The organism is Pseudomonas sp. AC255 (assembly GCF_979258175.1).
Window position 1 is genome coordinate 2793059 of record NZ_OZ409841.1, and the last position, 54949, is coordinate 2848007.

At 59.9% G+C, this 54949-nt stretch carries 56 protein-coding genes and 3 pseudogenes (1 of these 59 only partly in view); 30 read left to right on the forward strand and 29 right to left on the reverse strand.

The window, feature by feature from the left end:
* Positions 1-139: 139 nt before the first annotated feature.
* From ACZZ0K_RS12700 to ACZZ0K_RS12710, 3 genes are read right to left on the reverse strand one after another with little or no spacing between them, the layout of a single operon-like run.
* On the reverse strand, positions 140-535 hold the full coding sequence (locus ACZZ0K_RS12700; RefSeq protein WP_258707973.1) for a nuclear transport factor 2 family protein: 396 nt from the start codon (positions 533-535) through the stop codon (positions 140-142).
* A 49-nt stretch (positions 536-584) separates the two neighbouring features.
* Positions 585-1181 carry an NADPH-dependent F420 reductase gene (locus ACZZ0K_RS12705; protein ID WP_252883880.1) on the reverse strand — a complete coding sequence of 199 codons (597 nt, stop codon included), beginning with the start codon at positions 1179-1181 and terminating at the stop codon, positions 585-587.
* 7 nt (positions 1182-1188) lie between these two features.
* Positions 1189-1941 (reverse strand): 3-oxoacyl-ACP reductase family protein, encoded by a 753-nt coding sequence (locus ACZZ0K_RS12710; protein ID WP_236169174.1) that lies wholly within the window; start codon positions 1939-1941, stop codon positions 1189-1191.
* 112 nt (positions 1942-2053) lie between these two features.
* Here ACZZ0K_RS12710 and ACZZ0K_RS12715 point away from each other — a divergent pair, with 112 nt between their 5' ends.
* Together ACZZ0K_RS12715 and ACZZ0K_RS12720 are read left to right on the forward strand one after the other, a co-directional pair.
* Positions 2054-2980, forward strand: a complete 927-nt coding sequence (locus ACZZ0K_RS12715; RefSeq protein WP_463559123.1) for a LysR family transcriptional regulator — start codon at positions 2054-2056, stop codon at positions 2978-2980.
* A 168-nt stretch (positions 2981-3148) separates the two neighbouring features.
* On the forward strand, positions 3149-4108 hold the full coding sequence (locus ACZZ0K_RS12720; protein WP_463559124.1) for an EamA family transporter: 960 nt from the start codon (positions 3149-3151) through the stop codon (positions 4106-4108).
* 433 nt (positions 4109-4541) lie between these two features.
* On the opposite strand, the pseudogene ACZZ0K_RS12725 reads toward ACZZ0K_RS12720, so the two are convergent.
* The 6 genes and pseudogenes from ACZZ0K_RS12725 to ACZZ0K_RS12750 form a co-directional block, all read right to left on the reverse strand.
* A pseudogene (locus tag ACZZ0K_RS12725) lies at positions 4542-5197 on the reverse strand (DUF2931 family protein).
* The gene (locus ACZZ0K_RS12730; RefSeq protein ID WP_258707969.1) at positions 5197-6738 is read right to left on the reverse strand and encodes a T6SS phospholipase effector Tle1-like catalytic domain-containing protein; all 1542 of its coding nucleotides are present in this window, start codon (positions 6736-6738) and stop codon (positions 5197-5199) included. The pseudogene ACZZ0K_RS12725 and the gene ACZZ0K_RS12730 overlap by 1 nt, the downstream one beginning before the upstream one ends.
* A gap of 138 nt (positions 6739-6876) precedes the next feature.
* Positions 6877-7235 (reverse strand): annotated as a pseudogene (locus ACZZ0K_RS12735) (DUF6124 family protein).
* A 463-nt stretch (positions 7236-7698) separates the two neighbouring features.
* On the reverse strand, positions 7699-8163 hold the full coding sequence (locus ACZZ0K_RS12740; protein ID WP_258707967.1) for an NUDIX hydrolase: 465 nt from the start codon (positions 8161-8163) through the stop codon (positions 7699-7701).
* Positions 8164-8203: 40 nt separating this feature from the next.
* Positions 8204-8764 (reverse strand): nucleotidyltransferase family protein, encoded by a 561-nt coding sequence (locus tag ACZZ0K_RS12745; protein ID WP_252883592.1) that lies wholly within the window; start codon positions 8762-8764, stop codon positions 8204-8206.
* Positions 8765-8860: 96 nt separating this feature from the next.
* A complete protein-coding gene (locus ACZZ0K_RS12750) occupies positions 8861-9805 on the reverse strand; it encodes a GlxA family transcriptional regulator (protein ID WP_252883591.1) in 945 nt (314 codons plus the stop codon).
* A 115-nt stretch (positions 9806-9920) separates the two neighbouring features.
* Between ACZZ0K_RS12750 and ACZZ0K_RS12755 the strand changes: the two genes are divergently transcribed.
* The 3 genes from ACZZ0K_RS12755 (at position 9921) to ACZZ0K_RS12765 (ending at position 11400) form a co-directional block, all read left to right on the forward strand.
* Entirely contained in the window at positions 9921-10685 is a 765-nt protein-coding gene (locus ACZZ0K_RS12755) for an SDR family oxidoreductase (protein WP_041480578.1), read from the forward strand.
* Between the two features lie 175 nt (positions 10686-10860).
* Positions 10861-11067 (forward strand): hypothetical protein, encoded by a 207-nt coding sequence (locus tag ACZZ0K_RS12760; protein WP_370593551.1) that lies wholly within the window; start codon positions 10861-10863, stop codon positions 11065-11067.
* Between the two features lie 84 nt (positions 11068-11151).
* Positions 11152-11400: a DUF6555 family protein gene (locus ACZZ0K_RS12765; protein WP_041480580.1), complete on the forward strand. Its 249-nt coding sequence runs from the start codon at positions 11152-11154 to the stop codon at positions 11398-11400.
* Positions 11401-11569: 169 nt separating this feature from the next.
* On the opposite strand, the gene ACZZ0K_RS12770 is transcribed toward ACZZ0K_RS12765, so the two are convergent.
* Together ACZZ0K_RS12770 and ACZZ0K_RS12775 are read right to left on the reverse strand one after the other, a co-directional pair.
* On the reverse strand, positions 11570-12079 hold the full coding sequence (locus ACZZ0K_RS12770) for a nucleoside deaminase (RefSeq protein WP_252879895.1): 510 nt from the start codon (positions 12077-12079) through the stop codon (positions 11570-11572).
* 33 nt (positions 12080-12112) lie between these two features.
* Positions 12113-13453, reverse strand: a complete 1341-nt coding sequence (locus ACZZ0K_RS12775; protein WP_252877892.1) for a nucleobase:cation symporter-2 family protein — start codon at positions 13451-13453, stop codon at positions 12113-12115.
* Between the two features lie 202 nt (positions 13454-13655).
* Here ACZZ0K_RS12775 and ACZZ0K_RS12780 point away from each other — a divergent pair, with 202 nt between their 5' ends.
* Positions 13656-14570 (forward strand): LysR family transcriptional regulator, encoded by a 915-nt coding sequence (locus ACZZ0K_RS12780; protein ID WP_252885784.1) that lies wholly within the window; start codon positions 13656-13658, stop codon positions 14568-14570.
* Here the strand turns inward: ACZZ0K_RS12780 and ACZZ0K_RS12785 are convergent, their stop codons facing one another.
* The 6 genes from ACZZ0K_RS12785 to ACZZ0K_RS12810 all read right to left on the reverse strand — a co-directional run bounded on the left by ACZZ0K_RS12785 (position 14571) and on the right by ACZZ0K_RS12810 (position 17451).
* On the reverse strand, positions 14571-14996 hold the full coding sequence (locus tag ACZZ0K_RS12785; protein WP_252879892.1) for a VOC family protein: 426 nt from the start codon (positions 14994-14996) through the stop codon (positions 14571-14573).
* A 400-nt stretch (positions 14997-15396) separates the two neighbouring features.
* On the reverse strand, positions 15397-15543 hold the full coding sequence (locus tag ACZZ0K_RS12790) for a hypothetical protein (protein ID WP_016774259.1): 147 nt from the start codon (positions 15541-15543) through the stop codon (positions 15397-15399).
* 108 nt (positions 15544-15651) lie between these two features.
* Entirely contained in the window at positions 15652-15879 is a 228-nt protein-coding gene (locus ACZZ0K_RS12795; RefSeq protein ID WP_024012535.1) for a PLD nuclease N-terminal domain-containing protein, read from the reverse strand.
* 85 nt (positions 15880-15964) lie between these two features.
* Positions 15965-16420, reverse strand: a complete 456-nt coding sequence (locus ACZZ0K_RS12800) for a DUF421 domain-containing protein (RefSeq protein ID WP_122708230.1) — start codon at positions 16418-16420, stop codon at positions 15965-15967.
* 7 nt (positions 16421-16427) lie between these two features.
* Positions 16428-16946: a hypothetical protein gene (locus ACZZ0K_RS12805; protein ID WP_463559125.1), complete on the reverse strand. Its 519-nt coding sequence runs from the start codon at positions 16944-16946 to the stop codon at positions 16428-16430.
* A complete protein-coding gene (locus ACZZ0K_RS12810) occupies positions 16936-17451 on the reverse strand; it encodes a CinA family protein (protein WP_463559126.1) in 516 nt (171 codons plus the stop codon). Before ACZZ0K_RS12810 ends, ACZZ0K_RS12805 begins: the two co-directional genes overlap by 11 nt.
* Positions 17452-17616: 165 nt before the next feature.
* Between ACZZ0K_RS12810 and ACZZ0K_RS12815 the strand changes: the two genes are divergently transcribed.
* Positions 17617-19998, forward strand: a complete 2382-nt coding sequence (locus ACZZ0K_RS12815; protein ID WP_463559127.1) for a DUF3772 domain-containing protein — start codon at positions 17617-17619, stop codon at positions 19996-19998.
* Positions 19999-20003: 5 nt separating this feature from the next.
* Here ACZZ0K_RS12815 and ACZZ0K_RS12820 read toward each other — a convergent pair whose 3' ends face one another.
* Positions 20004-21017 (reverse strand): LacI family DNA-binding transcriptional regulator, encoded by a 1014-nt coding sequence (locus tag ACZZ0K_RS12820; RefSeq protein WP_463559128.1) that lies wholly within the window; start codon positions 21015-21017, stop codon positions 20004-20006.
* A 205-nt stretch (positions 21018-21222) separates the two neighbouring features.
* On the opposite strand from ACZZ0K_RS12820, the gene ACZZ0K_RS12825 reads away from it, so the two are divergent.
* Genes ACZZ0K_RS12825 through ACZZ0K_RS12835 form a run of 3 tightly spaced genes read left to right on the forward strand, consistent with a single transcriptional unit; the run spans position 21223 to position 24739 of the window.
* Positions 21223-22386, forward strand: a complete 1164-nt coding sequence (locus ACZZ0K_RS12825) for a Gfo/Idh/MocA family protein (protein WP_463559129.1) — start codon at positions 21223-21225, stop codon at positions 22384-22386.
* Entirely contained in the window at positions 22376-23458 is a 1083-nt protein-coding gene (locus tag ACZZ0K_RS12830) for a sugar phosphate isomerase/epimerase family protein (RefSeq protein WP_258707959.1), read from the forward strand. Before ACZZ0K_RS12825 ends, ACZZ0K_RS12830 begins: the two co-directional genes overlap by 11 nt.
* A gap of 42 nt (positions 23459-23500) precedes the next feature.
* Positions 23501-24739: a nucleoside permease gene (locus ACZZ0K_RS12835; protein ID WP_217850056.1), complete on the forward strand. Its 1239-nt coding sequence runs from the start codon at positions 23501-23503 to the stop codon at positions 24737-24739.
* Positions 24740-24818: 79 nt separating this feature from the next.
* Here ACZZ0K_RS12835 and ACZZ0K_RS12840 read toward each other — a convergent pair whose 3' ends face one another.
* The gene (locus tag ACZZ0K_RS12840) at positions 24819-25115 is read right to left on the reverse strand and encodes a hypothetical protein (RefSeq protein WP_056784752.1); all 297 of its coding nucleotides are present in this window, start codon (positions 25113-25115) and stop codon (positions 24819-24821) included.
* A gap of 1032 nt (positions 25116-26147) precedes the next feature.
* Between ACZZ0K_RS12840 and ACZZ0K_RS12845 the strand changes: the two genes are divergently transcribed.
* Positions 26148-26984, forward strand: a complete 837-nt coding sequence (locus ACZZ0K_RS12845) for an AraC family transcriptional regulator (RefSeq protein ID WP_258707957.1) — start codon at positions 26148-26150, stop codon at positions 26982-26984.
* Between the two features lie 54 nt (positions 26985-27038).
* On the forward strand, positions 27039-27632 hold the full coding sequence (locus ACZZ0K_RS12850) for a LysE family translocator (protein WP_258707956.1): 594 nt from the start codon (positions 27039-27041) through the stop codon (positions 27630-27632).
* Here the strand turns inward: ACZZ0K_RS12850 and ACZZ0K_RS12855 are convergent.
* Positions 27629-28399, reverse strand: coding sequence for an AraC family transcriptional regulator (locus ACZZ0K_RS12855; RefSeq protein WP_258707955.1), 771 nt, complete (start codon positions 28397-28399; stop codon positions 27629-27631). The two genes, ACZZ0K_RS12850 and ACZZ0K_RS12855, sit on opposite strands and share 4 nt — an antisense overlap.
* Positions 28400-28620: 221 nt before the next feature.
* Here ACZZ0K_RS12855 and ACZZ0K_RS12860 point away from each other — a divergent pair, with 221 nt between their 5' ends.
* The 5 genes and pseudogenes from ACZZ0K_RS12860 to ACZZ0K_RS12880 all read left to right on the forward strand — a co-directional run bounded on the left by ACZZ0K_RS12860 (position 28621) and on the right by ACZZ0K_RS12880 (position 35094).
* Entirely contained in the window at positions 28621-30246 is a 1626-nt protein-coding gene (locus ACZZ0K_RS12860; RefSeq protein WP_258707954.1) for an APC family permease, read from the forward strand.
* 22 nt (positions 30247-30268) lie between these two features.
* A complete protein-coding gene (locus tag ACZZ0K_RS12865) occupies positions 30269-31195 on the forward strand; it encodes a 4-hydroxyproline epimerase (RefSeq protein ID WP_258707953.1) in 927 nt (308 codons plus the stop codon).
* Between the two features lie 53 nt (positions 31196-31248).
* Entirely contained in the window at positions 31249-32196 is a 948-nt protein-coding gene (locus tag ACZZ0K_RS12870) for a dihydrodipicolinate synthase family protein (protein ID WP_116657459.1), read from the forward strand.
* 63 nt (positions 32197-32259) lie between these two features.
* Positions 32260-33851 (forward strand): annotated as a pseudogene (locus tag ACZZ0K_RS12875) (aldehyde dehydrogenase (NADP(+))).
* Positions 33841-35094 (forward strand): NAD(P)/FAD-dependent oxidoreductase, encoded by a 1254-nt coding sequence (locus ACZZ0K_RS12880; protein ID WP_258707951.1) that lies wholly within the window; start codon positions 33841-33843, stop codon positions 35092-35094. The pseudogene ACZZ0K_RS12875 and the gene ACZZ0K_RS12880 overlap by 11 nt, the downstream one beginning before the upstream one ends.
* Here ACZZ0K_RS12880 and ACZZ0K_RS12885 read toward each other — a convergent pair.
* Positions 35091-35300: a hypervirulence associated TUDOR domain-containing protein gene (locus ACZZ0K_RS12885; protein WP_041480600.1), complete on the reverse strand. Its 210-nt coding sequence runs from the start codon at positions 35298-35300 to the stop codon at positions 35091-35093. The two genes, ACZZ0K_RS12880 and ACZZ0K_RS12885, sit on opposite strands and share 4 nt — an antisense overlap.
* A gap of 164 nt (positions 35301-35464) precedes the next feature.
* Between ACZZ0K_RS12885 and ACZZ0K_RS12890 the strand changes: the two genes are divergently transcribed.
* From ACZZ0K_RS12890 to ACZZ0K_RS12900, 3 genes are all read left to right on the forward strand, one after another.
* Positions 35465-35692 carry a hypothetical protein gene (locus tag ACZZ0K_RS12890; RefSeq protein ID WP_258707950.1) on the forward strand — a complete coding sequence of 76 codons (228 nt, stop codon included), beginning with the start codon at positions 35465-35467 and terminating at the stop codon, positions 35690-35692.
* 148 nt (positions 35693-35840) lie between these two features.
* Entirely contained in the window at positions 35841-36890 is a 1050-nt protein-coding gene (locus ACZZ0K_RS12895) for an NAD(P)-dependent alcohol dehydrogenase (RefSeq protein WP_258707949.1), read from the forward strand.
* A 128-nt stretch (positions 36891-37018) separates the two neighbouring features.
* A complete protein-coding gene (locus ACZZ0K_RS12900) occupies positions 37019-37717 on the forward strand; it encodes a tRNA (adenine(22)-N(1))-methyltransferase (protein ID WP_423661618.1) in 699 nt (232 codons plus the stop codon).
* Positions 37718-37911: 194 nt separating this feature from the next.
* Here the strand turns inward: ACZZ0K_RS12900 and ycaC (ACZZ0K_RS12905) are convergent, their stop codons facing one another.
* Positions 37912-38541, reverse strand: a complete 630-nt coding sequence (gene ycaC / locus ACZZ0K_RS12905; protein WP_016774235.1) for an isochorismate family cysteine hydrolase YcaC — start codon at positions 38539-38541, stop codon at positions 37912-37914.
* Positions 38542-38831: 290 nt separating this feature from the next.
* Between ycaC (ACZZ0K_RS12905) and ACZZ0K_RS12910 the strand changes: the two genes are divergently transcribed.
* Positions 38832-39542: an SDR family NAD(P)-dependent oxidoreductase gene (locus tag ACZZ0K_RS12910; protein ID WP_016774234.1), complete on the forward strand. Its 711-nt coding sequence runs from the start codon at positions 38832-38834 to the stop codon at positions 39540-39542.
* Between the two features lie 94 nt (positions 39543-39636).
* The gene (locus ACZZ0K_RS12915; RefSeq protein ID WP_016774233.1) at positions 39637-40566 is read left to right on the forward strand and encodes a LysR family transcriptional regulator; all 930 of its coding nucleotides are present in this window, start codon (positions 39637-39639) and stop codon (positions 40564-40566) included.
* Here the strand turns inward: ACZZ0K_RS12915 and ACZZ0K_RS12920 are convergent, their stop codons facing one another.
* Together ACZZ0K_RS12920 and ACZZ0K_RS12925 are read right to left on the reverse strand one after the other, a co-directional pair.
* Entirely contained in the window at positions 40567-41484 is a 918-nt protein-coding gene (locus tag ACZZ0K_RS12920; RefSeq protein ID WP_463559130.1) for an AraC family transcriptional regulator, read from the reverse strand.
* A 173-nt stretch (positions 41485-41657) separates the two neighbouring features.
* Complete coding sequence (locus ACZZ0K_RS12925) at positions 41658-42422, reverse strand: SDR family NAD(P)-dependent oxidoreductase (RefSeq protein ID WP_056784713.1); 765 nt, start codon at positions 42420-42422, stop codon at positions 41658-41660.
* Between the two features lie 258 nt (positions 42423-42680).
* Here ACZZ0K_RS12925 and ACZZ0K_RS12930 point away from each other — a divergent pair, with 258 nt between their 5' ends.
* Both ACZZ0K_RS12930 and ACZZ0K_RS12935 read left to right on the forward strand, forming a co-directional pair.
* The gene (locus tag ACZZ0K_RS12930; RefSeq protein WP_258708200.1) at positions 42681-43562 is read left to right on the forward strand and encodes a helix-turn-helix domain-containing protein; all 882 of its coding nucleotides are present in this window, start codon (positions 42681-42683) and stop codon (positions 43560-43562) included.
* 127 nt (positions 43563-43689) lie between these two features.
* A complete protein-coding gene (locus ACZZ0K_RS12935; RefSeq protein ID WP_024012510.1) occupies positions 43690-44427 on the forward strand; it encodes an SDR family oxidoreductase in 738 nt (245 codons plus the stop codon).
* A 507-nt stretch (positions 44428-44934) separates the two neighbouring features.
* Here ACZZ0K_RS12935 and ACZZ0K_RS12940 read toward each other — a convergent pair.
* From ACZZ0K_RS12940 to ACZZ0K_RS12950, 3 genes are all read right to left on the reverse strand, one after another.
* Positions 44935-45135: a hypothetical protein gene (locus tag ACZZ0K_RS12940; protein ID WP_016774226.1), complete on the reverse strand. Its 201-nt coding sequence runs from the start codon at positions 45133-45135 to the stop codon at positions 44935-44937.
* A 144-nt stretch (positions 45136-45279) separates the two neighbouring features.
* Positions 45280-45909 carry an isochorismate family cysteine hydrolase YcaC gene (ycaC, locus tag ACZZ0K_RS12945; protein ID WP_217863713.1) on the reverse strand — a complete coding sequence of 210 codons (630 nt, stop codon included), beginning with the start codon at positions 45907-45909 and terminating at the stop codon, positions 45280-45282.
* A gap of 129 nt (positions 45910-46038) precedes the next feature.
* Positions 46039-46965: a Gfo/Idh/MocA family protein gene (locus tag ACZZ0K_RS12950; protein ID WP_258707947.1), complete on the reverse strand. Its 927-nt coding sequence runs from the start codon at positions 46963-46965 to the stop codon at positions 46039-46041.
* Positions 46966-47237: 272 nt separating this feature from the next.
* On the opposite strand from ACZZ0K_RS12950, the gene ACZZ0K_RS12955 reads away from it, so the two are divergent.
* The 4 genes from ACZZ0K_RS12955 (at position 47238) to ACZZ0K_RS12970 (ending at position 49075) form a co-directional block, all read left to right on the forward strand.
* A complete protein-coding gene (locus ACZZ0K_RS12955) occupies positions 47238-47843 on the forward strand; it encodes an SCO family protein (protein WP_016774221.1) in 606 nt (201 codons plus the stop codon).
* A complete protein-coding gene (locus ACZZ0K_RS12960) occupies positions 47843-48322 on the forward strand; it encodes a copper chaperone PCu(A)C (protein ID WP_252885771.1) in 480 nt (159 codons plus the stop codon). Before ACZZ0K_RS12955 ends, ACZZ0K_RS12960 begins: the two co-directional genes overlap by 1 nt.
* Positions 48323-48488: 166 nt before the next feature.
* Complete coding sequence (locus ACZZ0K_RS12965) at positions 48489-48863, forward strand: hypothetical protein (protein WP_073475277.1); 375 nt, start codon at positions 48489-48491, stop codon at positions 48861-48863.
* Entirely contained in the window at positions 48860-49075 is a 216-nt protein-coding gene (locus ACZZ0K_RS12970) for a helix-turn-helix transcriptional regulator (RefSeq protein ID WP_073475280.1), read from the forward strand. The genes ACZZ0K_RS12965 and ACZZ0K_RS12970 overlap by 4 nt, the downstream gene beginning before the upstream one ends.
* Positions 49076-49133: 58 nt before the next feature.
* Here ACZZ0K_RS12970 and ACZZ0K_RS12975 read toward each other — a convergent pair whose 3' ends face one another.
* Positions 49134-50150 (reverse strand): ABC transporter substrate-binding protein, encoded by a 1017-nt coding sequence (locus tag ACZZ0K_RS12975; RefSeq protein WP_252885770.1) that lies wholly within the window; start codon positions 50148-50150, stop codon positions 49134-49136.
* Between the two features lie 326 nt (positions 50151-50476).
* Between ACZZ0K_RS12975 and ACZZ0K_RS12980 the strand changes: the two genes are divergently transcribed.
* Positions 50477-52687, forward strand: coding sequence for an LTA synthase family protein (locus ACZZ0K_RS12980; protein WP_258707945.1), 2211 nt, complete (start codon positions 50477-50479; stop codon positions 52685-52687).
* 9 nt (positions 52688-52696) lie between these two features.
* On the opposite strand, the gene ACZZ0K_RS12985 is transcribed toward ACZZ0K_RS12980, so the two are convergent.
* The gene (locus tag ACZZ0K_RS12985) at positions 52697-53125 is read right to left on the reverse strand and encodes a hypothetical protein (protein ID WP_258707944.1); all 429 of its coding nucleotides are present in this window, start codon (positions 53123-53125) and stop codon (positions 52697-52699) included.
* Between the two features lie 260 nt (positions 53126-53385).
* Here ACZZ0K_RS12985 and katG point away from each other — a divergent pair, with 260 nt between their 5' ends.
* A protein-coding gene (gene katG, locus ACZZ0K_RS12990) for a catalase/peroxidase HPI (RefSeq protein ID WP_463559131.1) crosses the window boundary here: on the forward strand, positions 53386-54949 show its 5' portion. It continues 713 nt past the right edge of the window; the window shows 1564 of its 2277 coding nt (coding positions 1-1564); it begins with the start codon at positions 53386-53388; its stop codon lies off the right edge, out of view.

Consider the following 54949-nt stretch of genomic DNA (forward strand, 5'->3'; position numbering starts at 1 on the left):
ATACAGTAAACCCATGCGCGCGGCGCTCTGCCAAGCAAGTGATTACGTATCAGCATCTAAAAAAGCGAAATGCGAACGACATCAGTGAAGAACAGCCGCGCCTCTGCTCGCTAGCGATTCTGCGTAACATTCACGTTCATCAGTTTGAGGCATCCAGCAATACCCACAACCGCACGATTTTCCCTTCGCTGATTTCCGCCACGTCGACACCGCTGACAACAGTTGGCCCATCGCCCGGGCCCGCATGCCAGCGCAGGTAACCCAAGCCATGATGCCCAACCGCCGGCCCCTCCGGAACAAAAACGAAGTCCGGCCCGAACTGATCCAGCAACGCACCGGCCACTGCCGAAATCGCCGCTTGCCCGGTGACGATGCCAGCCGGTTCATACATCGTCGGTGCGTCTGCAAAAAGCTCCTGCACCGCCGCCAAGCGCCTTTGTGCATCGCGTTGGTTGAACACCCGCTGCAGATTGGCCCGTAGCAAGGCGTCGTAGTTTTCAACTTCATCAGTATTTCGCGAATCTGAGCCAGCCATTTTTGATTCCTCGATTTGTGTGTGAAGCCCGGTTGCCCGGGCTCAGCGATTAACCATGTTTGACCAGGTTCAAGGCTGGCAGCGGTCCGCCCGGAAACTGCGCAAGCATTCCCTGCTGCACACCGCCGAGATCGATGCCGTAAAAACCCAATTGATCAATCAGCTCTGCAACCTTGGTTTTGCTCGCGGCATCTTCACCGGAATAAAACAGCACACGCTTGCCGCCCTCGGCGGAGGGATCGCTCAGCAGAGCCGCGAGCAAATGGTTGAAGGCCTTGACCACGTGCGCACCGGGCAGCATCTGCGCCACCACTTGCGAAGACGGCTGGCCGCCCAGATCGAACGGTTTGAACAGTGGTGCCTCGATCGGGTTGTTGGCATCGATCACGATACGTCCATCCCAAGGCCCGAGATCGCTTACCGCGTCGGGGATTTTCGACCAGTTCACCGCCAGAAAAACGATGTCTGCCTGGCTGGCTTGCTGAGCGGTCACCGCTTGTGCGAGTGGACCCAATTCGTCGACCAAAGCGGCAAGGCTCTGCGGCCCACGGCTGTTGGCCAGACTGACCGGCAGGCCTGCGTTGACGAGCAACCGAGCGATGGCGGTGCCGATGGAGCCAGTACCAATGATGCTGATAGTCATGATGCTCTCCTTACGCTGTGAAGCCGCCGTCGACGATTAATTCTGCGCCGGTGACAAACCCTGCCTCTGCACTGGCCAGGTACGCCACCGCACTGGCGACATCCTTGCCCTCTCCGTACCGCCCCATGGCGATGTTCGGGCGTAGGAAGTCCGCAATAGGCCCGTCGGCCGGGTTCATGTCGCTGTCGGTCGGGCCAGGATGGACGGTGTTCACAGTGATGCCGCGCGGCCCCAGATCGCGCACCAGTCCACGACTGAAACCGGTCAGCGCACCTTTGCTCAGGGTGTAGACGGAGGCGGTAGCGAACGCAGCGTATTGCACCATCGAGCTGCCGATGTGAATGATGCGGCCGCCCTGCCCCATGTGTTTGAGCGCTTGCTGAGTGGCTACGAAGACGCCGGTCACGTTCACCGCAAGGATGCGTTGAAAGTCCTCAAAGACGATGTCCTCCGGGGCACCGAGCAGGCTGATACCAGCGTTGTTGACCAGAATGTCGATCTTGCCAAAACGCTGTGCAACCTCGGCAATCGCTGCACGTACAGCCTCGGGATTGCCCGCATCGGCCGCCAGCGCCACAGCCTGGCCGCCCGCCGCAACGATTTCCTGCACGACCGCTGCGGCGCGATCTGGCGATGCGTTGTAGGTGATAGCGACGGTTGCGCCATCTGCCGCGAGCCGTTTGGCGATGGCTGCGCCGATGCTGCGTGAGCCACCGGTAACGATGGCGATTTTACCGGTCAGTGGAAGCGTGGATGTGTTCATGGTCGAGCCTCTGGGTGGTTGAAGTTGATGAGGCTATGAGACGCCTTTTGATCTTCCACCAGTAGTGGAAGCCAACTAGAATCACTTTCAATCATTAGTTGAAGGTGCGCAGATGGAAACGTTAGGCAATTTGCTCTCATTCGTGCGCAGCGCCGAGGCGGGAAGCTTCTCTGCAGCGGCGCGGCGCCTGGGCCTGACACCCGCGGCGGTCAGCCGCAATGTCGCGCAACTGGAGGCCAACCTCGGCGTACGCTTGTTTCAGCGCAGCACGCGCAAACTGACGCTGACCGAAGCGGGAGAACGCTTTCTGGCCAATGTCGGTTCGGGATTGGAAAGTGTTCAAGCGGCGATTGCCGATGTGGCGGGCAATGCCGGAGAGCCTTCCGGCACCCTGCGTCTAAGTGCGGCACCGGGTTTTGCCAGGGATTTCCTGCTGCCGCTGATGCCGGAATTTCTCAAACGTTACCCTTCGATAACGCCCGAATGGCACGTCGACAATCGCCAGGTCGATCTCATCGCGGACGGCTTTGATGCGGCTATCGGCGGCGGCATCGAACTCGCGCAAGGTGTGGTCGCCAGAGCCATCGCCCCGGCGCATCTGATTCTGGTGGCCTCGCGGGAGTATCTGTCGGGGCGCCCGCGCGTCCAGCGCATTGAAGAGCTGTCGACGCTGAATCACCTGGCCATGCGCTCGGTGCAGACCGGCAAGGTGCGCAGCTGGATGTTGCAAGGCCCCGACGGGCAACGAGCACCACTGGAGTTGGCGCCGCGCCTGTTGGTCAACGATCCGCAAGCGCTGTGTCAGTGCGCGCGACTGGGGTTGGGGGTTGCGCTGTTGGCAGTTCCGGATGTTTTGCCTTATCTGCAGGACGGTACGCTGGAAAGGGTTTTGCCCGATTGGTATGTCGATGCAGGGCAAATCTATTTTTACTTTTCCAGCCAGAAACTATTGCCAGCAAAAACCCGGGCTTTTGTGGATTTTCTGGTCGGTCAGGCTCGTGAGGATGGGTGGGCAACTCGACTTGATGCTCGTGCCTAGCAAGCAAGTTATACGATCTCTGAAACTCAAACAGCATCACGCCTAAGCGGCTTTTCAAGCCTTTCGAGCTTGCCGCGCCTGCTCGATTACGGTACAAATCGGGCAGTTGTACGACAACATAATAAAAACCTGAGCCACCCCGAGTGGCTATCATTTTTGAGATCTGCCATGTCCCGTCCTGAGTTTGCGCCAACCGTACCGCCGCCCTTCCCCCGTTATCTCGCCGTGATCATTCTCTTGTGCATGGGTTGTGCGTTCGCCGGCAATCATGTCGCGGCGCGGGTGGCGTTTGATGATGGCGCGGGCGTGTTGCTGGCGATCCTGATGCGCTCCGGCGGGACCCTGCTGGTTCTGGCCATTCTCGTCCTGTGGCAGCGGCAAAGTCTGCGTCTGCCGGCGGGCGCGTGGCGTTGGCAGTTACTGTTGGGGCTGTTGATCACTGCGCAGAGCCTATGTCTGTACTCCGCTGTCGCGCGGGTCCCGGTCGCTTTGGCGCTGCTGGTGGCCAACGTGTTTCCGATCCTGCTCGCCTTGCTGACCTGGGCGCTGGGCGGCCCACGACCAAGCGCGCGCACCGCGATCTTGATGGGCTTGATTCTCGTGGGATTGGTGTTCGTACTGGACGTCCCCGGACGTCTGTCAGACAGCGCCAGCGTCGGCCCGGAATGGCTACTGGGCGTCGCACTCGCCTTCTGCGCCGCCAGCGTCTTCGCCTGCGCGCTGTGGATCACCGACCACAAACTGTCGCAAGTGCGCGGCTCGGTGCGCAGCCTGCTGACCATCTTCATCGTCTTCAGCAGCGTCAACCTGGCCGGCCTGACCGGCGCCCTCCCCGGCGGACTCAACCTCCCCGCCACCTCAACCGGCTGGCTGGCCCTTGCCACGCTTGTCGTACTCTATGGGACCGGCTTCATTGTGTTGTTCATTTCCGTGCCCCGACTGGACATGCCACGCAACGCCCCGGTGATGAATATCGAACCACTGGCGACGTTGTTGATGGGCTGGATTGTGCTGGACCAAATGCTCAGCAGAGGGCAGATCGTGGGTGGAGTAATTGTAGTGAGCGGGATTGTTTTGCTGACGTATCGCAAAGCGGCGGTGACGGTTGGGGTGAAGGCTGAGGTTTGAGGGGGTGTGGTGGCGGGACTCTTGGTTGGCGAGTCCTGCTTATCGCCCCCGGCTCGATACCGGATCAGCAGAATTGCAGGCTCTCGAGGTCTACCTGGACATAGCTTCCTATTTCACCCTTGTAGAGATAAATCGCAGTTACCTCCAGCTCCGTTCGTAAGAATTCCGCCAGCGTTCTGAGTCTGGTGCTTGTGGTCATGGCAGGGCGTACAACCGTCGCGCTACCGGGTTGGTCATCGTAAGTTCTGACGAGAAACTGATCGACACCATCCAGAATCAGGTAATTGAACCCTCGATACTCATAGCCTGCGTCGTAGTCGACATCATCGAAACGGTCGGCCTTTCCTATTCTCAAGACGCCGCCCCTAATTCAACTCAAAAGAAGTGAAACGGTCTAGCACTTGAAAAGTGGCCGGCGCTCCATCCACGTCATTTACCAACTACCGTACGGGATGCCGAACTTATCAATGTATCGCTTGGCCTTTTCACTCACGGGATAGGCATAGCGCCCGCCATGCTTGCCCTGCTCCGGGCCGAGAGGTTCGAGTTCGCCTTGAGCATGGGAGACTTTTATCGGGCGGTGGCAGGAGTCCCTGACCCACGCTTGAAGCACTCCCCCGGGGCGAGCCCCACAAGCAGCGTTGCGGAGTAACGTGCGGTTCTTTCGGGAGTCTTCGGGCACCGCTGATGTGTGGACTGCACCATCAGTTGCCTCGCTTCTTCTGGAATCTCTATGAAGCCTTTATAGGTTTTCTGCTCCGATATCGACTGCCAACGGACAAAAATCATTCGAGGAAGGTCAGCACCGGTAACCAAAACTCCAGAACCACCGACTGTTCCCCAACCACGGGCAGACTCCGTCCCATCTTCTGGTTCGCCTCCGGGAGCGGATTTTCCACCGACTCTGAAAAACATTCTGTTATTGATATCCAGCACCGAGCTGTCCTCAACCCAGATCTTCATGTAATTCGGCTCAACGAATCCTATTTGCCACCAAGGAGACTTGGGGTCATTTTCTCCACTTTCGAAACCTCCTTTCTGGCAGCCCATTAACAATAAGGCGACAAGCAGAGCGATTACAGACTTCATTACCAGAGCTTCCAATCAGCTACGTGAGGATGTTGTACACGGATCGCGTCTTCCGTCGGGGCGTTGATGTAAACAGCATCAATACCGCTCCCGTCTCTTCTTCCAAGGGGATGATTCCAGTTTGCAGAGGTATGAATGTACTTCAGCTTGAGCAAAGCCTCTTCTTCTGCAGTTGTTCTGTAGTTTCCGGTGAGAAATCGGTCACAAAGAGGTTGCAGCTCTGCCGGCACGGAGTATTCGTCATCTTCCGGTATATCAATGAATTGAACACCCTTTTCTTTTGCCAGCTGATACATGACTCTTAAATAAACTCTCGAAAGTTTTCCACTCACCGGACGTTTCAATTGTAGAGCGGCATATACGCGCTTCTGCCCCGGTGAAAGCCTGTCTTGATGCTCTTGCGGAATTTCCAAGGAAGCCGGGGTAACAATATCCAGCAGATGCGCAGGCCATCCTTTAGCAAGCCACTCGCTTTTTACGCGCGCGGCGTCGTGATAAATCGACGTCGTTGAAACGTCTACGTACCGAGGTACATCGAGAGTTTGCATCGGACTGACAAGCACGCGTTCCTCTACTTCATCAAGATAGCTGCCGCCAATATCCGAATGAACCCCGGGAAGAGTGTACTCAGGGTGCGCGGGCTTCACTCGGCTGAGCGCAAAATTAGCGCGACACTCATCACGCGCTACGAGATGTACGACATCCGTGAAGTATTGACGGTCCAGGTAAAGCCTCACACCGGGAGCTATAGGACTTTTCACCCGGCCAAGATTGGTGAAGCCGGCAATTGAGGGCACCGTGTCAAAGAGCCCGATGAAACCCATTTTGATGCCGTTCCCGTATTTATTATCAAAGGTGCGACTGAAATCTGCGGCGTTCCGGTTTAGGAGCTCTCCTAAAGCTCCTTGCTTACCCCGCACCACTTCATTTGCGAAGTGCCGTGCAGCAGCAGCCCCACGACTGAAGCCAAATGTATCGAACGTCAGGGACGCAATTTCACTGTCGGGGTTCTCTTGCAGTGCCTCTTCGATAGCTTGTTTTATCTGCGTGAAGGACGCTTGTACGCGACTCGGGACACCAGTCTCACCTCGCCCCGTTCCAGCACCTACAGCGCTATCCATCTGATTGCTTTCAGTGCCTATACCTTCGACATATATTGGGCTTGAGACGAACTTAAGAAAGCCATCGCCTTCGGCTTTCTGGGTCTTTTTATACAGAGAAAACAATTTCTTGATATTCGTAGGCCCGGCGCCATAACTACTATCCGGGTCACTCATATAAGGCATGCAGCTAGCTGGTATATCCTCAGGCGCAATCGGATGCTGAGCACCACACAACAACCCCGCAGCAGAGTTGTTCGCATTGTTGCCAGTGCCATCAAAGAAAACCCCGATCCTCAACGCAATGCCTATCTTCACAGGCTCGCGCGCGGGCTCTTTCCCGTGCTTCTCATATTCGGCCCAGTGCTGGGCGTGCAGGTCGACGGGTTTGGCTTGTTCGTAGCGGTAGTTTTTCGGCGGGTTTGGAACGTAACCACTCAATCCTTGATTCCTTGTTCTGATCCTTGAAGAACGGCCCGAAGGGTGACAGTCGAGCCCGGGTGGTGCAAGCCGTGGCCGTGTGCCAGCCATGGCGCGCCCGGGGATTGCGACGAGGTTTTGCGCTCGTCGCATTGCGGGTCATTTGGCTATTTCGACTTTGTCCAACGCCTGATTTACCGCGATTTCGCCGAGCATGACGACCTGGGCAATGCCCAGCAGCGTCTTGCGGCGCGGGTTGTCGAGCAGCGCGGCGAAGTCGTAGAGCATGGTGGTGGCCGAGCCGAGGGATTCGCTGGCGTTGGCCAGCAGGGATTCGGTGTCGTATTTCGGGTTGGCGAGGAACATTTGTTCCGGAGTGTTGGTGCTGGCCAGGATTTCGGCGGGGCAGAGGTAGTGATCGAGGGCGCGTTCGGCGGCTTCGTGAAGCTTTTTGAGGCGCTGGATTCGTAGGGGGATGCGGGGTCGGTGGTTGGGGGATTGGGTGTGACTTTGAACATGGTGAAACTCCTAGTTAGGAAAAGGAGCCTTCACATTCGCTACCAAACGAAGGTGGCGGCCATACGCGGGTTGGTAGACCGGTAACTAGGAACCGGCACACCCGAAGGTGTCCTGCGCATGGCCACCATTGAGCAGAGACCTGAAGCAGGCCTGCGAACGGTGCGCGATGCGACTAGTTATGGCGGGCTACCAAACCCGATCACTGTTTTTCAGCGACCGACAGACGATAGAACCCGCGACCTAGACGCACAAGCCGGCGGATTCTGGCGTAGTCGTAGGGAATGACGCAAGGCGTTGTAGTCGTTTGCTTGAGGCTGGAGCTACTGTTTAAACGAGCTGAGGGTTTTCTGTTTATGTGGCTGTGAATGGGCTGCCGTCATCGCGAGCAGGCTCACTCCTACAAGGGGATCAGGCGATGGGCAGTCACAGCATTCTGTTCCTGCACATTCAACTGTCGCTTCTTCAGCAGCCGGTCAATCTCCATTTTGCTCCTCGGTCGTGTGCCGCTAGTTGTCCCTGGTACTTCAAAGCCTCAATCAAAAACCCCAGCGCTCGACGAAAGACAGGATGGCAATCGTCATACGGCAGGTGATCGAGCGAAGCCCAGAAAAACTCGAAAACATGGCCATGATCATCCAGTGCCTGATGAGACCATCGCTCTGGCTGTGGCTCACGCACCTCGCAAAGTTGGAACGACCAGACTTGTCCATGGTGGCAAGACTCCCAGCAGCCCAAATCTTCACTGATTATCGCATTGTGGATACCGGACTCTTCCGCCAGTTCTCGCAAAGCGGCCTCGGCGGGTGTTTCTCCGCGCTCAATGGTTCCTTTTACTAACTGCACGCCAGCCTGTGGATGTCGAAACAACAGGATTCGCGGGCGCTGTGCGAAACAAAGCACCACAGGACAGGCCTTGTCGGGATGCATAAGATTTCCTTATCGGTTTAAACGATCAATCGGGGTGGCATCAACCCTGCGTTACAAGCGTCAACTTCGGCCAGATCTCGAGCCATCTCTTCGACTGCACGCGCTCCAGAAACACCACGTATTTATCACTTTCAAATCGGGCGGTTGGCCGCACTTTCAGCGCAAACAAATCCTCCAGCCCCAACGGCGCCGAAACCTTTATCGCACCATGCCGATCAAGCCTGACACCTACTGCCGTAGCAGTTTCCGGCCAGAACGTCATTGCATCCGCAGCTGCTCCATAAGGCGCATCGGCGTTTCGCTGGTGCATGCGTGCCTGGTTTTTCACCGACCAGTTCAAATCACTGCACAGTGCTGCAAGCTCGACCTCCAAGGCTGAATCCGTTTGATCACCGGGACGTGTTCTGTCGAACCATATGACATCAATATCCTCGGGCAACGGCGAAGGTTGGCGCTGATGCAGATGATCCCAAACCAGGCTGCGCACAAAACCTGCGGCAACCCAGCAGTCCGGTAAGTTGAGATCTCTGACTATGCGCAGAATGTGCATCCGGACGGGATCCTCAGCAATCAGATACCGCAGTTGCGCTTCCAGATTCATTTTTTTCAGTCCATATTCTTTTGCTGCACGAGCCTGCCAAAGGTTTCGGGCAAAGGTCGCTGGTGTTCAACATAACGTCACGTAACCAGACGAGCCTCACACCATCCGCCGCGAATCCCGCCGTACCGCCTGCGGCGGCACGCCAAAGCCGCGCATGAACACCTCGCGCATGTGCCGACGGTCACGAAACCCGGTTTCTCTGGCAACAATATCCAGACTGTGATTGCTCTGCTCGATCAGCAAACGCGCCGCTTCCAGGCGCAGGCTCTCTATCGCCCTGGCCGGAGACTGGCCGGTTTCGGCGGTGAACACGCGGGTGAATTGCCGCGGACTCAGGTGCACCACTTCGGCCAGTTCTTCGACACTCAGCGGGCGATTGAGGTGCTTGCGCGCGTAATCCAGTGCACTCTGAATGCGGTCGGATTTGGGTGACAGCGACAGCAATTCCGAATGCTGCGACTGCCCGCCCGAGCGGCGCTGATGCATCACCAGCCGATGGGCCACCGAGCGCGCAATGTCGCTGCCCAGATCTTTTTCGACCATGCCCAACGCCATGTCGACCCCAGCGGTCATGCCCGCCGATGTCCACACCGGGCCGTCGATAATAAAGATCCGGTCGTCCTCGACATTCACCGACGGATGCATCCTGCGCAGCGCCGGGGCGAACGCCCAGTGCGTGGTCACGCGGCGGTTGTCCAGCACGCCCGCCTGCGCCAGTACGAACGAGCCGGTGCAGATGCCGGCCACGCGGCGTGCGCCGTCGGCGAGCCCGCGCACGCTGTGCAGCACGTCAGCATCGGGCGGCGTCAGCGGTGTCAGCGTTCCCGCCACCAGCCAACTGTCGGCCAGCCCCGCTTGCGTCAGCGGCAACGTATCGACGTGCAGGCCCAGAGAGGAGCTGACAATGCCGCCGGCCTGGGAAAAGTTCTGCACCTTGTACACGGCTTTGCCCGTGACGATGTTGGCAAACTCGAACACCGACTGGGTCGCCAGCGCCATGACCTGAAAACCTTCCGTGAGCAGATAGCCGACTCGATGCATGGTCGCGCTCCGTTTGTTGAATGTCCTGAAACACTACCACATACGTCATTCAGGTCGGCTCAGTTTTCTCCATCATGGCTTGCATTCCAATCAATCCACTTGCGGGACGCAGCTCATGAAACTTGAAGCCAACACGATCTTCATCACCGGCGGCACTTCCGGCATCGGCCGCGCACTGGCCGAGGCCCTGCATCAGCGCGGCAACAAGGTCATCATCGCTGGTCGTCGCCAGACCCTGCTGGCAGAGATTGCCCAAGCGAATCCGGGCATCGACACCGTGCAGCTGGACATCAACGATGCGCAGCAGATCAAGGACGTCGCCGCCGAAGTCATCCGCCGCCATCCGTCGTTGAACGTGATCATCAACAACGCCGGGATCATGCCCTTCGACAACGCGGGTTCCGGCGACTACGACGATGAACAGGCCGTCGGTCTGTTGCAGACCAACCTGCTCGGCCCGGTGCGCGTCAGCGCCGCGTTCGTCGAACACCTCAAGCGCCAGCCCGAGGCCTACATCATCAACAACAGCTCGGTGCTGGCCTACCTGCCGCTGGCGACCACGGCGCTGTATTCGGCGACCAAAGCGGCGATCCATTCCTACTCGCTGTCGCAACGTTTCATGCTGCGCGACACCAGCGTCAAGGTCCTGGAAATCGCGCCACCTTGGGTCGATACCGATCTGATTCACAAGAGCGGCGACGAGCGCGCCATGCCGCTGGGCGAGTTTATCGAGGAAACCCTGATCAAGCTGGAAACCGCCACCACCGAAGTGCTGGTCGACCGAGTGTTGCCGCTGCGGGCCAACCAGGGCGCGAACGAGCACGGGTTGATCGAGCAGTTCAACCTGTCGCTGCTGGAGAATCCTATTCCGGTTGCTTGATGACAGCGCCGAATACTTCCGACCACTTGGGTTTCTGATCCAAGTGGTTTTTTTGGGACAAGATCCAAGGCTCAGCGGTGACCCGAAATCGGTTGCTGTGTACCCTTTCTGCATCAAGCAAATCTGAGCAGAGGATGGAGTGTTGGCATATCTGGATTGGGTGCAATGGCCGGCGATGCTGGTCACCGTTCTGGCCGCGTGGCTGATCGGTTCGCAACGACCGCAACGGCGCATGAGCGGCTTCGTTTGTTTCAGTCTGAGCAATTTGCTGTGGGTGATCTGGGGCGTCCATGCCGGGGCTTACGCGCTGATCGTTCTGCAGCTTTGCCTGTTCCTGATGAACCTGCGCGGCTTCATGAAGAACCGCGTTTCAGAGCGCTGAGTGACGCTGATCATCTGGCCAGAAAATCCTTTGAATTTTTCTTGTCGGACAAAATCATTTACGTATGAGCGTAAGGAGGAACTCATGCGTAGCACCGATATTTTCGTCATCGAATACAAACATCACGACCAGCCAAAATCATTCGTCATCCGCGCCAAGAGTATGCGCAACGCCGACGCTTGGCATTGGGCGAGCTGTGACGCCGGTATTGCGCCGATTCCGAAACCGGGTAAACCACCGTTGAAAGTGGTTTCCAAACCCCAGGCCGAGCGCTATGGGATTACGGAGGTGAAGTGGCGCGAGACGGCTGCGCTGGACTGGACGGAGGCTTAGACCAATCGGGTCGCCTGGCTGAGCTTGCACGTCAGCCAGGCGACCCACAACAGACCATGGAGGGCATTCCACTGGGGAATGTGCGGTTATCGTCCCGGTGAAGTGACCAGTACCTGACCGCGCGAAACTGATCGTTCCTCACGCTCCGCGTGGGAACGATCAATAACAACTAAGACCAGAACCCTTTATGCGGCTCAGCCGCCTCTTCCTCCAGCATCGGCCCGAAAACGCTCACCATGCGCTGCCCTCTGGCAAACACTTCGCGACACGGCAACGAGAATGTCGGGTTCTCGGGATGATCGCCAGTCAGCCCGAGCAAAGCATGTTCCGATAACGCGTACACCACTCGCCCGACACCGGTCCAATACACCGCGCCCGCGCACATGCAGCAAGGTTCGGCGCTGGTGTACAGCGTGCACGCCTCCAGCTCCGTGGGTGACAACCGCTTCGCCGCCGCAGCGACCGCGACCAGTTCGGCATGCTGAGTGGGATCACCTTCTGGCGGCATCGAATTGTTGCCCGCTTCGGCAATCACGTTGCCGTCGCGGTCCGCCACCAGCGCCGCAAACGGGTGCCGGCCACGTTGTTTCGACGCCTGTGACAGGGCGATGGTCTGGCGCAGCAATGCCAGGTCCAGATCGCTGACGCCGGCCGGGACAAGCTGAGTGAATTGATTCATGGGTAACTCCTGGGCAGTGAGAAAAGACAAAAGTCAGTCGGCCAGTTCGGCCGTGGAAGCGCCGACGGCGTCGGTCGATGGTTTTTGTTTGTTGAGCAAGAGGTTGAGCAGAATGGCGGTGATCGCACCGAGGAAAATGCCGCTGTCGAGCACCAGTTTCAGCGTCGGGCCGACATGTTCGAACAGGGCCGGAAACGACATTGGCAGGACGCCGACGCTGACCGACACCGCAACAATAATGGCGTTGCGTGTGCCCTCGAACTGCACCCGTGACAGTTCCTGAATGCCCGCCACCGTGGTCATGCCGAACATGACGATCGCGCAGCCGCCCAGCACCGGCGTCGGCACCGCCGCAATCAGCGCGCCGAGCTTGGGAAACAAGCCCATCAACACCATGATCGCGCCAGCGGCCGCAACGACGAAGCGGCTCTTGATGCTGGAAAGCGCAATCAGGCCGGTGTTTTGCGTGAAGGCGTTATAGGGAAAACTGTTGAACAAGCCACCGAGCATGGTCGACAAGCCGTCGGCGCGGAACGCGTTGCCAAGGGTTTGCTGGGTGGTGGGTTTGCCGACCAGTTTGCCAATGGCCAGGCAGTTGCCAGTGGTCTCGGCCATGATCACCAGCATCGCCAGGGTCATGATCAGAATCGGTACCAGAGAAAATTCCGGCGGACCGAACGCCATTGGCGCGCTCAACTCGAACCACGCCGCCTCGCTGACCCGATTGAAGTGCGTCATGCCGCAGGCGGCAGCGATCAGGCTGCCGACAAACAAGCCGATGAGCACACTGAGGTTACCGATGAAGCCGCTGAATTTCGCATAAATCACCAGCGTCACACTGACCGTGGCCAGGCCCAGCAGCAGATTGGCCGGGCGACCGAAGTCAGGCGAATCGGGATTGCCACCACCCAGCCAGATTGCCGCCGCCGGCATCAGTGAAATACCGATGATGGTGATCAGGCTGCCAATCACCACGGGTGGAAAGAATCGCAGCAAGCGGCTGAACACCGGCGCCAGTGCGATGGTCAGGAAGCCGGCGGCGATCACCGCCCCGAAGATCTGGCTGAGGCCGAACTCCTTGCCGATCATGATCATCGGCGCCAGCGCAATGAAAGAGCAGCCCTGAATCAACGGTAAACGCGCGCCGAACTTCCAGAAGCCGAGGGTCTGAATCAGCGTCGCCACACCGGACGTCAGCAGGTTGGCGTTGATCAGTAAAACCACCTGAGCCGACGTCAGCCCCATCGCACTGCCGAGAATCAGCGGCACCGCCACCGCTCCCGCATACATCACCAGAACATGCTGCAGACCGAAGGTGAAAAGCTGCCGCAGGGGCAACACCTCATCGACCGGGTGAACGCGTTGTGTAGTCATGGCACAAGCTCCTGAAGGGGCAGCGTTGGGTGTAATCGCGGGCGCTCAGGGACAGATGCACAAACAGAATCGGCCCCGGCGTTCGAAGACGCGGGGTCATCCTTGAATGTTTTTAACGATGAAACAAATTGGCAACCATCGCTTTTTTCGATGGCAAAGACGCGGCACAATCGCCGTCTCGCTCAACCTCGGAGTACACCGCGTGCGCTTCTCACTCGATCAGTTGCTGATGTTCGTCCAGGTGGTGAAAAGCGGCTCGTTCTCCGCCGCCGGGCGCAAGCTGGGCAAGACGCAATCGACCATCAGCGCGGCGATCGCCAATCTGGAAACCGACCTTGGCGTCGAGTTGTTCGACCGCAGCAATCGCAGCCCTGCCCTCACCGCCAGCGGGCATAAATTGCTGGTCCAGGCAGAGGCAGTACTGGAGCGCTGCATGACCTTCGAGGCCCACGCCGATTGCCTTTCCGATAGCGTCGAACCGAGCCTGACCCTGGCGATTGAAACGCCGTACGGCCCGATCATGCCGGTGCTGCAGGCTTTCGAGCAGGCCTTCCCGTTTGTCGATCTGATCATTCGCCACCCGGTCTACGGCGATGTCAGCGAACTGGTCAGCAGTGGCGAGGCGGTGCTGGGCGTGGCGTTTTCGCAGCCGGGCTATCCCCGGGAACTGGCGTTCCAGCAACTGGGCAAACTGATCATGCTGCACGTCTGCCATCCCGATCATCCGCTGGCGCAACTGGACAACGTCACGTTCGACGATTTGCACGTGCATCGGCGCCTGGCGTTCAGTGCGCACGCCAGCAAACTGCCGAGCAGTGAATACCTGCGTTCGACGCAGCTGTGGCAAGCGGAAAGCTATCTGGCCCTGCTGGAAATGGTCCGCGCCGGCCTCGGCTGGGCGACCCTGCCGCGCCAGCTGATCCAGCGTGAACTGGGCAATGGCGAACTGGTCGAGTTGCAGCTGTCGGCGTACCCGCATACCGACTGGCAAATCGGCGTCGACCTGTTATGGGCACGCCAACGGCCACTAGGGACGGCCGAGCGCTGGCTTAAGGAAAAGCTGCAGGCCAACAAGGTCTATGAGCGCGATCGCAACGGGCAGATCACTACGCTGTGATCATTTGGCAAACACCTGACTCATGTCTTTGAACGCCTTGAATTCCAGCGCATTGCCGCAGGGGTCGAGCAGAAACATGGTCGCCTGTTCGCCGACCTGACCCTTGAATCGAATGTAGGGCTCGATCACGAATTGCGTGCCGAATGACTTCAGTCGCTCGGCCAGTGCCTCCCATTGCTGCCACTCTAAAATGATGCCGAAGTGCGGGACCGGTACGTCGTGACCGTCTACCGGGTTGCTATTAACGCTTTCCTGGGCAGCCGTTTTCGGCTGTTCGTGGATGACCAACTGGTGGCCGTAGAAGTTGAAGTCGACCCATTGCGCGCTGGATCGGCCCTCGTCCAGGCCGAACACTTCACCGTAAAAACGGCGGCAAGCGGCAAGATCGTAGACCGGGATGGCGAGGTGGAAAGGTGAAAGGCTCATAGGCACTCCGGTAGTCGCGTTGCTGGACGACATGGCAACGGCGTACCGCTGCCTATCGCGGATGGAAAAACAGCCTAGATCAAAAACCCGCCAGACGCCGACCCGACATGTCACAAGAAGGCGCGGCTATCAATACGCGCCACGGCTATCCGCCCGGTTTCACTGCCCGCGCCTGACAACCTGTCGGTGACAATCCGCCGGGCTCAGGACAGCACCGGCTCTGGAACGTACGACAATGGTTTCAACGGACTCGGCCCCCTCGTTGTCGAACAGCACCGACTGCTCCTCGCCTTCCGCAAACAGAAAGCGCTCGCGAAGATGGAGCATCAGTCAGCACAGAATTGTCTGACCTGACGCCTTCGCGAGCAGGCTCGCTCCCACAGGTTGTTGCCAAGTGGAGCTACTTGCCCTCCTCAGGCTTCTCGGTCTGCATCTGCACCGACGGTTTGCTTTTGTCACCGTCCTTGTTGGGTGCATCGTTGGAATCGAAACAGCCGCTCAACAGAAACATTGAGCAGAACCCCAGACATACGCAGATTTTCTTCATGACAATCTCCTTTCAGCAGTGGTATTGCTACCCGGTTCAAGCTTGACCTAGCATCGTTTACCTTCTTCCGGGATGTGCGCGAATTCATTACAGGACTGCATCGGGCTCTCAACCCTTACTGTGCTCCGGCGACGAAGGCCCTTCCTTGACGCCGCGCGGGCCAGCGATCCCCCACACGATCAGGCCGAGCACCGGGAAGACAATCAAGCCGATCGCCCAGGCGGCTTTGACGCCGACGCTCTTGTTGCTGCGAAACACGCTGACAATCGCCCACAGGTCGACCAGCAGAATGATCACCGCCACGGCGATGGAGAAGTAACTCGCTGCCTCGTTCATTTGGCAATCCTCCGATGACTTGTAAGCATTGGGCTGCGGGGCTTTTTCAGCGTTCAAAAAATTGCGCGTGCGCGGCGCCAAAGCCTCAGCCACCTTCCGGATCCTGGCGGATCACGGAAATCTTGCCGTTGCGCTCGATGATTGCGAATTTGATCTGGTCGATGGTTTCTATGCCCTGACTGGAGCGCGCCGCCTCCATGACATCCGCCTCGACCAGCCGCGCATGACGCAGGCGTCGGTGCAACAGTTTGCCATTCTCGACAATGATCGTCGGTTCGCCATCAATCAGCCGCGAGATCCAGCTGGAACGCTGCTTGAGCAAAGAGAACCCAACGTCGATGGCGATCAGGGTGATGATCACCAGAAACGCATTGGTCAGGGAAAAATCATCCCCGAGCAGCGCTTGCTGGGTGGCTTCACCGATGATCATCAGCAAGACGAAATCAAACGTCGTCAGCTCGGCCAACGAACGCCGACCGGCAATTTTGAACAGCACCATCAGTGCCAGATACATCGCGAGTGCGCGCAACACCGAGTCCATGGGTCACCTATGGATAAATGAATTGAGTGAGCATCACTTCGCTCGAGCCCGGCGCGCGGATATGACTGCGAAACAGCCCCAGTCCGTCGCCGCGCAGGGTCAGATAAAGCGTTGCCTGGCCCTGCGTATCCGCCTGCAACCACAAACGCATGCCCTGCGCTGAGCTGCGCATACGCACCGGCGCCGGCTGCATGGTTTCGATGCTGAAGCCATCGAGCATCTCGCCGCCGATGTCCAATTCGACGGTAGCTTCAGGCGTCGCGTGCACGCTGAGTTTCAGCGGGTTGGTCGAGCCGTTGCGGTGGAACATCTCGTACTCGACCTGGACTTTGCCATCGTCGCTGCGGGCGTCCTGCGAACTGAGCACGCCCCGGGAAAACAGCCCCAACAGACCCAGCAGCATGCACAGCACCAGCAGATACCAACCGATGCGCTCGAAGCGCCAGACCTTCAGTTGATAAGCCATGTCCTCCTGCACCGGGAACTGCCGACTGCGCAGATCGGGATGGTCGGCGTCAGTCTTCATCGGCGCCACCCTCCTCGCCGCGCAAGGCGCGACGGTGATAGTCCGGCAACTGCTGCAGGGCGAATTCAGAAGCGAGGGTCTGCACTTCACTGCGCGATCCGGCAAACCATTGTTGGATGCTGAACAGAAAATGTTGGTCATCGAACTGAAACGCCCAGGCGAAACACACCGTGCCGGCCTTGATGCCGTCCATATCATCGGGTCCGAGAATGCCGGTGGTGGCGACGGCGACGTTGGCCGTGCTGTCGCGCAATGCACCGATGGCCATTTCACTGGCCACTTCAACGCTGGTCAGATTGAAGGTTTCCATGGTCGCCGGGCTGACGTGGAGCAAGCGCTGCTTGGCTTGCGGCGAATAGACCACGTAGCCGCATTCGATCAGCTCGCCGCTGCCGGGCACTTCCGACAGCAACATGACGATTTCCCCGGCCGTGCAGGATTCGGCGGTGGTGATGATCAGCGAATGTTGGCGCAGGTATTCAATCGTTTCCTTGGCGATGGACATGGCACGCTCTCGAAGCTGTTATTGCCGGTTGACCGCCCGCTGCGCTGATCATTCCGCTGGACTGGATGAGCGTACAAGCGCCTCTTGCCGAGAAAGTTTTCCGCCCCATTCGGCGCGATCACCTACCCTCATAGACTGTGTGATCCACTTGAGCCCGCCGCCCCCATGCGTTGTTCATTCAAGTCGTTGTTTTTGATTCTGTTGCTGCTGCTGATGCCGGGCAGCGCTGCGCCGTGGGCAGCGGAGCCTGCCGCGCCGGCAAACTCCGGCGCTGCACCACTGCCGGTAATTTCGCAAAGCGATCTGCAAGCCCTGCAACAACGCCTCGACGGGCTCAAGCAGCAGATTTCGGCGGCAAACAATTACAACCAGCTCGAAGGCCCGCAGGATCGAGTGCAGGCGTTCATTCTCGATGTCGATCGATTGTCGGCAGCGCTGTTGCCGCAACAGGCGCAACTGGCGGTGCAACTGGGCGTGCTCGGCACCGCTCCAGACGCTGAGGTGGCTGCCGAGCAAGCCGATATCGTCGCGCAGCGGGCCGCGCTGGCGGAACAGAAAAGCAAGGTCGACGGCACCCTGAAAAGCCTCGCCGCACTGAAACAGAATGCCGCCGACCTGATCACGCAAATCGCCGGCATTCGCCGCACGCTGCTGGAAAGCGAACTGACCCTGAGCACACGCAGCGTGTTGAGTCCGCAGTTCTGGGCGCCACTGATCAATCCAAGCGAGGACGACCGCGAGCGGCTGCGACTGTTCGTCGAGCAGGTGGGCGACGTCTGGGCCACGGTATGGGCGCCGGGCGAGCGTTTTTACACCTGCGTGCTGGTGCTGCTGGCGTTGCTCGTCTGGACCTTTGGCCGGCGTCTGGCTGAGCGCGGGCTGACCTGGTTCTGCATTCATCGCGTGGCGGAGGGCCGACTGCGCCGCAGTGCCTTGGCATTTGCTTCAGCCATCGCGACCTTCATCACAACCGCCATCGCCCTGAAACTGCTGTTTTACGCCTGCACTCGCCACGACGCCCTGCCGCCGGTGCTGGAAACCTTCTCCGAAGAGTTCGAGAAAGTCGTTTATGCCTGCGTGCTGATCACCGGGCTCAGCCGTGCATTGCTGTCCACCGAGCACCCGTCGTGGCGCCTGCCGGCAATTGCCGATCCGGTGGCGCTGGCCCTCAAGCCTTATCCGCGAATCCTCGCCTGCGCGTTGCTGGTGTTGGTGACGCTGGTGCAAGTCGCCAATGCCACAGGCATGAGCAGCCACATCGTGATGGCCGGGCGCGGCGTGATTTCCATGGTGGTGCTGGCGATCATCGGCACGATGCTGTTGCGCGTCGGCAAAGTGCGCAAGGCCTTGGTCGCAGCCAATGACCCATCGGCGACCAACAGCGTGTTCGCCGGGCTGATCTACAGCGTCGCCAGTCTCTCGATGTTGGTGACGGCTATTGCGCTGCTGGCCGGCTATGTTTCGCTGGCACGGTTCATCAGTTATGAGCTGGTGTGGGGCTATGTCGTGCTGTCGGGCTTCTACTTGCTGATTCAGCTGGTCAAGGACGCCTGTGAGCACCTGTTTTCACCGAAACACGCGAGCGGCCAGGCGCTCAAGCAATTGCTCGGGGTCAGCGATCGGCGCCTTGAGCAGACCTCAATCCTGTTGTCCGGCGTCAGCCGCGCCGGCCTGATGCTGATGGCGCTGATTTCGTTGTTTGTCGGCGGCATCGGCACCACGCTCGGCCAACTGGTCACCAACATCATGTCGATTCTTGGCGGCGCCGGTTTGCGCAAGCTGAATATCGTCCCCGGGCACCTGCTCAATGCGCTGCTGGCGCTGCTGATCGGCATCTGGCTGATCCGTACATTGAGCCGCTGGCTCGACAACGAATTCCTGCCCAAGACCGACATGGACCCGGGCATGTGCGCGTCGCTGAGCACGCTGTTCTCCAATATCGGCTACGCCTTCGTGATTCTGCTGACGCTGTCGTCGCTGGGCGTGCAGTGGACCAATCTGGCGTGGATCGTCAGTGCGCTATCCGTCGGTATCGGCTTTGGCTTACAGGAGATCGTCAAGAACTTCGTCTCCGGCCTGATTCTGCTTACCGAGCGCCCGGTCAAGGTCGGCGACCTGATCAGCATCAGCGGCGTCGAGGGCGACATCCGCCGGATCAACGTGCGCGCCACGGAAATCCAGCTCAGCGACCGCTCGATTGTGATCGTGCCCAACTCGCAGCTGATCTCGCAGAACCTGCGCAACGTTACCCTCGGCGGCAGCGCTCAGGGCGTGGCATCGCTGGAGCTGGTGTTTCCGCTGGATATCGATCCTGAGGAGGTCAAACAACTGCTGCTGGATGCGTATCACGAGAACGAGACCATCCTCGATAAACCGGCGCCATTCGTGCGTTTCAGCAAGTTGTCGCCGGACGGCATAACCCTCACGGTCACCGGCTATGTGGGCAGCCCGAGGATTGTCGGGCTGACCAAGAGCGATTTGTTGTTTGAAGTGTTGAAGCGGTTGGGCGCGGCGGGGATTGCGCTGGCGAAGCCGCCAGCGGCGTGATCCGGTTAGCGCTTGCCCGAGTTGTCGATGCGGGCCGTGCTGCTGCGTGGCGTCAGCTCGAACGGCAGGACGACATGCCTTTCTGCCAGCGGCCGTTTTTCGATCAGGGCAATCAACATCTCGACCGCCTTGGCCCCGAAGGCCTCGGCTGGTTGCGAGATGGTGGTCAGCGGCGGATCGCAGAACGCAGCCATGGGAATGTCATCGAAACCCACCACTGAAATATCCTCGGGCACACGCAGCCCCGCTTGCCGGATGCGCTTGAGTGCGCCGATGGCCATTTCATCGTTTTCACAGAACAGCGCACTCGGTCGCTCGGCCAATGCGAGCATCTTTTGCGCGCCGGCAAAACCGGCCTCGAGGCTGAAATTGCCATGGCAGATCAGTGCTTCATCGATGGCAATCCCGGCTTCGCGCAATGCCGCTTCGTAACCCGCCAGTCGATCCAGGGTCAGCGGGCTGTTTTTCGAGCCCTTGATCAGGCCGATGCGTCGGTGCCCCAATGCGATCAGATGTTCGGTCATGGCTTTGGCGGCGGCAACGTTGTCCAGGCTGATGGTTGGATAACGCCCGGCCTTGAGCACTTCGCAAGCATTGACGATCGGCGGCCGATCGGCGTCGGGCGGTGCATTTTCGAACGGATCGTAAGCGCGCAACTGGATTACGCCGTCGGCCTGATAGGCGTACACCAGCTCGGCGAATTGCCGCTCCAGTTCTTCCCGGCCCTGAGTGTCGCAGAGCAGCAAGCGATAGCCAGCCGCCTGCGCCGCCTGCTGCGCGCCGCTGATGACCCGGGCAAAAAAGGTGTTGGCGATAGTCGGCACCAGAATCACCAGATTGCCGGTGCGCCGCGAGCGAAACTGCACGGCCATCAGGTTCGGCCGATAGCCGGCCTGTTCCACGGCGGCCATGACGCGCTCACGGGTTGGCGCGAGCACGCGCTCAGGGGACTTCAACGTCCTCGACACTGTCGCCACGGAAACGCCAGCCAGCCGAGCCACTTCGCGGATATTGGACAAAACCACCTCGTTGTTTCATGCCGATCAGGCGCGGAGCTTACCGCAGGCAACGAGCGATCGAAACGCTGTCGATCATCCGCTGCCATTTGACACCCGGCTATTTCACGCCTAGATTTCGCCCACGATGTAACCGGTTACATCGCTCATCAGCATTGCATCCAGCTACCGAGACGACCGCCATGTACGCTGCCGCAAAAAAACAAGAATGGGTTTTGTCGGAGGCGGTGAAGGTTCATTTATCGCCCGCGCCCACCGGCAAGCCGCCGGCCTCGACGGACGCTTCGAACTGGTCTGTGGCGCGTTCAGCCGCGACTCGGAGAATAATCAGCGCACCGCTGCGACCCTGGGAGTGTCCGCCGAACGTTGTTACGACGATTGGCAAACCCTGCTTACCCGCGAGGCCGCCCTGCCCGCCGAGCAACGCATGCAACTGCTGGTCATCGTCACCCCCAATCATCTGCACGCACCGATTGCCCGTGAGGCATTGAGCGCTGGTTTTCACGTGTTCAGCGAGAAACCCGCGGCGCTGAACCTCGCCGAGGTGCAGGCGCTGCATTCGGTGGTGATCAACAGCCAGCGAATTTACGGGCTGGCGCACACCTACCTGGGTTACGCGATGGTCTGGCAGGCCCGCGAAATGGTCGCCAGCGGCGTGCTCGGGCACGTGCGCAAAGTCATCGTCGAGTACCCGCAAGGCTGGCTCAGCACCGATGTCGCCGGGCAGGGCAACAAACAGGCCGGCTGGCGCGACGATCCGGCGCAATCCGGGATCGGCGGCTGCATCGGCGACATCGGCACCCATGCCTTTTCCCTCGCCGAGTTCGTTGCCGGCCAGTCGATCCAGTTCATCAGCGCGATGCTTGGCGCCCATGTCGAGGGGCGGCACCTGGATGACGATGTGGCGATGCTGTTCAAAATGAGCGACGGCGCCAGTGGCGTATTGCTCGCCAGTCAGGTCTGCGCCGGTGAAGAAAACCCGCTGAAGATCCGCGTCTACGGTGACAAGGGTGGGCTGGAATGGCGTCAGGAAGAGCCGGCCAGTCTGATTCATCGACCGTTGAATGAACCGATGCGCATTCTGCGATCCGGAGTCGGTCAGCCGTGGTTGTGTGACGCTGCCAGTCAGCGCATGCGCCTGCCCGCCGGGCATCCCGAAGGTTATCTGGAAGCGATGGCCAACCTGTACGGCGATCTTGCCGAGGCGATTGTTCAAGGCTTCGAAGGCCATCAGGCCCCGGGCGTACCGGGCATCGAGACCGGACTGCGCGGCATGACCTTCATTGAAACCGCCATCGCCAATCACCTTGGCAATGAAAAGTGGAGCGAGATACCCGGCCCACTGACAGGAGCCCAGCACAATGAACAGTGATCAGCAAAATTCGACTGGCCTGAAAGGTCCGGGGATTTTCCTCGCGCAATTCATCGCCGACGAAGCGCCTTTCGACTCCCTCGCCAACATCGCCGAATGGGCAGCCTCGCAAGGCTACAAAGCCATTCAGGTACCGACCCTCGGCACGCGGTTCATCGATTTGCAGCGCGCCGCTGAAAGTCAGGATTACTGCGACGAACTCATAGCCGTCTGCGCCCGCGCGGGTGTAGTGATCAGCGAGTTGTCGACGCACCTGCAAGGACAATTGGTCGCTGTGCATCCGGCGTTCGACAGTCTGTTCGACGACTTCGCCCCGCCAGCGCTGCGCGGCAAGCCGCAGGAGCGCACCGAGTGGGCCATCGAGCAGTTGAAACTGGCGGCCCGTGCCAGCCAGCGTCTCGGACTCAAGGCCCATGCGACCTTCTCCGGCGCCCTGCTCTGGCCCTACGTCTATCCATGGCCGCAACGTCCGGCCGGTTTGGTCGAGCAAGGTTTCGCCGAACTGGGCAAGCGCTGGCTGCCGATCCTCGACTGCTTCGAAGAGGCTGGCGTTGATCTGTGCTACGAAATCCATCCCGGCGAAGACTTGCATGACGGCGCGTCGTTCGAGCAGTTTCTTGAGGCGGTGAATCATCACCCTCGCGCCGCGATTCTGTATGACCCAAGCCATCTGCTGCTGCAGCAAATGGACTACCTCGGCTTCATCGACCGTTACCACCAACGCATCCGCATGTTCCACGTCAAGGATGCCGAGTTCCGCCCCGATGCGCGCTCCGGCGTCTACGGCGGTTATCAGGGTTGGGTCGAGCGTCCCGGGCGCTTCCGCTCGCTGGGCGACGGCCAGATCGATTTCAAATCGATCTTCAGCAAACTGTGCCAATACGACTTCAACGGCTGGGCCGTGCTCGAGTGGGAGTGCTGCCTGAAAGACGCCGCGCAGGGTGCGGCGGAAGGCGCGGCGTTCATCGAGCGACACATGATCCGCAAGACCGCCAAGGCCTTCGACGATTTCGCCGGGGTCAGCGCCGATGCCGCTTCCAACCGGCGCTTGCTCGGCCTGACCGACGACTGATTCATCCGCGTTACCGACATAAAAACAATACGGTGATCTGAAATGAACGTAATGAATGCGCGACTGAGCGTGATGATGTTTTTGCAGTTCTTTATCTGGGGCGGCTGGTTCGTCACCCTCGGCACTTTTCTGGCCACCACGCTCGCTGCCAGCGGCGGCCAGGTCGGCATGGCCTTCGCCACGCAATCATGGGGTGCGATTCTGGCGCCGTTTGTCATTGGCTTGATTGCCGACCGGTTCTTCAATGCCGAACGCATTCTGGCGGTGCTGCATCTGCTGGGCGCGGTGCTGCTCTATCAGCTCTATCGCGCCGCAGACTTCAGCGCGTTTTATCCCTATGTGCTCGCCTACATGATGGTCTACATGCCGACATTGGCGCTGGTGAACGCCGTGGCGTTCCGCCAGATCAAAGACCCGGCGCTGGAGTTCTCGCGCATTCGCGTATGGGGCACAGTGGGCTGGATTGTCGCCGGTGTGGTGATCAGCTTCGTGTTCGCCTGGGACTCGCAACAAAGCATCGCGGCGGGAGGCTTGCGCAATACGTTCCTGATGTCCGCCGTCGCGTCGCTGTTGTTGGGGCTTTACAGCTTCAGTCTGCCGAACACTGCGCCGCTGAAAAGCGCAGCGGGCTCATCAAGCCTCAAGCAGATGCTCGGCGTCGATGCGTGGGGTTTGCTCAAGGATCGCAGCTATCTGGTGTTCTTTCTCGCCTCGATCCTGATCTGCATTCCGCTGGCCTTCTATTACCAGAATGCCAATCCGTTTCTCGCGGAGATCGGCGTGACCAACCCGACAGCGAAGATGGCCATCGGTCAGGTGTCGGAAGTGCTGTTCATGTTGCTGTTGCCGCTGTTCATCCATCGTTTCGGCATCAAGATCGCCCTGCTGGTCGGCATGGCTGCCTGGGCGTTGCGTTACGTGCTGTTTGCCTTCGGCAATAACGACGATCAGGCATTCATGCTGCTGATCGGCATTGCCCTGCACGGCGTGTGCTATGACTTCTTCTTCGTGTCCGGGCAGATCTACACCGATGCAAAAGCACCGGAACGCTTCCGCAGTTCGGCGCAAGGTCTGATCACCTTGGCTACGTACGGGTTGGGCATGTTGATTGGTTTCTGGATCGCGGGACGGATTACCGACCACTTCACATCAAGCGCGGGGCATGACTGGAAAAGTATCTGGCTGTTCCCCGCCGGTTTTTCCGTGGCGGTGTTGCTGTGTTTCTGGGCGACATTCAAGAGCCGCGATCGCGACAAGGCTGTGCTGCCGAGTGCGGTTTAGAGCAGAGTTCTAATGCATGAACAGAACGAATGCCGCCTGTGGTTGAGGCGGCATTCGTTATCGATGCTCATCGTTGCGCTCAAGCGGTGCGACGTTCGAGCAGACGGTCAGCGCCACCTTCGGCGACCCGATTGCCTTGCAGATGATCGGAGCCATCAGAGGCTACTGCATCGCTGAACAGTGGATCGGTTTCGGTGGCGGCAACTGCGTCGCTGAATAGCGGGTCGGTTTCGGTGGCGGCTACTGCGTCGCTGAACAAGCGGTCCGTTTGAGTGGAGGCGATCGCGTCGCTGAACAGTGGGTCGGTTTCGGTGGCGGCGAAGGCATTCAGTGCAAAAACCGAGAAAGCGATACCGAGGATAGTCTGGCGTTTCATGATGGTGTGCTCCGAGGTGCAGTGGTTGGGTATGGAGTCGATCTTACGCCGCGCTATGGATATGAGAACTTCATTGACTTAATGGTCGTTATTGACGCAATCAATGATCGAGCTAAGCAAAAATAGCTGCTTATCTAACCTTTAAGCTGTCACTTACTGGTCCAAACGAAACGCCCTACAACGTCCAAGGCACAAAACTGACCAATCGTATTTTTGACAGCTTTACGCAAGCAAAAAAAGACCCGAATCGATCGAAACCGAAACGGGTCTTTCCCACTCAGACGACCCTTATTTCAAGTCGTCAAAGTGATCTCGCAGGAACTCGTAAAAGCGCAAAGCTTTCAACAATCTCCATACAAGGCTCAGCGTACGCAGCAAAAGCTTCATACGTTTTGGCCTCCAGGGCTGGCGGCCAAACCTCCAGCAAACTTACCGGACCATGCGTGCCTTCAGCCGACTGGCTAGGGTGGCTAGTGAGGCGGCCGGTTGAAATCCCTCCGAGACAACATTCCGGCGCGGGTGCGAATCCGCGTCAGAGGGCGTGAAACCTTTTGCGCCCCCAGCCAAACCTCTCCGCCGCTCTATCAGTTGAGCGCGGGCATATTAACCTGAAAACTCCAGGACAAAAGCGCCGCTCACACCGTTATTCATCAAACGCCGCCACGCCTTTGTTAAATGTTATTTCTGCCAGACAAATTTCAACAAACATAAACATATAAATTCTTCGCAGGGCCGAAGACGCACTTGTTTCGAACGCCTGTTCAACCGTTGCAAGGAACGGTAAAACTCCATACCATGGCAATCCTGGTTAGGGTGGCTGGTGAAGCACCTGGCTTCGATCGCAAATCGAGGCCTGCTAAAAAACCGCCCCGCGAAGGCGGTTTTTTTCGTCTGCGTTTTCTGGTCCCACCCCATCCAGGACACATTGCCTGACTCGATCCCCCTGCGCCCCTGCACAAATCTTCTAAACACTCTCCTCCCCCACGCGGTATTTTAAAAACGCCCAAGCCAACCGCCCTATGGAGTCCTCCCATGGACACACGCAACTGGATCTCCCTGTCCCAGGATGTCGATACCGGGATCGAGTCGATTCGTGCGCATTTCCGTGGGCATGCCTACGATCCGCACTGGCATGACAGCTTTCTCGTCGGCGTTACCGAGCAAGGCGTCCAGCAATTCAACTGTCGCCGGGTGCGTCATCGCAGTACGCCGGGGCATGTGTTTCTGCTCGAGCCGGGAGAAATCCACGATGGCCATGCGCCGACCGAGGACGGCTTTACCTATTCGATGCTGTATCTGGATCCGCACTGGCTGGAGCGCGAACTGCACGCGCTGTTCGAAGAGGCGCCCGCCGACGGTCAGCCAGGCTTTGCCGACACCCTGAGCCACGATCCGCGCCTGTCGACTGCGATCGTGCAAGCCTTCCACGCGTTACATGACGGCGATCTGCGCATCGTCCGGCAGACTGCGCTGGATGGCCTGCTGGCGTCCCTCACCCGCCACCTCGACTGGCGCAAGCGTCAGCACTTCGATCCGCGCCTGCCACTGGTTGCCCAGGTTGCGCGGGACTATCTGCATGCCCACACCTATGAAGACATCGGCCTCGACGACCTAGCGCAAGCCTGTGGCGTTGATCGCTTTCGCCTGACACGCGCGTTCAAGGCGGCGTTCGGTCTGGCACCGCACGCTTACCTGATCCAGTTGCGCCTGGCCAAGGCGCGGCAATTGCTCGCACGCGGCGAGACGCCAGCGCAGGTCGCCAGCGTGCTCGGTTTTGCCGATCAAAGTCATCTCGGTCGCTGGTTCCGCCGCGCCTATCAATTGACCCCTGCGGACTACCGCAAACGCTGCTCAAATCTTCCAGACTGACGCCCTCCGCCTGACGATCATGGTGTCCTGTTTCGACTTTCAGGAATTTGCACCATGGCTTCTTTACTGCCCTTTCTACTATTTGCTTTCGTTGCCTCGATCACGCCGGGGCCGACCAATATTCTGGTGCTGAGCCACAGTTCGCGGCGCGGATTGATTGCCACGTTGCCGATCATTTTTGGCGCCTGTGCGGCGGCGGCGCTGATTGTGCTGGTGGTCGGGCTCGGCGCTGGCGAAACCCTGTTGCGCTTTCCGCGCGTGCAGCAAGCGATGGCCTGGGCTGGCGTGCTCTGGTTGAGCTGGCTGGCGTGGCAGATCTTTCGCAGCCCGCCGCCATCCCTGGACCCGAAATCGCAGGAACAAAGCTTGAACGTATTCGGCGCGGCGCTGCTGCAATTGGTCAACCCGAAGGTGTGGATGATGGCTGTGGCGGTGGTCAGCGTATTCGTTGGCGGCGGCGACAAAACGCTGCGCCTGCTGGCGTTGTCGCTGGCATTTCTGCTGGTGTCACTGCCGTGCATGACGCTCTGGGCGCTTCTCGGCGTTGGCAGCGCGCGCCTGCTCAGCTCACCGCAGGCGTTCAAGCGCATGAACGCGGCACTGGCCCTTCTTCTGCTGCTCTCGGCATGGCTGGCCGTGTTGATCTAATGCCCGGTCGCATGGCGATATTCGCGTGGTGTAAACCCGGTCGAGGCCTTGAACTGACGGGTGAAAGCGCTGTGATCGGTGTAGCCGCATTGCAGCGCAACCTCGGTAATCGGCAAGTCGCTGTGCAGCAATCGATGCGCGTGTTCCAGGCGGACTTTCTGAATCATCTGCCGTGGTGTCAGGTGGAAAACGCGTTTGCAGTAGCGTTCCAGTTGCGCCACGGAAATCCCGGCGATCCGCGTCAGTTCACTCAGCGTCACCCGCCGGTTGAAGTTGCCGCGAATGTATTCATCGACAGCCGCCAGGCGCTCGAACGCCGGGTGGGTTTCACTGGCTGACTGCAGATCCACCGAGATCCCCACCAGACCGATGATCGTCCCGTCACGGTTGTAGATCGGCCTCTTGTGGGTCAGGCACCAGCCCGGTTCGCGACTGCCATACAGATGCAGTTCGAGCTGATCCTCCAACACGAAACCTTCCTCCAGCACCTTGCGATCCTGCTCGGTATAACCCGGCCCCAACTGCGCCGGGAACACCTGCGCACTGGTTTTGCCGAGCAACGGGCGCAGGTCCTTCAAGCCACAACGCTGCACCAGCGTACGGTTGGCCAGCACATAACGCGCTTGCAGATCCTTGATGAAGATCGCCGCATTGGGGATCACATCGAGTATCGGCAACAGCTGCGCGGCACCCGCGACCATCTCTTCGAGGGTCTGCGCACGCAAGCCGTCATTGCCTTGGCACAGGATCGAAAACGCTGACTGCATCAAAGACTTCCCCTCGAATTGAACCACCGCAAATGTCACTCGCCAGCAGATTGCAGCAACGTCGCGACCCTGTCGAGGCCGCGCATTCATCGGTGCCATTGTGCTGAATTCGTCATCGATCCCGGCATAAAACATCAATCGCCGCCACTGCCGGGCGGTGCAAAGTCTGCTCGTCCCCGTGACACAACTGCCTATCCAATAACTCACAAGAAGGCGATGCCATGTCAGGCCAAGGCAAGTTCAAAAAACAGCTTTCATTGATCGACCTCACCTTTATCGGACTCGGCGCGATCTTCGGCTCCGGCTGGTTGTTCGCCGCCAGCCATGTCTCGGCGATTGCCGGTCCGGCGGGGATTTTTTCCTGGCTGCTGGGCGGTTTCGCCGTGTTGCTGCTGGGTATCGTCTACTGCGAACTGGGCGCCGCATTACCCCGTGCCGGCGGCGTGGTGCGCTACCCGGTTTATTCCCACGGTCCGCTGCTCGGCTACCTGATGGGTTTCATTACGCTGATTGCGTTTTCCAGTCTGGTGGCGATCGAAGTGGTCGCCTCGCGCCAATACGCGGCGGCATGGTTTCCCGGTCTGACCAAGGCTGGCAGTGGCGATCCGACGATCCTCGGCTGGCTGGTGCAGTTCGGCCTGCTCTGCGTGTTTTTCCTGCTCAACTACCGCAGCGTGAAGACCTTCGCCAAGGCCAACAATCTGGTCAGCGTGTTCAAATTCATCGTTCCGCTGCTGGTGATCGGCGTGCTGTTCACCTTCTTCAAACCGGAGAACTTCCAGGTTCAGGGATTCGCCCCGTTCGGCTTGTCGGGCGTCGAGATGGCGGTCTCCGCCGGCGGAATCATCTTTGCCTATCTGGGCCTGACGCCGATCATTTCCGTCGCCAGCGAAGTGAAGAATCCACAGCGCACCATTCCCATCGCGCTGATTCTCTCGGTACTGCTGTCGACCCTGATCTACGTGCTGCTGCAAATGGCCTTTCTCGGCAGCATCCCGACGGAAATGCTCGCCAACGGCTGGGCCGGTATCAGCAAGGAATTCGCCCTGCCCTATCGCGACATCGCCCTGGCGCTCGGTGTCGGCTGGCTGGCGTATCTGGTGGTCGCCGATGCGGTGATCTCGCCGAGCGGCTGCGGCAACATCTACATGAATGCCACGCCGCGAGTGATCTACGGCTGGGCGCAGACCGGAACCTTCTTCAAGGTCTTCACCCACATCGATGAAAAGTCCGGCATCCCGCGTCCGGCGCTGTGGCTGACTTTCGCCCTGTCGGTGTTCTGGACCCTGCCATTCCCGTCGTGGGAAGCGCTGATCAACGTGGTGTCCGCCGCGCTGGTGTTGAGCTATGCGGTGGCGCCCGTATCGGTTGCGGCGCTGCGGCGCAATGCGCCGGACATGCCGCGCCCGTTTCGGGTCAGGAGCATGGGCCTGCTTGGGCCGGTGTCGTTCATCATCGCCGCGCTGATCGTCTACTGGTCGGGCTGGAACACCGTGTCGTGGCTGCTCGGCCTGCAGATCCTGATGTTTGTCATCTACCTGTTCTGTGGCCGCTTTGTGCCCACCGCCCATCTGAGTCTGGCGCGTCAGGTGCGTTCATCGGCGTGGCTGATCGCCTTCTACGCGGTGACCATCGTGCTGTCGAAACTCGGCACCTTCGGTGGCCTGGGCATCCTCGCCCATCCGTTCGACACGATCGTCGTCGCCGCTTGCGCCACCGGCATTTACTACTGGGGTGCAGCAACCGGCGTGCCTGCCCATCTGCTGCGCATGGACGACGAGGACGAAGAAAGCGAAAGCCCTGCGCCCTCGTCCACCGTCAACGCCCGCCCCGCCGGCGCCTACTGAAATCATCCAACGGGATCTCTCCATGAAACGAGTACACGTCATTGATTCCCACACCGGCGGCGAACCGACACGGCTGGTGATGAGCGGCTTTCCCGAGCTGTCCGGCAAAACCATGGTCGAGAAACGCGATGCCTTGCGCAACCAGCATGACCAGTGGCGGCGCGCCTGTCTGCTCGAGCCACGCGGCAACGATGTGCTGGTCGGCGCGCTCTATTGCCCACCGGTATCGGCGGACGCCACTTGCGGGGTGATCTTCTTCAACAACGCCGGATACCTGGGCATGTGCGGCCACGGCACCATCGGCCTGATCAATTCGTTGCAGCATCTGGGGAAAATCCAGCCGGGCGTGCACAAGATCGACACACCGGTGGGGCAAGTCAGCGCGACGCTGCACGACGATGGCTCGGTCACTCTGGGCAACGTGCCCGCCTACCGTTATCGCAAACAGGTGCCAGTGGACGTGCGCGGTTTTGGTCGCGTAGTCGGTGATATCGCCTACGGCGGCAACTGGTTTTTTCTGGTTTCCGAGCATGGCCAGACCCTGACCATGGACAACGTCGAACACCTGACGGCGTACACCTGGGCGATGCTCAAAGCGCTGGAAGATCAGGGCATCTGTGGCGAAGACGGCGCGGTCATCGACCACATCGAACTGTTCGCCGATGACGATCAGGCTGACAGCCGCAACTTCGTCATGTGCCCCGGCAAAGCCTATGACCGCTCACCATGCGGCACCGGCACCAGCGCCAAACTTGCCTGCCTGGCAGCCGACGACAAGCTGCAACCGGGCGCACCGTGGATCCAGGCGAGCATCACCGGCAGCCAGTTCGAAGGCCGCTTCGAATGGGAAGGCGAACGCATTCGCCCGTTCATCACCGGCCGCGCCTACATGACCGCCGACAGCATCTTGCTGATCGACGAAACCGACCCATTCGCGTGGGGCATCTGAGCCGCCACGCCGACTTTTCCCTCGAATAAAACGAAATGCCAAGGAGTTGAACCATGAGCGACAACATCTTCACCGGTTGCATGCCGGCCCTGATGACCCCGTGCACCGCCCAGCGCAAACCGGACTTCGATGCGCTGGTGAGCAAGGGGCGCGAGCTGATTGATATCGGCATGAGCGCCGTGGTCTATTGCGGCTCGATGGGCGACTGGCCGCTGCTGACTGAAGCCGAGCGTCAGGAAGGCGTGGCGCGCCTGGTCGCCGCCGGGGTGCCGACCATCGTCGGCACTGGTGCGGTGAATACCCGTGAAGCGGTTTCCCACGCAGCGCATGCGGCGAAAGTCGGCGCGCAAGGCTTGATGGTCATTCCGCGCGTGCTGTCACGTGGCGCTTCAGCCACCGCGCAAAAGGCCCACTTCGCCGCGATCCTGCAAGCCGCACCGAACTTGCCGGCGGTGATTTACAACAGCCCTTACTACGGCTTCGCCACCCGCGCCGATCTGTTTTTCGAACTGCGCCGTGAATACCCGAACCTGATCGGCTTCAAGGAATTTGGTGGGGGCGCGGACCTGCGCTACGCGGCCGAGAACATCACCTCCAAGGATGACGACGTGACGCTGATGGTCGGTGTCGACACGCAAGTGGTGCACGGTTTCGTCAACTGCAACGCTACCGGCGCCATCACCGGTATCGGCAACGCCCTTCCTCGCGAAGTGCTGCAACTGGTCGCGCTGAGCAAGCAGGCCGCGCAAGGCGATGCCAAGGCCCGGCGTCAGGCACGGGAGCTGGAATCGGCATTGGCAGTGCTGTCATCGTTCGACGAAGGCTGTGATCTGGTGCTGTATTACAAGCACTTGATGGTGCTCAACGGCGACAAGGAATACACCCTGCACTTCAACGAAACCGATGTGCTGAGCGACTCGCAACGGCGCTATGCCGAGAAGCAGTATTCGCTGTTCCGTCACTGGTATGAAAACTGGTCCGCCGAGCAGAACTTCGCCTGACCGCCACCTGCCGCGGATCGTCACGACTCGCGGCAGGCCTCGCTCATTTCACAGGAAGACACCATGACTCTGACGGGCAACATGCTGATCGGCCAACAATCCGTGACGGGCCATCGTCCAGCCATTCGCGGGATCGATCCGGCGACCAACCAGGCACTTGAACCGCAGTACGCCGGGGCATCAGCCGAACAGGTGGAACAGGCCTGCGCCCTGGCCTGGGCGGCGCAAGACGCGTATCGCGAAACCAGCCTGAGCAGCCGTGCGGCATTTCTCGAAAGTATTGCCGAGCACATCGAAAGCCTTGGCGATGAAATGATCGAACGCGCCCACGCCGAAACCGGTTTGCCGCGTGCACGCCTTCAGGGCGAACGTGGCCGCACCTGCTCGCAATTGCGCCTGTTCGCCCGTACGGTACGCGCGGGTGAATGGCTGGATGTGCGCGTCGACAGTGCGCAACCGCAACGCCAGCCACTGCCGCGCTCCGACCTGCGGCAACGACAGATTGCCTTGGGGCCGGTCGCGGTGTTTGGTGCGAGCAACTTTCCCTGGCATTTTCCGTGGCCGGTGGCGACACCGCTGCGGCATTGGCGGCTGGTTGCCCGGTGATCGTCAAGGCCCACAGCGCGCATCCGGGCACCAGCGAACTGGTCGGCCGCGCAGTAGCGCAAGCGGTCAAGGCCTGCGCTCTGCCCGAGGGCGTGTTTTCCTTGTTGTCCGATTCGGGGTACGAAGTCGGCATCGCATTGGTCAGTGATTGGCGCATCAAAGCCGCTGGTTTCACCGGCTCGCGCGCTGGCGGTCTGGCCTTGATGAAAGCCGCGCAAGTGCGGCCGGAGCCGATTCCGGTGTATGCGGAAATGAGCTCGATCAACCCGGTAGTGCTGTTTCCTGCCGCGCTGGAAAATCGGACGCAGGCGTTGGCCGAAGGATTTGTCGCGTCGCTGACAGTGGGCGCCGGGCAGTTCTGCACCAACCCGGGATTGCTGATTGCCCGCAAAGGCCCGGCGCTCGACGGGTTCCTCGGCGCGATAGCGGAACTGATCCCGCGCAGCGCGGCGCAAACCATGCTCACGCCCGGCATCTTCGGCGCCTATCAAGCAGGCGCGACGGCTTTGCAAGACAATCCCCGTGCACGCGCGGTAGCGGTTGGCCAAGTCGGCGGCGGCCCGAATCAGTGTCAGACGCATGTCTTCAGCACCGATGCAGCGGATTTTCTTGCCGATCGAAGCTTGCAAGCCGAGGTCTTCGGCGCGACAGCGCTGATCGTGCAATGCAGCAGTGACGAAGAAATCCGTCAAGTCTGCGCCCATCTCGAAGGTCAACTAACCGCGACATTGCACATGGATGACGCCGACCTTGCTTTGGCGCGCGCGTTGCTGCCAACCCTGGAACGCAAGGCCGGGCGCTTGCTGGTCAATGGCTGGCCGACCGGCGTGGAAGTCTGCGATGCGATGGTGCATGGCGGGCCTTACCCGGCAACCTCGGATGCGCGCAGCACCTCGGTGGGCACGGCGGCGATCCTGCGTTTCCTGCGGCCGGTGTGCTATCAGGATTTCCCCGACAGCCTGCTGCCGACGGCGCTGCAACAGACCAATCCGCTAAACCTTCGGCGCTTGCTCGATGGCCAACGGGAAGCGACACACCATGGCGAATAATCCTTCGCACGACATCGCGGTGGTCGGCGCCGGGATCATTGGCGTGGCTTGCGCACTGCGCCTGGCCCGCCAGGGTTTGCGCGTGGTGGTCATCGATCAGCAGGAACCGGGGCATGGCGCTTCGTTCGGCAACGCCGGACATCTGGCCACCGAGCAAGTCTTTCCTATCGCTGACGTGTCGATCCTCAAGCGCTTGCCGGCCATGTTGATGGACCCGATGGGGCCGCTACGCCTGGACTGGAAATACCTGCCGCGCGCCCTGCCGTGGTTCACCCGCTTGCTGCTGAATCTGCGGCCTGAGCCTTTTCAGAAAACCGTCGCCGGCTTGCGCGCGCTCAACGAAAGCAGCCTCGACGCGTGGCAGCGCTTGCTCAGCGATATCCAGCGCACTGATCTGCTCAAGGTTGACGGCTCGTTACTGGTCTTCGAAAAACCTGAATCCCGGCAGGCCATCGAAGCCTTGCAGGCGCGACTGCATCAGCAGCAGGTGCCGGTGGACTATTGGCAGGCGGGGCCGATTCGCGAAACGGCGCCGCAGCTCAGCGAACAGATTCAGGGCGGACTGTTTTTCCCGCGAACCGGGCATTTCCTTGACCCCTATCGGGTGGTTCGTGCACTGGTCGAGGCGGCGCGCAGCAGCGGCGTGAGTTTTCTCAAACAGCAGGTTCAGGGCGGCTACGTGCAGGAAAACGGTGTGCTATTAGTCACCGGTAATGGCGGCGTAACGGCCGGCCGCGTGTTACTGGCCTGCGGTGCGCATTCGGCGAAACTCACCGCCGCGCTGACTGGCAAGCAAGTACCGTTGGACACCGAACGTGGCTATCACCTGATGCTGCCCAACGATCATGATCGCCTGCCCTTCCCCGTCACCTCGCTGGAACGCAAATTCATCATGACGCCGATGCGCGATGGGCTGCGCCTGGCCGGCACGGTCGAATTCGCCGGATTGGAGCGGCCAGCGAACATGGCGCGCGCCTGGCAGTTGCAGCGCCTGAGCCAAGGCCTGTTTCGCAAGGACCTGAACGCTGATGGCGCCACACCGTGGATGGGCTTTCGCCCGTCGCTGCCGGATTCGCTGCCAGTGATTGATCAGGTTTGCGCCGGCAAGGTCTTGCTTGCCTTCGGTCATCAGCATCTGGGCCTGACGCAGGCGGCGGTGACGGCGGAATTGATCGGGCAGATGGTCTCAGGCGCCGCTCTCGCGTTGCCAAATGTCGATGCCTACCGACTGGCACGTTTCTAAGCGTGCTTCAGCGCGTCGCCGTGATGCATGGCCAGGTGGCCGGTCTTGTCGCTCTTGACCTCGTATTGCGGCGCGTCTTTCGAGGCTGGCCGGTGGCGGCCCATGAACTCGGTGTCGCGGGTGTGCACCTTGACCACTTTGCCGTCGATCTCGCCGGCCTCGGAATTCCAGCGCACCGCATCGCCGACTTTGAATGAGCTGCTCATCATTGCGTCCTCGCCTCTGGCTGTTGGTTTATGGAGCCGCGCGCGTCGGAGAAATTCCGCTTTTTTGCGAGGCGACCGAAGGCAGACAAAAAAATCGAACGGCGAAAATCACCCGCACCTCCAACCTGCACAAGCCGTAGAAAACGGCCATGACGAGGTGTGAGATGAATAACGATCAAGGCAAGCAAGGTGACGATCCGCTCCCAACCACGCCCGACCCGCTGAGTCCGGGGCGTACCGAGGTCGATCCGATGAAGGAACGCGGCATCGACGAACTGCCCGACAACGAAGGCGAAATCCCGCTGGACGATGACAGTACCGGGCTGGATCCGGAGCGCGTACGTCAGGAAACCGATAACGCCGAAATGGACGTTCAGCCCAATCCGCGTTGAGCCTGAACAGGCAGCCGTCGCCATACGGCTGCCTGTCGGTTGCGCAATCAACAGCAGAATCAGGCAAGCATTTCACAGAAATGCACTACTTCGCGCTCCGACCCAGGCGCAACAATAGGCGTCCGACAACCCCATGGAGGATGCTCACATGCTCGTACAAGCCTACGGCGCCCACGCTGGCGACAAACCCCTTGAGCCCATGCAGATCAACCGCCGTGCTCCGGCGGCGCACGACGTGCAGATCGATATTGCCTTCTGCGGCATCTGCCATTCCGACCTGCACCAGGTGCGCGCGGAATGGGCCGGCACGCAATTCCCTTGCGTCCCCGGCCACGAAATCGTCGGCCGCGTCTCGGCGGTCGGCGATCACGTCAAGGACTACAAGGTCGGCGATCTGGTCGGTGTCGGCTGCATCGTCGACAGCTGCCAGCACTGCGATGACTGCGAATCCGGTCTGGAAAATTACTGTGACGGCATGATCGGCACCTACAACTTCCCGACCCCGGACGCACCGGGCTGGACCCTCGGCGGTTACTCGCAAAACATCGTCGTGCACGAGCGCTATGTGTTGCGCATCCGTCATCCCGAGGCGCAACTGGCCGCCGTCGCGCCGCTGCTCTGCGCCGGCATTACCACCTACTCGCCGCTGCGTCAGTGGCGCGCTGGCCCTGGCAAGAAAGTCGGCGTGGTCGGCATCGGCGGCCTGGGTCACATGGGCATCAAACTGGCCCACGCCATGGGCGCCCACGTGGTGGCGTTCACCACTTCCGAATCCAAGCGTGAAGCGGCCAAGGCTCTGGGCGCGGACGAAGTGGTGGTGTCGCGCAATGCCGAGGAAATGGCGGCACACGCCAAGAGCTTCGACATGATCCTCAATACCGTCGCAGCGCCGCACGATCTTGACGCCTTCCTCGTCCTGCTCAAGCGCGATGGCGCGTTGACCCTGGTCGGTGCGCCTGCCTCGCCGCATCCGTCGCCGAACGTGTTCAACCTGATCACCAAGCGGCGCACCATTGCCGGTTCAATGATCGGCGGCATTCCCGAGACCCAGGAGATGCTGGATTTCTGCGCTGAGCACGGCATCGTTTCCGACATCGAGTTGATCCGCGCCGATCAGATCAACGAGTCCTACGAGCGCATGCTCAAGGGCGATGTGAAATACCGCTTCGTCATCGACAACGCAACGCTCGCCGGCTAAGCACAAGCGCCCATCGGCAGCGCAATGCTGCCGATGGCTCGAGTAATTCCATCGCGTAATTGACAGCGCCAGCGTTGCTCGCCAGAGTCGCACCCTTTTTTCCACCGCAGGGTGAACAGGGGTTTGCGTTGAACCAACAGACATTGTCCATGCGTCTTGAGCGCGTCGCCGCCCATGTGCCGCTTGGCGCGAGACTGGCCGATATCGGCTCCGATCATGCTTACCTGCCGGTGGCCTTGCTGCGCCGGGGCCTGATAACAGCAGCGGTCGCTGGCGAGGTCGCGTTGACGCCGTTCCACGCGGCGCAACGCACCGTCAATGACAGCGACCTGCACGGCCAGATCAGCGTGCGCCTGGCCGATGGTCTGACGGCAATCAAACCTGGCGACGCCATCAGCGCCATCACCCTGTGCGGCATGGGCGGCGAAACCATTCGCGATATTTTCGACAGTGGTAAAGCACATCTCAGCGGCCACGAACGCTTGATCCTGCAGCCCAACGGCGGCGAGCAAGCGCTGCGCCAGTGGTTGATGGATAACAGTTACCGGATCGTTTGCGAAGAAGTGCTGCACGAAAACCGTTTCGACTATGAAATCATCGTTGCCGAGCCAGCCATTGAACCGCTGACTTACAACGCCAGGGAACTGTTTTTCGGACCGCTGCATCTGCAGGCGCGCGGCTCGGCATTTCTGCACAAATGGCAACGCAGGCTGAAGCAGCGGCAAAAGACGTTGGGGCAGTTTACGAGAGCGCAACAGACGTTGCCGGAGGACAAAATTCTTGCGCTGAAGCAAGAGATGCAGTGGATCAGTGAATTGCTCGGGTGACTGTGCCGCCGTCTTCGCGAGCAGGCTCGCTCCCACAGGAAATTGCATTTCTCCTGAGGGGAACACGGTCCACTGTGGGAGCGAGCCTGCTCGCGAAAGCGGTGGGTCAAGCTACAGAGCAACCAAGTTGGCCGCAGCCGTCGGAAAAACAAAAAGCCTGCTGTTAAAAGCAGGCTTTTTCGTGGGTGGTGAACTTACTTCTGCTGCGTCAGCGCCGAGTAGCTGTTCATGAGGTTGCGGTAGTTGGGAATGCGCTGCGACAGCAGGTTACCCAGACCTTCAATATCGTTGCGCCAGTCGCGGTGCAGCTCACAGGCCACCGAGAACCAGTTCATCATCTGCGCGCCAGCCTGAGTCATGCGGCTCCACGCGGCTTGTTGAACAGTGGTGTTGAAAGTGCCGGACGCATCAGTCACCACGAACACATCAAAACCTTCCGCCAGCGCCGACAGGGTCGGGAACGCTACGCACACATCCGTTACCACACCGGCAATGATGATCTGCTTGCGCCCGGTGGCCTTGATCGCCTTGACGAAGTCCTCGTTGTCCCAGGCGTTGATCTGGCCTGGACGAGCGATGTATGGCGCGTCCGGGAACATCTCTTTCAGCTCCGGCACCAGCGGGCCGTTCGGGCCTTGTTCGAAGCTGGTGGTGAGGATGGTTGGCAGGTCGAAGAACTTGGCCAGATCCGCCAGCGCCAGCACGTTGTTCTTGAACTCGTTCGGCGAGAAGTCCTGCACCAGCGAGATCAGACCGGTCTGGTGGTCAACCAGCAGCACGATAGCGTCGTCTTTGTTCAGGCGGTTGTAGGTTGGAGTGGTCATGGTGTGCGTCCCTTTTCAAGTTTGGAGTTTTGTTGTTGCGTTCAAGTTGGGTACAGATTACTGACGCACAGCAAAGGGATAAATCGGCTGAAAAGCGTTTCACCGTCCACCTGAACAGGACAATCGAAAACGGCTCACTCCTAAAAAAGCGCGTGCAGGCCGTTCTGATTAGATACACCGAAGTACAAATGATGTACCTCAGCCCCCATTTATCAACTCCACACAACTTCCTAAAGTCTCCTCCAACAGCCACCCGCCATCCTGACGGGCCAGCGACAGAGGAAATCATCATGAGCACATCGAAAAAAGTAGTTGTCATCACCGGCGCCTCGCAAGGCATTGGTGCAGGTCTGGTCGAAGGCTTTCGCGCCCTTGGCCATCAAGTGGTCGCAACCTCGCGCTCGATCAAAGAGTCGAGTGACCCGGATGTGCTGACCGTTGCCGGCGACATTGCCGATCCGCAAACCGCCGAGCGCGTGATTCGCGCCGCCGTCGCCCGCTTCGGTCGCGTCGATACGCTGGTCAACAATGCCGGGATCTTTCTGGCCAAGCCGTTCACCGCTTACAGCCAGGCGGACTATGCCCAGGTCGTGGCGACCAACATGAGCGGCTTCTTCTACATCTCGCAACTGGCCATCGCCGAGATGGAAAAACACGGCAGCGGCCACGTCGTCAGCGTCACCACCAGCCTGGTCGATCATGCAATCGACGGCGTGCCTTCGGTTTTGGCGTCGCTGACCAAGGGTGGCATCAACGCCGCGACCAAATCCCTGGCGATCGAGTACGCCAAGCGCGGCATCCGGGTCAACGCGGTATCGCCGGGCATCATCAAAACGCCGATGCACGCTGAGGAAACCCATCAGGCGCTGGGCAGCCTGCACCCGGTCGGCCACATGGGGGAAATCGACGACATCGTGCAAGCGATCCTCTACCTCGACGGGGCAAATTTCGTCACTGGCGAGATCCTGCATGTCGACGGTGGCCAGAGCGCTGGCCATTGATCGAAACCCTGCAACGCCGCCGGTGGATACCGGCGGCGTCGTTGGTTGTGGTACACAGAGGATGAACGTCCGTCGATCCTCGGTGCGAGCCACAATGAAACGCCATTTTGAAGATTTGCAGTTAGGCAGTATCGAACTGTTCTGCCTGGCCGCCGAAGCCGGCAGCTTCACCGCCGCCGCGCAACTGGCCGGGGTCACGCCCGCTGCGGTGAGCCGGTCGATTCTGCGTCTGGAGCAACGCCTGGGTTCGCGACTGTTCGCGCGCACCACGCGCAGCATCCGCCTCACCGACGCCGGACGCAGCTTCTTCGAACAATGCAGCCAGGCGCTGACGCAACTGGTCGAAGCGCAGCAGGAAGTCATGGGCGCACAGACTTCGCCGTCGGGTCGACTGCGCATCAGCCTGCCGACCACGTACGGGCATCACCGCATCCTGCCGCTGCTGCCGAAATTTCGCGCGTTGTACCCCGAGGTCACGGTCGACGTGCACTTGGGCAATCGCAATATCGACTTCGTTGAAGAAGGCTACGACCTGGCGATACGCGTACGCGCGCAACCGGACTCGACCCTGATCGCGCGCCTGCTGGAAGACGCCGCCCTGGTAGTGGTTGCCGCCCCCGAATATCTGCATAGAGCCGGCACGCCGCAGACCCTCGACGATCTCATTGCGCATGAGTGCATCCAGTTCGAATTGCCCAGCAGCGGGCGGCGGATTTCCTGGCTGTTTCAGGAAAACGGCCGAGACCTGGAAGTGATTTCCGACGGTGGCTATTCCTGCTCCGACGATGTGCTCGGCGGTGTGACGCTGGCCAAGCACGGCGCCGGGCTGTTTCAGACTTACCGGTTCATCGTCGAGCAGGAACTCGCCGATGGCCGCCTGATTGAAGTGCTGCAGCCGTACGCCGGACGTTCGCGCCCCTACACCCTGCTCTACCCGCACGGCCGCTACGTGCCGCAGCGGGTGCGGGCGTTTGTGGATTTTCTGCTGGGGTTTCGTGATGAATGGGCGGGACACCCGCGGTAATCAGCCGGTCTGGCGCAGGCGGCTGAGTTCCTTGGACGGCGGGCAGCCGAACTGGCGGTTGTATTCGCGGCTGAACTGCGAAGCGCTTTCGTAGCCGACGCGGTAGCAGGCGCTCGAGACGTCCAGCCCTTCATTGATGATCAGCCGCCGCGCCTCTTGCAGGCGCAGCTGTTTTTGATATTGCAGCGGGCTCATGGCGGTGACGGCTTTGAAGCGGTGATGCAGCGCCGAATTGCTCAGATTGGCCACCTGCGCCAGCGCGTCGATGCGCAGCGGTTCAGTGAAATTCTTGTTCAGCCAGTCGATGGCCCGCGTGACCCGGTGGGTCTGCGAATCGCTGACGGCGATTTCATACAGCAGATGCCCGTGCTGGCCGCGCAGCAGGCGGTAATACAGCTCACGCAACACCATCGGTGCGAGCATGCCGATGTCGCGCGGGTTATCCAGCAGGCGCACCAGACGCAGCATGGTATCGAGCAATGTCACGTCGATCTTGTCGAGAAACATGCCGCGCCCGGCGTCCTGTGGCATGCCGGTCAGCGGCGACTCGGCAATCAGTTGCGTCAGTTGCGCCGGATCGAAATCCAGCCGTACGCAAAAATACGGCGCCTCGGGTGAGGCTTCAATCACCCTTCCCGACACCGGCAACGTCACCGACACCACCAGGTAATACAACGGGTCGTAGAGGAAACGTTCGTCGCCCAGCCCGACTTCCTTGCGCCCCTGCACGATCAGGCACAGCGCCGGGCGGTGCACGACATGGATCAGCTCGGACGGCCCATCGAGACGGATCACGTGCAGCGGCGCAATCGCGGTTTCGTAGGTGCCTGGCGCATCGAAGCGCTGAGTCAGCAAGCGCACCAGCTCGGCGCGATACACCGCCGTGTCGTGGAGGATGGAAGCGTCGTGGTTATCCATGCAAAGGGCCTCGAAAGCAGACGAAGGTGGGTCAACTGCGGAGGAAGATTAGCCAGTTTTACCCAGCGGCGACTAGATCAAAGATGCTGCAGATTTGCCTGATTCTGCGTCGGTCAGATCGGGGTAAACCATGGGCACATCTTCTTACGTGCCCATGGTTTGCCGCACTGCTATCAGCCTGCCGTTACCGTCATGCCGCCATCGGCCATGACTACCGAGCCGACCATGAAACTGGCGCGGTCGGAGGCCAGAAAGGTCACGATCTCGGCGATCTCTTCCGGCTGCGCCGCCCGACCGATCGGCGCCGCTTCGCCGTGTTGCGCGAGGAAGCCCGGGCCGTCCTCGACCACATCATTAAGGATATTGGTCACCACATCGCCGACGCCGATCGCGTTGACGCGAATGCCGTGCTCGATGACTTCCAGGGCCAGCGTGCGGGTCAGTTGTGCCAGCGCACCTTTGGAAGCGGTGTAGGCGGCGATGGTCGGGAAGGCAAAGTACGAGGCATAGGAGGCGATATTGACGATTGCACCGGACTTGTTCGGGATCATCGCTTTCACCGCTTCGCGGCAGTGCAGGAAGGCTGCCGTGGCATTCACTGCCTGGATCTTTTCCCAGTCGTCGCGGCTCATGTCGATCACGGCTTTGTTGATGATGATCCCGGCGTTGTTGACCAGAATATCCAGGCGCCCGAACTGCTCGACGGCAAGACCTACTGCGCGTTCGGCGGCGCCGTCCTCGGTGATGTCCGCCACCAGCGGCACCAGATCGGGACGAGCCAGTGCTTCGACAGCCGGATTGAGGTCTTCGGCAATCACCTTGGCGCCGCGAGCGTGCAGCATCAGCGCAATCGCTTTGCCGATACCACTGGCCGCGCCAGTGACCAGTGCAACTTTACCGGCGACTTCTTGGGGCAGGGTGTGGTTGAAATCAGTCATGGTTTTAACTCCTCGATAGCGAATCGGTGTTGCGCCTGATGGCGCGGTCGTGAACACGGCTTCACTGTCGCGCACTGGCCGCCGCCGGGCTTTCGGGCGATTGCCGGGACTGTCGGAGTTTTGCGCTGGAGTTTCTCGTTCGCCCGCCCTAACCTTCAAAATCATTCGCAGCCGAAGCTTTTCATGGAGCGTCCTGTGCCCTCTGCCAGCCCTGCTACACCGACAATCAGCCAGCCCGCGCGCATCGCCGCCGAGGCCATGCCGGAGCATCTGCCCGGTGTTGCGGAAACGACCACGCCGCGACCGCAGATCAAGGATGCCGTGGTGCAGCTGTTCCACCATCAAACCCTGCTTGAGCCGATCCGCGTGCCGTGCGTGGCGGAACCGCTGCTGGTGCTGGTACTGGCCGGCACTGCCCGGGTCGAAGAACGTTCGTTGGGCGGAGAGTGGCAGGCGAGCCAGGTCACGGCGGGCGATTTTTTCCTGACCAACACCCGGGAACCCTACGAAATGCGCTGGCAAACCGAAGGTTGCGAGGTCTTCGAAGTCATGCACCTTTATCTTGGTCTGGGCTTGATCGAACACGCGGCGCGCGAAGCCTTCGGCGAACAGGCCGGTGCAGTGACGTTTGTCGACGTGTCGGGTGCGCGTGACGAGCAGGTCAGCTTCATTCTTGAGCAACTGCGCGTCGAACTGACCGAACAGCGCCATCCCAGTGCACTGCTGGTGCACAGCCTGGCCCAGGCGTTGGCGATCCATTTGCTGCGTCATTATCTCGACCCCGACAGCAACCCGCGCCGCGACAACGCCCTGCCCGCCTACAAACTGCGCCGGGTGATCGAAGCCATGAATGCGCATCTGGCGGAGGATTTCAGTCTCAGTCATCTGGCCGCCATCGCCGAGCTGAGCGACTACCACTTCAGCCGCACCTTCAAACGCGCCACCGGTTTATCGCCCTCGCAATACTTCATCCGCCTGCGCATGAGCCGCGCGCGTCATCTGTTGCTGGAGACCGCACGCAGCGTGATCGACATTGGCCTGGAAGTCGGCTACTCCAGTCCCAGCCACTTTTCCCAGGTGTTCCGCCGTGAAGTCGGGGTCACTCCGAGTGCCTATCGCGATGCACCACGCGGCGGTTAAAGAACATTCGAAAAGCGACGCAGGAGAATTGGGCAAACCCCGAGGAGGAATCGATTAATAGCCCATGAGCCGCCGCACTTAATCTTCTTCCAAGCCCACTCACGGGCACACAGAAGAGGACGACATCATGCTGAACATTCAAGACAAAGTGATCGTGATTACCGGCGCCAGCAGCGGCATCGGCGAAGCCACCGCACGCCTGCTCGCCGAACGTGGCGCCAAAGTGGTGTTGGGCGCACGGCGCACCGAGCGTCTGGCCGTGATTGCCGAAGAGATCAACGGCGCCGGTGGCCACGCGCAGTTCCGCGCACTGGACGTCACCGATCAGCAGGATGTGCAGCGCTTCGTCGATTTTGCCGTCGAGCATTACGGCCGCGTCGATGTGCTGGTCAACAACGCCGGGGTCATGCCGTTGTCACGGCTGGATGCGCTGAAGGTCGATGAATGGAACCGCATGATCGACGTCAACATCCGTGGCGTGCTCCACGGCATCGCCGCCAGTCTGCCGTTGATGCAGCGCCAGCGCGCCGGGCAGATCATCAACATCGCCTCGATCGGTGCTTACGCGGTCAGCCCCACCGCAGCGGTGTACTGCGCGACCAAATACGCCGTACGGGCGATTTCCGAAGGCTTGCGTCAGGAGGTGGGCGGCGATATCCGCGTCACCGTCATTGCACCGGGCGTGACCGAATCGGAACTGGCCGAGAGCATTTCCGATGAAGGCGGCCGCGAAGAGATGAAGTCATTCCGCAAGATCGCCATCCCCGCCGAAGCCATCGCCCGCGCAATTGCCTACGCCGTCGAACAACCGGCGGATGTCGACGTCAGCGAACTGATCGTGCGCCCGACCGCGAGCCCTTACTGAGGCCAGGAGTGAATCTGTGGGAGCGAGCCTGCTCGCGAAAGCGCTGGGTCAGTCGGCAAAGATGTTGAATGTACCGCCGTCTTCGCGAGCAGGCTCGCTCCCACAGGGTTTTGTGGCGCAACCAAATCAATGGTCAACACGGAAGACTGTGGGAGCTAGCCTGCTCGCGAAAGCGCTGGGTCAGTCGGCAAAGATGCTGGATGTGCCGCCGCCTTCGCGGGCAAGCCCGCTCCCACAGGGTTTTGTGGCGCAACCAAATCAATGGACAATACGGAACATTGTGGGAGCGAGCCTGCTCGCGAAAGCGCGGGTCAGTCGGCAAAGATGCTGGATGTGCCGCCGTCTTCGCGAGCAGGCTCGCTCCCACCGGGGATTTAGCGCACGGATATTCCAACCCTGGCCGGTCGAAACTGGTTTTCACGATGTCGGTGACTGAACTGCATCAGGGTGCGCGGGAGAGCCTCTCACTCTAATTCCAGAGTGGGAGGCATCGATTAAATCGCTCGATCAGCGTGACGGCGGATGTTCGGTTGACACCGAGTTGGCCGCATCCACATCTGACATATCTTCCTCGACCGGTGCCTCATCGTCCGGCGGCAAAGGCACCTCGGGATTTTCCCGCTTGGGATCGTGCCCCGTCTCGTTGTCGGTGGTGCGCGTCACGGCTTGTTGCGACTGGTTGCCCGGTGCGTTTTCATCAATGTCCATGTCGGTCTCCGATGTGATTCAGCGATAGGTACCTGAACGTGTGAAATGCCGGCGCGTGACAAGTGCCCGGCAATGGACGAACGGCGTTCTGTAGAAAACGCAAAAGCCTGCTTTCGAGGCAGGCTTTAGCTTTGGATGGGAGGCTTACTTCTGCTGCGTCAGCGCCGAGTAGCTGTTCATCAGGTTGCGGTAGTTGGGAATACGCTGCGACAGCAGGTTACCCAGACCTTCAATATCGTTGCGCCAGTCGCGGTGCAGCTCACAGGCCACCGAGAACCAGTTCATCATCTGCGCGCCAGCCTGAGTCATGCGGCTCCACGCGGCTTGCTGAACAGTGGTGTTGAAGGTGCCGGACGCATCAGTCACCACAAACACATCAAAACCTTCCGCCAGCGCCGACAGGGTCGGGAACGCTACACAGACATCCGTTACGACACCGGCAATGATGATCTGCTTGCGCCCGGTGGCCTTGATCGCCTTGACGAAGTCTTCATTGTCCCAAGCGTTGATCTGACCTGGGCGAGCGATGTACGGCGCGTCCGGGAACATCTCTTTCAGCTCCGGTACCAGCGGGCCGTTCGGGCCTTGTTCGAAGCTGGTGGTGAGGATGGTTGGCAGTTCAAAGAACTTGGCCAGATCCGCCAGCGCCAGCACGTTGTTCTTGAACTCGTTCGGCGAGAAGTCCTGCACCAGCGAGATCAGACCGGTCTGGTGGTCAACCAGCAGCACGATAGCGTCGTCTTTGTTCAGGCGGTTGTAGGTTGGAGTGGTCATGGTGTGCGTCCCTTTTCAAGTTTGGAGTTTTGTTGTTGCGTTCAAGTTGGGTACAGATTACTGACGCACAGCAAAGGGATAAATCGCTTGAAAAGGGTTTCACCGTCCACTCAAACCGGACAATCCACTTCAATCGTAAAACGGCTCAACCAACGCCCGGCTGCCGACAAAGAAACTGTCCGCCACCAGGCGCAACGGTTGCAGATCCAGGTCGCTGGCCTTGTCGCCGATCAGTTGCTGGAAGTGGCGGTAGACCGCTGCGTACTCGCCCTCCTCCGATACGCTTTGCCGGACGCCGTCGATGCTCAGCACGGCACCGCCGTTGTCCAGGCGCAGGACGCCTTCGGCGCAGCGGATTTCGATGCTCCACAGTTCGTCGTGACCATGGTCGAAATCGAACTCGGCGCGCACGTCGAGCCGACGCGCATCAGACATTTTGATCGAGGCGGCAATCGGCGACTGGCAGTTGCTCGGCACGCGCAGTTCGGCGGCTTCGACAAACAGCGGCAGCGCCAGCAGGTGGGTGATGATCGACAAAGCGTTGATGCCCGGGTCGAAGACGCCGAGGCCGCCCGGTTGCCAGATCCATGCCTGACCCGGATGCCACTTGCGTACGTCTTCCTTCCAGTCGATCTGCACGCTTTGCAGGGTGCGGCTGGCAAGCCAGTCGCGGGCGGCGGCGATGCCCGGTGCGTAGCGCGAGTGCCAGGCGAACAAAGCGCTGACGCCTTGTTCGGCGACTTGATCGACCAGGGCCATGGCCTCGCCCAATGTCGCACAGGGCGGTTTTTCCACCAGCACGTGCTTGCCGGCCGCCAACGCCTGTTGCACCAGTGCGAAGCGCCCTTGTGGCGGCGTGCAGAAAGCAATCGCATCGACGCTCGGGCCGTTCTCGAGCAGCTCGCCCAGCGACTGGAAGTTTTCCACCCCGGCGCAAGGTTTGCCCTGGGTGGCGACCGCCACCAACTGGAACGCCGGGTTGGCGAGGATGGCGGGAACGTGTTGATCCTGGGCGATCTTGCCGTAGCCCACCAGGCCGAGACGAATCGGTTGCATTACAGACTCCTGTTGTTGTTTTGGTCTTTGCAGCGCAGCGGCAAGAGTACGTGTTTCTGCGCTCGCGTCCAATCGTCATACTATTTAAATCAAGTTTGGTCGCGGCGAACGCATCGCTTATTCGTCATTTCTTCTTACACCTTTTGTCGTCCGATCCCGCACCGCGCGGCGATCGGCAGCCGGCGATCAGCCTCAGTTTGCTATCATGCGGCGCTTTTACGGTTAACCCCCGCCAGTCCTGCCGACTCGCGGGCTGCAAAAGGCGGTATTAGATGACGGCTTTGTTGACTCGCCGCAAGGTACTTGCGGGAATGGGCGTGCTCGGGCTCGGCCTGCTCGCCGGTTGCGACACCCGTGGCCAACTGTCGTACAAGTACGGCAAGGATCTGAGCGACAAGATCCTCGGACGCACCTTCAAGCTGAAGAACCCCGAAGGCGAAACCATGTCGCTGTCGAGCTTTCGCGGGATGATGCCGATGATCTTCTTCGGCTTCACCCAGTGCCCGGCCGTTTGCCCCACCACCCTGGCCCGCGCCGCGCAGATCAAGAAACTCATGGGCCGCGACGGCGACCGCCTGCAAGTGGTGTTCATCACCCTTGACCCTGAGCGCGACACGCCGCAGATCCTCGACGCCTACGTCAAAGCCTTCGATCCGAGCTTCGTCGCGCTGTACGGCACACTTGAGGAAACCAAGGCCACCGCCAAGGAATTCGACGTGTTCTACGAGAAAGTCCCCGCCGGCGACACCTACACCATCTCCCATACGTCCACCAGCTACGTCTACGACTCGCGTGGTGAGTTGCGCCTGGGCCTGTCCACTTCGCTGACAGCCCAAGAGTGCACGGAAGATTTGCTTACTGTTATGGAGGTCTGCTGATGCATCCCGTTCTGAATCACCTCAAACGCACCGTATGTGCACTGTCCCTGCTCGGCCTGGCCTTCCAGGTGTCGGCGCAGACCAAAGTCGACGATGCCTGGGTCCGTGCCACCGTGCCGACCCAGTCCGCCAGCGGCGCGTTCATGACCGTCACTGCCGACACCGACAGCAAGCTGCTCAGCGTTGCCTCGCCAGTGGCCAAGGACGTTCAGATTCATGAAATGAGCATGAAGAACGATGTGATGACCATGGGCCCGGTGAAGTCCGTTGAGCTGCCTGCCGGCAAAGCCGTGAGCTTCGACCCGAACGGCTACCACGTCATGCTGATGGGCCTGAGCGGTCAGTTGAAGGAAGGCGACAGCGTGCCGCTGACCCTGACAGTGGAAAACACCAAGGGCGAGAAAGAAACCATCGAAGTCAAAGCACCGGTTCGCGCGCTGACCAACATGGGCGGCCACGATCACAGCAAGATGCATTGATCGCTGACGGAAAGACTGTTCGCCCGACACATAAACGGGGCGGCCTGATCGATGATCGGGCCGCCCCGTTTTTTATGGAAGCGATGCTCTGACCGAATGGAAAGCTTGCTTTACATAAGCAAAGATTTCGACGAGGATGTAAAGGGTCTTTTACATGGAGTTAAACATGAATCGCTATTACCTCGAAATGGGCGCCGCATTGACGCTGTACACACTCGTGCTGATCGCCTCGGTGGTTGCCAGCCAACATTTGCTGGACGCCCATCTGCTGTTGCGTTCAGCCGTCGCGCTGGCGCCGATGATCCCCGCCGGATTGATGTGCTGGGCTATCGTGCGCAACCTGCGGCGCCTGGATGAGATGCACCTGCGCATCCAGTTTGAAGCGCTGGGCTTTGCGTTCGCCGCTTCCGCGTTGCTGACGTTCAGCTATGGCTTTCTCGAAAATATCGGCGCCCCGCACATCCCGTGGACCTGCGTATGGCCGGTGATGGGCGCAATGTGGATCCTCGGTCTGCAAATCGCCCGACGTCGCTATCAATGAAAAATCACCTCAAGGCGCTGCGCGCCGAGCGCAAGTGGTCACAGGTCGATCTGGCGCAGCGCTTGAAGGTCTCCCGTCAGACCATCAATGCCATCGAAAATGAACGCTATGACCCAAGCCTGCCGCTGGCCTTCCAGATCGCGCGAGCGTTCGGGTTGCCGATTGAAAGCATTTTCGAGGATGGGGAAACGTCCATTTCCGACTCGCTGTGAGCGCTGCCACTGACGAGTATTAGCGGCAGACCACAGGAGCCTGCCGCACTCCCTCCCCTCAACTCCCCGCACCACCATGCGCTTCTTCAAAGAAGTAATCCTTCCAGCTCCCCGCCTTGTTTTTCAGCACGCCCAATTCCTGCAATTTCTCGGCGTAGATGAACGTGCGTTGCGGCACAACGGTGAAGTCGATTTCCGGGTCTTTGACGATTTGCTCGACCAGGGCCAGCGGCAGTTTCGATTGCTCTACACGAATGTAGGCCTGGGCGGCGGCGGGCTTGTCGGCCTTGATGATCTTCTCGGCTTCGGCCAGTGCGTCGTAGAACGCCTTGTAGGTTTTCGGGTTTTCGTCGTGGAATTTTTCTGTGGTGTAGAGCACGTTGAACGTCGCCGGGCCGCCGAGGATGTCGTAGGAGCTGAGCACTTTATGCACGTTGGGGTTTTGCAGCGCCTGGTACTGGAACGGTGGGCTGGAGAAATGCGAGTTGATTTCCGAGCCGCCAGCGATCAGCGCAGCGGTGGCGTCCGGGTGCGGCAGGCTGACTGAAATGTTGTCGAACTTCTTGAACTGCTCGTCTCCGAATTCCCTGGCGGTTTCAATCTGCAGGGTGCGCGACTGGAAACCCACGCCAGCGGCAGGCACGGCGATACGATCCTTGTCGCTGAAGTCTTTCAGCGTTTTGATGTTCGGGTTGTTGGTCAGCAGGTAATTGGGCATCGAGCCCAGCGCGGCGATGGCTTTGACGTTCTGTTTGCCCTTGGTGCGATCCCACACAGTGAGCATCGGCGGCACGCCGGCCGAGACGACGTCCAGCGCGCCGGTGAGCAGCGCCTCGTTCATCGCCGTGGCGCCGGAAATGCTGTTCCAGTCGACCGTGATCTCCAGGCCCTGGGCCTTGCCGTGTTTCTCGATCAGTTGTTGATCGCGCACGACGTCGAGAATCAGGTAACCAATGCCGAATTGCTGGGCGATGCTGATTTTGCCCTCGGCCCGGGCGCCGCTGCTGAACAGCGCGCCCGCTGCCAGAGTTGCGGCCAACAGAGTCAGCGCAGAACGTTTGAACGGTGTGGCCATGACAACCTCGCAGCATGGGGGTGGGCTGAAAGGCCTGAATTTATAGCTATAAAAAACAGAAATTAAATATCCTTATCGCATATCGATAGCACTGAGAGATTTGACGTCTGCTGCTGGAATTCAGGAGCAGTGGATGAACCTACAACAGTCTGAAACAAAAAACTGCCCTCGGGAAAAATGGCACTACTTCCCACAACCCACGCCCGCTATGGGCACGCGCCGTTTCGGGGATCGCCGGCCGCAGGTTTAAAAGCCGATCAGCCTTCCTGCCCTTGATATCATCACCCACACTTTTTTGACCCTTTGATGACAAGCAGGCCTTTTTTGTGAGCGCTCTTTTCAACTGGCTGCGGCGGCCGAATGCCCGCCTTCTTTCTCTAATCGTTTTGGTAATGATCGTGCCGGTGTGCCTGCGTGCAGCGTTGGGCTGGTCGACACCGCTGGGCTTCATGTCAGATCTGGCCGTCGGCAGTCTGCTGGTAGTAGCACTGCATCGTCACGCAGGGTGGCTGGCCTTGCCGGTGCTGGTGTTCTGGGCGCTGCTGGCGGTCGCCACGGCAGAATTGGTCAGCGCCGTGGGTCGTCTGCCGACGCCTTCGGATGTTCACTACCTGATCGACCCGCAGTTCGTCGAGAACTCCACTGGCGGCGGACTTGCGCACCCTGCCCTGGCCATTGCCTTGCTGGTTGCGTTGGTTTTCTGGCTGCTGGCCCAATTTGTGGGGCGCGGTCTGGCTCGGCCGGCATTGCCGCGCGCTGCCTGGGCCGCGCCGATCGTTTTGTTCGCCGCGCACTGGGGCGCGCTGAACCTGTGGCCGAATGACGGCGACGCCTGGCGCCTGTACAACCTGCCGCATCAATTGCTCGCCAGAGAAGTGGCCGACCTGCAGATCCAGGCCGAGGAATGGCTGGACGGCGACGTCGAAGAACCGACACCGGCGATGGCCGGGCTCACCGACGTCGACCTCAATGGCCAGAAGCTGCTGGCCGCGCCGGGTCAGGCGCGCAATGTGCTGATCATTGCCCTGGAAGGCATTCCCGGCGCCTACATCCGCGCCAACCGCGAAGCGATCGGCAGTCATTACCAGGAAGACCTGATGCCCAACCTCAGCCGCTGGGCCGAGCGCGGCATGAACACTCCGGATTACGTGCTGCACACCCATCAGACCATTCGCGGTCTGTACGCCATGCTGTGCGGTGACTACGACAAGCTCAACAACGGCACGCCCAAAGGCGTGGAAATGCTCACCCTCAACGAGCGCAATCAGGCCTGCCTGCCGGCGCAGCTGCGCGAACACGGCTTCAGCACTCATTATTTGCAGGGCGCAGGCCTGCGCTTCATGGCCAAAGACAAGATCATGCCGCACATCGGTTTCGATGCGACCCACGGCCTGGAATGGTTCAGCAACAGCAACTATCTGGAGTTCCCGTGGGGCAAGGATGACAGGGCATTTTTCGAAGGTGCGCTGGATTACGTCGGCCAGTTGAAAAAGCAAAAGCAGCCGTGGATGTTGACCCTGCTGACGGTCGGCACCCACCAGCCCTACTCCGCACCGGAGGATTATCTGCAGCGTTATGAGACGCCCAAGCAGGCTGCCGTCGGTTATCTCGACGATGCGCTGGATCAGTTTCTTTCAGGGCTGGAGCGCCAGGGCGTTCTCAAGGACACACTGGTGGTGATCACCTCGGATGAATCCCATGGCATCGACGGCGTGCGGCTGGCCTCCTCGTGGGGTTTCAACCTGACGCTGGCACCGGAGCAGGCGCAACTGCCGCGTCTGAATGCCGGGGTCTACGGCCACGTCGATCTGAGCACCTCGATCCTCGACTATTTCGACCTGCCGGTGCCGACTGCGCTGAGCGGGCGGTCGCTGTTTCGCGACTACGATTCGGGGCGAGAAATCATGTCGTTCACCAACGGCAAACTGCGCTACCACAACGGTCAGGGCATCTTCTCCGAGTGCGATCTGCCGCGCCGCTGCCGCTATTACCAAAGCACCGGCTTCATCGCCGAAAGTGCCACATACAAAGGCACCTACAGCGGCCACCCGGCCCGGCAAATCGCCGCGCGCGCCGATGCGCTGGACCTGTCCTTGCTGCGCACACCGCTCAATCATCGCTACCAGTTCGGCAGCAACAACATCATCCCTCTGCAAGCGCAGATAAAGGATGACTGGGCCGACAACCTGATCGGCGCGCAATACCTGGAAATGCCCAAAGGCTCGCACACCCGCGTGCGCCTGACCGTGCGCTCGGTCGATCCGCAGCAGGCGGCGTACATTCAGCTCAAGGCCAAGGAATTTGAACAGGACGTGCAACTGGGCCTGCCAGCAGAAATGGTCGCCACGGCGGATCAGCCGCTGGAGATGGATTTCAGCTTTGAAAACCCGCAGCCGCGCAAAGCCTTCTCGTTTCATTTGCTGGGCTACGGCAATGGCGCGGTTGAAGTATCGGACTTCAGCGTGATCACTGAACTGCCTGGGCAGGATGACATTCTTGATGACGTGCCCGAGGACGACACCGCGCAATCGAGTTGACGTCTTTATTTATAAATGCTGCACTCGCCTGTCACTTTGCTTCGGGGTATCGAGTGTAAGATCGAATTTGCCTGTCACTTTCCTGGCTTTTCCCAGATCCAGAGCAAAAGTGCCTGCTACGGTTTTGCGAAAATTGGAAAAGGTGATGATGAGTTCACCCTCAATAATAGGTTGGTCAAAATGATTGATCACAACCTTCCAATGCCGCCCCATGGTTGGAAAAATCACTGTGTGAGGACCATCTCCCTCTAACGCATTCGGCACAGACAAATCGACCGTGTTTATAAAATCTTCAGTTCCGATGATGATAAATTCCTTCTCGGTCTCTGCATAAACACATAACTTGCTCTCCAGAAATTTATCGTCATCGAGAAATGCGACGAAGCTACCGGTAGCATTTCGTTTGTTCATAAGGTCACTTGTTTTGTCCTGAGACATGTCGATATTCCCTTGAGGTAAAGGTGACGTTGCGTTGACTCCAACGTATTGGGATTGCGTGGTATCAACCACTGTCAAAGCTGACAGTTTTTAAGATCGCTTCGAAATAACGCCGCTTTTGCATCACGATATCGCGCTGGCAAAAGAGCCTGCCTATCGCCTGCCAAGACTGCGGCTATTAGCCGACTTGCCAACTCGGGTCTAGCCTTACCAGTCCGAAGTCGGCACGAGCCGGCCGCAGACCTGATAGGGATCCGAACATGGCAAACGAATCGAAATGCCCGTTCAACCACGCCGCCGGCGGCGGTACGACGAACCGTGACTGGTGGCCGAATCAACTCAATCTGAAAATCCTCAGCCAGCATTCCCCCAAGTCCGATCCACTGGGCCAGGACTTCGACTACGCCAAAGCCTTCAAAAGCCTCGACTTCCAGGCGCTGAAACAAGACATCAAAGCACTGATGACTGATTCTCAGGACTGGTGGCCAGCCGATTTCGGCCATTACGGCCCACTGTTCGTGCGCATGGCCTGGCACAGCGCCGGGACCTATCGCACCGCCGACGGCCGTGGCGGCGCCGGCTCCGGTCAGCAACGCTTCGCCCCTCTCAACAGCTGGCCGGACAACGTCAGCCTCGACAAGGCCCGCCGCCTGCTGTGGCCGATCAAGCAGAAATACGGCCGCAACATTTCCTGGGCCGACCTGATCGTGCTCACCGGCAACGTCGCGCTGGAATCCATGGGCTTCAAGACCTTCGGTTTTTCCGGGGGCCGCGCCGATGTCTGGGAACCGGATGAAGATGTTTACTGGGGCTCGGAAACCGAGTGGCTGGGCGGCGACAACCGTTACGGCAAGAGCAATGGCCCAGTGCAAGAGCCCGGTGACGGCACGCTGGTGGCTGAGCCCGATTTGCATGGCCGTGAAGAAAGCCGCACCGATCAGGGCGAACGCAATCTGGAAAATCCCCTCGCCGCCGTGCAGATGGGCCTGATCTACGTCAACCCTGAAGGCCCGGAAGGCAACCCGGATCCGGTGGCCTCGGCCAAGGACATTCGCGAAACCTTCGGCCGCATGGCCATGAACGACGAAGAAACCGTGGCGCTGATCGCCGGCGGCCACGCGTTCGGCAAGACCCATGGCGCCGGCCCGGCTGACAATGTCGGCCCCGAACCGGAAGCGGCCGGTCTGGAGCAACAGGGTCTGGGCTGGAAAAACGCCTTCGGCACCGGTAAAGGCGCCGACACCATCACCAGTGGTCTGGAAGTGACCTGGACCACCACGCCAACGCAGTGGAGCAACAACTATCTGGAAAACCTGTTCGGCTTCGAGTGGGAGCTGACCAAAAGCCCGGCGGGCGCCAATCAGTGGCAACCGAAAAACGGCGCGGGTGCAGGCACCGTTCCCCACGCTCACGATCCGAACAAGAAGCTCTCGCCGACCATGCTCACCTCCGACCTGGCGTTGCGCTTCGATCCTGCATACGAGCAGATTTCCCGGCGTTTCCTGGCCAATCCCGATCAGCTCGCCGACGCATTTGCCCGCGCCTGGTACAAGCTGATCCATCGGGACATGGGGCCGCTCTCTCGCTACCTCGGCCCGGAAATGCCGCAAGAGGAGCTGCTCTGGCAAGACCCGCTGCCCGACGTGACGCACCCGCTGATCGATGACAGCGACGCCACGGCGCTGAAAAACAAGGTGCTGGCTTCAGGGTTGTCAGTGTCGCAACTGGTTTCGACCGCGTGGGCGGCGGCGTCGACGTTTCGCGGCTCGGACAAACGCGGCGGCGCCAATGGCGGGCGCTTGCGTCTGGCCCCGCAGAAGTTCT

Excerpts from the sequence above, each read along its gene's own strand:
- ACZZ0K_RS12700 (WP_258707973.1), bottom strand. The coding sequence starts at position 535 with ATGGCTGGCTCAGATTCGCGAAATACTGATGAAGTTGAAAACTACGAC.
- ACZZ0K_RS12710 (WP_236169174.1), bottom strand. The coding sequence starts at position 1,941 with ATGAACACATCCACGCTTCCACTGACCGGTAAAATCGCCATCGTTACC.
- ACZZ0K_RS12715 (WP_463559123.1), top strand. The coding sequence starts at position 2,054 with ATGGAAACGTTAGGCAATTTGCTCTCATTCGTGCGCAGCGCCGAGGCG.
- ACZZ0K_RS12720 (WP_463559124.1), top strand. The coding sequence starts at position 3,149 with ATGTCCCGTCCTGAGTTTGCGCCAACCGTACCGCCGCCCTTCCCCCGT.
- ACZZ0K_RS12740 (WP_258707967.1), bottom strand. The coding sequence starts at position 8,163 with ATGCATCCCGACAAGGCCTGTCCTGTGGTGCTTTGTTTCGCACAGCGC.
- ACZZ0K_RS12745 (WP_252883592.1), bottom strand. The coding sequence starts at position 8,764 with ATGAATCTGGAAGCGCAACTGCGGTATCTGATTGCTGAGGATCCCGTC.
- ACZZ0K_RS12750 (WP_252883591.1), bottom strand. The coding sequence starts at position 9,805 with ATGCATCGAGTCGGCTATCTGCTCACGGAAGGTTTTCAGGTCATGGCG.
- ACZZ0K_RS12755 (WP_041480578.1), top strand. The coding sequence starts at position 9,921 with ATGAAACTTGAAGCCAACACGATCTTCATCACCGGCGGCACTTCCGGC.
- ACZZ0K_RS12760 (WP_370593551.1), top strand. The coding sequence starts at position 10,861 with ATGCTGGTCACCGTTCTGGCCGCGTGGCTGATCGGTTCGCAACGACCG.
- ACZZ0K_RS12765 (WP_041480580.1), top strand. The coding sequence starts at position 11,152 with ATGCGTAGCACCGATATTTTCGTCATCGAATACAAACATCACGACCAG.
- ACZZ0K_RS12770 (WP_252879895.1), bottom strand. The coding sequence starts at position 12,079 with ATGAATCAATTCACTCAGCTTGTCCCGGCCGGCGTCAGCGATCTGGAC.
- ACZZ0K_RS12775 (WP_252877892.1), bottom strand. The coding sequence starts at position 13,453 with ATGACTACACAACGCGTTCACCCGGTCGATGAGGTGTTGCCCCTGCGG.
- ACZZ0K_RS12785 (WP_252879892.1), bottom strand. The coding sequence starts at position 14,996 with ATGAGCCTTTCACCTTTCCACCTCGCCATCCCGGTCTACGATCTTGCC.
- ACZZ0K_RS12790 (WP_016774259.1), bottom strand. The coding sequence starts at position 15,543 with ATGAAGAAAATCTGCGTATGTCTGGGGTTCTGCTCAATGTTTCTGTTG.
- ACZZ0K_RS12795 (WP_024012535.1), bottom strand. The coding sequence starts at position 15,879 with ATGAACGAGGCAGCGAGTTACTTCTCCATCGCCGTGGCGGTGATCATT.
- ACZZ0K_RS12800 (WP_122708230.1), bottom strand. The coding sequence starts at position 16,420 with ATGGACTCGGTGTTGCGCGCACTCGCGATGTATCTGGCACTGATGGTG.
- ACZZ0K_RS12805 (WP_463559125.1), bottom strand. The coding sequence starts at position 16,946 with ATGAAGACTGACGCCGACCATCCCGATCTGCGCAGTCGGCAGTTCCCG.
- ACZZ0K_RS12810 (WP_463559126.1), bottom strand. The coding sequence starts at position 17,451 with ATGTCCATCGCCAAGGAAACGATTGAATACCTGCGCCAACATTCGCTG.
- ACZZ0K_RS12815 (WP_463559127.1), top strand. The coding sequence starts at position 17,617 with ATGCGTTGTTCATTCAAGTCGTTGTTTTTGATTCTGTTGCTGCTGCTG.
- ACZZ0K_RS12825 (WP_463559129.1), top strand. The coding sequence starts at position 21,223 with ATGGGTTTTGTCGGAGGCGGTGAAGGTTCATTTATCGCCCGCGCCCAC.
- ACZZ0K_RS12830 (WP_258707959.1), top strand. The coding sequence starts at position 22,376 with ATGAACAGTGATCAGCAAAATTCGACTGGCCTGAAAGGTCCGGGGATT.
- ACZZ0K_RS12835 (WP_217850056.1), top strand. The coding sequence starts at position 23,501 with ATGAACGTAATGAATGCGCGACTGAGCGTGATGATGTTTTTGCAGTTC.
- ACZZ0K_RS12840 (WP_056784752.1), bottom strand. The coding sequence starts at position 25,115 with ATGAAACGCCAGACTATCCTCGGTATCGCTTTCTCGGTTTTTGCACTG.
- ACZZ0K_RS12845 (WP_258707957.1), top strand. The coding sequence starts at position 26,148 with ATGGACACACGCAACTGGATCTCCCTGTCCCAGGATGTCGATACCGGG.
- ACZZ0K_RS12850 (WP_258707956.1), top strand. The coding sequence starts at position 27,039 with ATGGCTTCTTTACTGCCCTTTCTACTATTTGCTTTCGTTGCCTCGATC.
- ACZZ0K_RS12855 (WP_258707955.1), bottom strand. The coding sequence starts at position 28,399 with ATGCAGTCAGCGTTTTCGATCCTGTGCCAAGGCAATGACGGCTTGCGT.
- ACZZ0K_RS12860 (WP_258707954.1), top strand. The coding sequence starts at position 28,621 with ATGTCAGGCCAAGGCAAGTTCAAAAAACAGCTTTCATTGATCGACCTC.
- ACZZ0K_RS12865 (WP_258707953.1), top strand. The coding sequence starts at position 30,269 with ATGAAACGAGTACACGTCATTGATTCCCACACCGGCGGCGAACCGACA.
- ACZZ0K_RS12870 (WP_116657459.1), top strand. The coding sequence starts at position 31,249 with ATGAGCGACAACATCTTCACCGGTTGCATGCCGGCCCTGATGACCCCG.
- ACZZ0K_RS12880 (WP_258707951.1), top strand. The coding sequence starts at position 33,841 with ATGGCGAATAATCCTTCGCACGACATCGCGGTGGTCGGCGCCGGGATC.
- ACZZ0K_RS12885 (WP_041480600.1), bottom strand. The coding sequence starts at position 35,300 with ATGAGCAGCTCATTCAAAGTCGGCGATGCGGTGCGCTGGAATTCCGAG.
- ACZZ0K_RS12890 (WP_258707950.1), top strand. The coding sequence starts at position 35,465 with ATGAATAACGATCAAGGCAAGCAAGGTGACGATCCGCTCCCAACCACG.
- ACZZ0K_RS12895 (WP_258707949.1), top strand. The coding sequence starts at position 35,841 with ATGCTCGTACAAGCCTACGGCGCCCACGCTGGCGACAAACCCCTTGAG.
- ycaC (WP_016774235.1), bottom strand. The coding sequence starts at position 38,541 with ATGACCACTCCAACCTACAACCGCCTGAACAAAGACGACGCTATCGTG.
- ACZZ0K_RS12910 (WP_016774234.1), top strand. The coding sequence starts at position 38,832 with ATGAGCACATCGAAAAAAGTAGTTGTCATCACCGGCGCCTCGCAAGGC.
- ACZZ0K_RS12915 (WP_016774233.1), top strand. The coding sequence starts at position 39,637 with ATGAAACGCCATTTTGAAGATTTGCAGTTAGGCAGTATCGAACTGTTC.
- ACZZ0K_RS12920 (WP_463559130.1), bottom strand. The coding sequence starts at position 41,484 with ATGGATAACCACGACGCTTCCATCCTCCACGACACGGCGGTGTATCGC.
- ACZZ0K_RS12925 (WP_056784713.1), bottom strand. The coding sequence starts at position 42,422 with ATGACTGATTTCAACCACACCCTGCCCCAAGAAGTCGCCGGTAAAGTT.
- ACZZ0K_RS12930 (WP_258708200.1), top strand. The coding sequence starts at position 42,681 with ATGCCGGAGCATCTGCCCGGTGTTGCGGAAACGACCACGCCGCGACCG.
- ACZZ0K_RS12935 (WP_024012510.1), top strand. The coding sequence starts at position 43,690 with ATGCTGAACATTCAAGACAAAGTGATCGTGATTACCGGCGCCAGCAGC.
- ACZZ0K_RS12940 (WP_016774226.1), bottom strand. The coding sequence starts at position 45,135 with ATGGACATTGATGAAAACGCACCGGGCAACCAGTCGCAACAAGCCGTG.
- ycaC (WP_217863713.1), bottom strand. The coding sequence starts at position 45,909 with ATGACCACTCCAACCTACAACCGCCTGAACAAAGACGACGCTATCGTG.
- ACZZ0K_RS12950 (WP_258707947.1), bottom strand. The coding sequence starts at position 46,965 with ATGCAACCGATTCGTCTCGGCCTGGTGGGCTACGGCAAGATCGCCCAG.
- ACZZ0K_RS12955 (WP_016774221.1), top strand. The coding sequence starts at position 47,238 with ATGACGGCTTTGTTGACTCGCCGCAAGGTACTTGCGGGAATGGGCGTG.
- ACZZ0K_RS12960 (WP_252885771.1), top strand. The coding sequence starts at position 47,843 with ATGCATCCCGTTCTGAATCACCTCAAACGCACCGTATGTGCACTGTCC.
- ACZZ0K_RS12965 (WP_073475277.1), top strand. The coding sequence starts at position 48,489 with ATGAATCGCTATTACCTCGAAATGGGCGCCGCATTGACGCTGTACACA.
- ACZZ0K_RS12970 (WP_073475280.1), top strand. The coding sequence starts at position 48,860 with ATGAAAAATCACCTCAAGGCGCTGCGCGCCGAGCGCAAGTGGTCACAG.
- ACZZ0K_RS12975 (WP_252885770.1), bottom strand. The coding sequence starts at position 50,150 with ATGGCCACACCGTTCAAACGTTCTGCGCTGACTCTGTTGGCCGCAACT.
- ACZZ0K_RS12985 (WP_258707944.1), bottom strand. The coding sequence starts at position 53,125 with ATGTCTCAGGACAAAACAAGTGACCTTATGAACAAACGAAATGCTACC.